Consider the following 57,671-nt stretch of genomic DNA (forward strand, 5'->3'; position numbering starts at 1 on the left):
CTTTCCACAAGCTATTTTATTATACCACCAATGATTCATATTTTTCTATTTACCATGCATTTGCAAAAGAGGAGCTTTTCAGAAAAAGGATGGGAAATAGAAAAAGAAACCTTTGCCCAAGAAATTTATCAGAAAATCTGTTTAGATGTAGAAGAAAAAAAGGCTCGTGTCTTATTTGAGATGAAAGAAGTAAATAGACAAGTTGTCATGCGTGTTCTTGATAAAATTGCCAAAGATGGAACAGAGGAATTTCTACCTTACTTAGAAGCGTGGAAGATGTTGGAAGTAAAGAAGGTTGCTGCAAGAATTGCAGAAGTAGAAAATAAGATAAGCAAGAATTTATAGAGGTGAATATGAAAATATTAATATTTGGGATGGGTAACATTGGAAAGACAACCATTGGTGAATTGTTGGCAGAAAAGATAGGTTACGATTTTATCGATATGGATGAAAAAATCAAAGAAAAGTATGGTACGATGCTAGGATTTCAAGATGAATATAATGATCAATATGAACGTGATGAATTGCGAGCAGAAATGATTTCTTCTTGGATCAAAGAAAAGGAAAATGTTGTCATCGCATTAAGTCCTATTGCGTATTTGGATGCGTATGAAGATTTCTTTGAAGATTCAGATATTATTTGTTTCGATTTAACAGATCGAGCTGAAAATATTTTTAACCGCTTGGTATTTACCGATGATAATGATAATCTTTTGCACATTTCTCAATCGTATTTAGATAAGCATAAGGCGTATTATATGCGTGAAATACAGGCGGATCTTAATTATTTTCATACTTTATATGCATCGAAAATGGATTCGATTTCAATGGACGGTAAAAGTTTAGATGAAATTGTTGAGGATATATGCAAGAAATATAAATTAGTCTAAGATTGTGATATAATCTATGGGCAAGTAAAAACATACATGACAGGGGTGCAATTGCTGAGAAAAACCCTTATTACCTGATCTGGTTAATTCTAGCGTAGGGAGTCATATCGATTGATAGTGGCACTCTAGGGTGCCTTTTTTATTTGGAAAGGAGGCAATAATGAAGAAAAATCGTAGAATTGTCATGCCGTTGCTTGTGTTTATTCTAGTGATTGGTGGCTGGGAATTATATGTTCGTGCATTTGATATTTCACTTTACATATTGCCAAGTCCATCAAAAATTATCAGTACACTAATTGAAAATATGGATATTTTGATGCAGCATTCACTTGTTACATTGGAAGAATCTGTTTTAGGACTATTGATTAGTACTTTCTTTGCGATTGTGATTTCCATTGGTATGGATCTTTCGAAAACATTTAAGACAAGTATTTATCCATATTTGATTGTCACACAAACCGTTCCCATCATGGTTTTAGGACCATTATTTTCAATTTGGTTTGGCTTTGATTTGTTGCCCAAAGTCTTGATTGTCATATTTATGTGTTTTTTTCCTATTGCGATATCCTTTACGGATGCTTTGTCGCAAGTGAGTGAAAAAGAAATCAATCTCTTAAAGAGCTTTGGCGCCAATCTATTTCAAATCTATAAAATTGTAAAGATTCCTTCTGGTGCCATTGGCTTGTTTTCGGGATTAAAAGTAGCGGCTACCTATTGTGTGGGTGGAGCTATTGTAGGCGAATGGCTTTCAAGTAGAGCAGGACTTGGTTATTATATGCTTCGCGTGAAAAATGGGTATATGTTAGATAAAGTTTTTGCGTGTGTATTGATGATTATATTTTGGAGCATCCTATTGAATTTAGGGGTGTCTTTATTGGAAAAAATATTGTTTCCACATTTACGAAAAGGAGAAAGAAAATGAAAATTTTAAAAGCAATGTGTGCAGCTGCAGTTGCGTTAAGCTTGGTTGGTTGTGCTCAAACATCAAGTTCAGATGACAAATTGACTAAGGTTACTTTAATGTTGGATTATACTCCAAACACAAACCATACTGGTTTCTATGTGGCCAAAAATAAAGGGTATTATAAAGAAGCGGGATTAGATGTAGATATTATTGAACCAGGGGATAATGCGACAACTTCAATGGTTGCAGCTGGAAAAGCGGATTTTGGTGTTTCTTACCAAGAAGATGTTACGTATGCCTTAACTAGTGAAGATCCACTTCCTATTAAAACAATTGCGACAATTATTCAACACAATACTTCTGGATTTGTGTCTTTAAAGAGCGCAAACATCAATTCTGTAAAGGATTTTGAAGGAAAGACATATGCAGGATGGGGAGCACCAAGTGAAGAAGCTGTTATTAAAGCGGTTATGAATGAAGTGGGTGCTGATTTTAGTAAATTAAATATTGTAGGATCTGATGGATCTGGTATTGCAGGACTTAGCGATGAAGTCGGTAAAAATAAAGTGAATCTTGGATGGGAATTCTATGGTTGGGCTATTATTAAAGCTATGCAAGATGGATATGATTTAAACTATATGCCTTTAGCTGATTTAGATAGTCGATTAGATTACTATACTCCAGTTATTATCACAAACAATAAAATGATCAAGAAGAATTCGGATACAATCAAGAAATTTATGGAAGCTACTAAAAAAGGATATGAATATGCGATTGATCATCCAAATAAAGCAGCTGAAATCTTACATGATGATGCATTGACAGATACAGATTTGAAATTCCTTAAAGAAAGTCAAAAATACTTAAGTAGTCAATATGCCAAAGATGCAGATTCATGGGGTGTTATGAAAGATTCTGTATGGGATAATTATACAGATTTCATGTATGAAACTGGATTGATTGATCACAAGATCGATGCGAAAGACCAATATACAAATGAGTTTGTAAAATAATGAAGCTACAGGTTGAAAAACTAAATCTTGAATTTTCGGGAAAAGAAATATTGCACGATATTTCTTTTTCGATTCAAGAAGGAGAATTCGTTTCTATTCTTGGACCGAGTGGCTGTGGAAAATCTACCATTTTAAATATATTGGCCGGATTGATTGAAGATTATTCAGGACAGCTTTTTGTGGATGACAAGTCCGTTCAGGGCGTGAGTAGTCATTTTGCGTATATGCCACAAAATGATTTGTTGCTCGAATGGAGAACCATTTTAGATAATGTATGTCTATATGGTGAAATCAATCATGATAAAACTATGAAACAAAGGGCTTTAAAAGAATTTGAAACATTTGGCCTTTCCGGATATGAAAACGCATATCCTTCTAGTCTTTCAGGAGGGATGCGTCAAAGAGCAGCCTTTCTAAGAACTTCTTTGTGTAAGGCGGATATTCTTTTATTAGATGAACCATTTGGGGCTTTAGATGTCATCACTCGTAATGATATGCAAGATTGGTTGTTGGAATTAAGAAAGAATTATAATCGCACAACTCTATTAGTTACACATGATATTGATGAAGCTTTATATCTATCAGATCGTATTTTGATTTTGTCGAATAAGCCAAGTCATATCTTGCAGGAAATTGATTTATCGAAAGAAAAGAAATCAAGAGATTGGCTGTTTTCTCAGAGTGAATTAAAAAAACAAGTCTATGAATTGTTGAAGGGTGAAAATCATGCATGATGCTCATTATCATTATTCAAAAGAAATAAATGCATTACAGAATGAATATGGAATTTCTGGTATTTGTAACGTCGCAAATGAAAAAGAGTTTGAGCTTGTCAACCAAAAACATTTATTCTATTCTTGTGGAGTACATCCTTGGAATGCAAGCTTGGATACATATGAATCTATGCTTCCTTTGTTGAAAAAGACTTTGATTATTGGGGAAATTGGCATGGATAGTGTATGGTGTGATGTGGATTTAGAAATTCAAAAAGAAGTGTTTGAAAAACAACTTCAACTTGCGCAAGCTTTAAATAAACCAGTTATTCTTCATACAAAGGGTCAAGAAAAGGCAATACTTGAATTGATTCGTAAATACCCAAATATATATGTTGTCCATTGGTATGGATGTATGGATTATGTTCTAGAGTATGATGAAGTGGTATCTTATTTCACAATTGGTCCTTCCATTGGAAAAGAAGAGGAAGTAACGCGTTTAGTAAAACAAGTATCTATTGATAAACTACTTATGGAATCCGATGGTATTGAAGCTGTGAAATGGGCTATTGATAGTGACGATTATATAGCGGCTCTACAAAATGAAATTACATGGGTTGCTAAAATAAAGGATAAATCGTATTCTGAAGTTGAAAGGATTTTGGATCATAACTTTTCAAAGTTAATAAAAAAATAGGAGAATTGCTTCTCCTATGCAAGACAGTCGTTGAACTGTCTTTTTATTTGTTCTTCATTCATATTCTTTCCAATAAAGACCAATTGATTGATTCGATCACCATATTCTTCATCCCAGTTTTTGGCAAGTTGTGGATTGGCCTTCAATAAATCCATTTGAGTTTGTTTAGGTGCTGACGCAATCCATAATGAGTCTTCTGTAAGTGAATTTAATTTACCAGCTTGTTCAAATAAGTAGGCAGAGTCAGGTTGATTATCAAACCATACATAACCTTTTGTACGAATGACGTTTGGATAGTTGTTTAATAGATTCGTGAACTTTTTTAAATCCAATGGCTTTCTTGTTTGCCACACAAAAGTGGAGATTCCATATTCTAAAGCTTCACCCTCATGTTCATGATCATGATGATGTTCATGTTCTTCGATTTCATGAAGCCAGCCAATGTTGTTTTGGGCTTTTTCATAATCAAAGTTATGTGTGTTTAAAAGTTCTTCCAAATTGACCTGACCAAAGCTAGCCTCAATAATTCCTGCATCTTTACATAATTTATGAATGACAGCCTTGATTTCGTTTTTTTCATCTTCACTGACGGTTTCTGCTTTGTTTAAAATTACAGTGTTACAGAATTCAAGTTGTTGCATCAATAAAGAGTCTAAAGAATCTTCATCTTCACAAGGCTCTAATAAGTGTTTACCGCAATTGAATTCATTCGATAATCTTGCTGCATCGGCAACACAGATGATGTTGTCTAAGTGGAATAGTTCTGGTAATCCTCTAGAATATAGTGTTTCATTAGCGGCTGTGATGGTTTGTGCGATTGGGATGGGTTCACAAATACCACTGGCTTCAATAATAATATAATCAAATTTATTAGATGAAGCTAAGGCTGAGAGTTGCTGCAAAAGATCTAGTTTTAGTGTGCAACAAATACATCCATTGGTAAGACCTACAACGTCTGTATCTTCTTTTTGGATTTGAGCATTTTTATCAATTAGTTTTTGGTCAACATTGATTTCACCAATATCATTGACGATAATCGCAACTTTATATCCTTCTTGATTTTTTAGAATGTGATTTAATAAAGTGGTTTTACCAGCTCCTAAATAGCCAGTTAATAATAAAATAGGTATCGATTTTCTTTTCATTTTCAAAACCTCCTTCACTTATTGTATAATATTTGAGATAAAAAGGAGTAAATTTTTTATGACAATTTTATATACATCCTTCCATATATTGGATTTAGATAATGATATGGTGCAAAGAAAAGAAATGCCAGAAGAATTTCAAGTCTTTGTGAAAGAATATATTGAGTACGCAAATTCAAATGAGAAAAATAAAATGTATACCATTCATGATGAACAAACACAAGTGGTTTCATGTGTTCGTCAAATGGCTTTGGATCAAAATAAGTGTGAAGTACTTACAGATAGTATTGCAGATAAGCTTTTGACAAGTGAGCGTCTAGCACAGGCAAAAATTTATCATATGGGTTCGAGTGTGAAAAAGGGAAGCTTGATTCAGGTTTTAGTACAAAATAGTAGTGATGAACTTTTATATGTGGTTGCCAAAGTAGAACATTCCAAGTGGTATGATGGGAATGATTTATCGAAGAAGTATGGCTTTTCAGGGGATAAAAAGTCATTATGGAAATCAGCTGTATTTTCAATGTATGAAATTAATTCGCATATTGTATTTAAGGATATTAAAGTCTATTCCGACACTATGGCTAAATATTGGACAGTTTCTTTTTTGGAATTGGATGAAGCTAGAGATGATGCTAAGAATACGTATTCAGCATTTAAGGCTGTGGATAATGAATTGAAAAGTGCAGTAGAGCCAGTTTCTAAAAAAGACTATGTGAAGTTATCAAGTGAATTGCAGAATGTGATGAATACGCCACAACAATTAAATTATAATCAGTGTATTGATCAATTGATTGATTCGTATTCTTTTAGTGAAGAAGAAATTGAAAAAGATGTGATTAAAGATTGTTTACTAGCCCTTCCTGAACGAAAGAATTTTGATACGGAATTTAAGGTGGTTCCCGAAAGCTTAAACAATAAGCGTACAAAGAAATTTCAGTTATCCCAAGGAATCGAATTAACAATTCGTTCAGATGCCATGGAATATCCAGATAAAATTGTATCGACTGTCGTGGATGGAAAGCGTGTCATTCAAATTGTATGTGAGGATGATACATATGAGGCGTTTGCTTAAAATAAACTGAAAGAATTTAAGTTTGTATAATTCTAAAAATAGTGGTTTAATGAATACATTGTTTAGGGGGTAATTTAGATGAAAAAGACAAAATCACTAACGATTCTATTATATGTATTTGCCGTTTTATCTTTAGCTTATACATGTTATGCAGCTATTCAAGCATATAATACATTTATTTCATATTACAGTACAAATGTTGATGTGTTGAATTTAGTGATGTATATGATCACAACGTGTTATCAATCGCTATGCTTTAGTGTGCTTTTCTATGCCTTAGGCGTATTTAGTGAAGGCTTTAAAAAGCCAGAAGAAACTGTGGTTGTTGAAGAAAAAACAGAAACAACTGAAGAAAATAAGAAGGAAGAAGAGAAATAGTTTTTTAAACTGTTTCTTTTTTTTAGGGAATGATTATGAAAAGGGATTTTATTGAGGGTGCCAAAGCAGCAACACCTATCATTTTAGGCTATATACCAGTTGGTATAGCGTATGGAATGATGGCAAAAGCCACAGGACTTACGTTTTTTAAGGCATTGAGCTTTTCTTTGTTTGTGTATACAGGAGCTGGACAAGTGGCGGCAGTTACAATGTTAGCTCAAAATGTTGCCTATATTACAATTGTATTGACGGTATTTATTTTGAATTTGCGGCATATTATTATGAGCACATGTATTATGGAAAAAATGGAGAAGACAAACTTGTGGGTTCGATTACTTTTATCTTTTGGCATTACAGATGAAGTGTTTGCGATGTCAATGACGGATAAAAAAATAAATAAGCTAACTCCATCATTCTTTGCAGGATTAGCCTTATTTAGTTATTTATCCTGGAATATTGGATCGGCTCTAGGTATATTGTTTTCAAGTATACTACCAAGTATTGTATCGAAAAGTTTAGGTGTTTCCTTATATGCGATGTTTATTGGTTTATTAGTGCCAAATATGAAGAAATCAATTCGTTTATTATATGTAGTGATTTTGACAATGATCGTAAATTTAGTATTAAATCAATTCTTATCGAGTTCATTATCGATTCTGATATCAACACTTGGATGTGCACTTATTGGAATGTGTTTCATTTCTGGAAAGGATCTACAATGAAATTTGGAATATTGATTTTCTTTCTTTGTTTATCTATATATATACCAAGAATGTTGCCAGTTTTGTGTATGGATCGAGTGAAAGTGTCGGGAAAATTTGCGACATTTTTACGGGAAGAGTCAGAACGCTCGTGACTTTAGTCATGAGATGAATGACGTATGTAACTGGTTTTCAGCTGTTTCTATACGTGAACCATGATATAATATATTTGTAGAATACATCGCAAAAAAAGGAGACTTCGATATGTATACAGTACGCTTTCAATTGGAACTAAGTGGATCTGAGAAACGTTTTTTGTCGAAGTCTTTTTTCTATGCGAATCAGATGCATAATCAATTAGTTCGATATGCTACAAATAGATTGAATGCTTTATTTCATGATAAAGAATATGTGGGTGCACGCAAAGCTTATGGAGAAGCTGAATTTTCTAAAAAGAAAGTTTCTGAACTGTCAGCTTCTGAAAAGAAGAAGAAAAAAGAGTTGTCAAACATCATGTGTATGAAACAAAAAGAGTATAATCTTACGAAGACTTCTTTGTGTAAGTTCGTATCCAAAGAACAGAAGAAATACAAGAACTACATCAACTCTCATCAGGCACAGGCAGAAGCTGATGCTGTATATAAGGGAGTGGAAAAAGTTCTATTTGAGGATGGGCGTCATCTTCACTATCGAAGATATAATAGTTTCGATTGTATCAAACAAAAATGCGCTGCAACAGGAGTACGTCTTTCAAGATGGGATACCATATGTTTTATGAAGCACTATTTTAAAGTGCGTGTTCCAGAAGATGAATATATCCAGAACATCATCTCATCTGTTGATTTAAAAGAAGATGTTGTTTATTCATTTTTAAAAAGAATCGAATTCAACAGTGGATTCAAATATTATGTAGTGATCACACTTCGAGGTGATGCGCCAAAACGAATTGAGCTGTCAAAAGATGGTGGACATCGTACAGGCGTTGACTTTGGAACCTCTACGATTGCGACAGCCTCAAACAACGAGGTTCATCTGGAAGAACTGGCTCCAGATTCTGTAAAGTATGAAAAAGAGATTCGTCATAAGCAGAATTTGATAGATGCATCTATGCGAAAGCATAATCCAGATAACTATAATAAAAATGGTACAGTTAAAAAGGGAAGACATAAATGGAAAACTACAAGACGCTGTAGACGTTTAAAACGCCAAGTTCGAGTTCTCTATCGAAAACAATCTGCTTATATCAAGACTTCACACCATACCTTTATCAACAGAGTCGTTCAGAACACAAGCGAATTCATCCTTGAGCCAATGAACTTTAAAGCTTTGCAGAAGAAGTCCAAAAAAGCCGAAAGACAGGATAAAGCTGTATCCGTTAAACAAAAAGACGGTACTTTGAAGATGGTGCGCAAATATAAACGTAAGAAACGCTATGGACACTCTATCAAGAACCGTTCTCCAGGTCTTATGCAGGCTGATTTAAAAACAAAGGCAACACAGTATGGAATACCATACTACGAAATAGATATTCATCAATATCGTGCTTCTCAACTTCACCATGATACGGGTGAATATATTAAACCTACTTTAAACGAAAGATTTAAAACGATTGAAGGACATAAAGTACAAAGAGATTTGTATTCTGCTTTTCTAATTTGTCATACTGACGACACATTGACTGCACCAGATTTTAAAGCCTGTCATTTTGATTTTCCACACTTTGTCAAGATGCAGGAAACACTGATTTCAAATAAGAAAAAATGTGGACACACAATGAAATCATGCTTTGGATTCTAGCATAAAGAATCCCTCATCCAGTCAGGTCTAAGGCGTAAGCCCTGCTGGATGCAGTATGAGTATACAGAGTACGGTCCACATGGATTGGAAATGCTCAAAAAACAAGAGTTATGCAAAGACTATATGCAAGGTCTAGAACCATGCTGAAAGCTTTGCGATGCTCCATTTCTTGCAATGCGAGAAAGAGAATCTCGTCATTTTAATGATGAGAGTACGTCAAAATTGATTCCTTATACGGCTATGGCCTCATTGATATTTCCATCCATATTATATGTGGATGAGAATGTATGGATTGGAATTGTAGCTGGTGTTGTAGCGGTAATCGCATCACTAAAAAAATTGCCTATAATTGGTGTAGTTTTATCGAGTGTAATAGTTTGTGTAATATTTTATGCATTTGTGCTTTCATGAAATGTAAAATATTTACAATCTTATTGTAAATACTTGCAAATGATGATATAATTTTATTGGCTTCGAAAGGAAGTTTTTAAGAAAGTTTGCGTCAATAGAAATCGATTTTGCTCCTTCCTCAAGTTCACTGATGATTTCGTAAGTTGACGTAATAGATTAGGCCTGAGTGAATCCGGGCCTTTTTGTATGTTACAATAGTTTTGGTGATAATATGGAACGAATTGAAAAACAGATGCGGTTTATTTTAGAAATCGATAAAGAGAAACAAATTCAAAGAAAAACTTTACAAAGTAATGGTAAAAATTTTGAAGATGATGCGCAACACGCTTGGCATATGGCCATTATGACATTACTTTTGAGCGAATATGCGAATGAAGAAATTGATGTATTAAAGACAATTTCAATGTTGTTAATACATGACCTTGTTGAAATTGATGCGGGTGATACATATGCATATGATGATCAGGGTTTACAAACACAAAGTAAAAGAGAAGCGCTTGCCGCAAATCGTATTTTTAATTTATTGCCAGAAGATCAGGCCAAGAAAATGTTTGATTTATGGAATGAATTTGAAAAAAGACAAACTGTAGAAGCTAAGTTTGCCAGAGTAATGGATAATTTTCAGCCGGTTATGTTGAATGCAGCAACCGATGGAAGAATGTGGGTTGAAAATGGTGTGCATTTAGAACAGATTTTAAAAAGAAACGAAAAGACTCATGAGGGTAGTGAAATGTTGTGGAAGTATATGTATGAGCATTTTATTTTGCCAAATGTAAAGAAGGGAAGAATCAAAAAATGATTCTTCTAATTTTTTGAGCATACTACTATACAAAACATAGTAGTGGTGATAAACTAGTAGTGAAAGAGGTGATTTGATGAAAAAGATTGGTATTATAATAATTGTTTGTATCCTTGTATGTATTGCAGGAGGTAGTTTTCTTGCGATTCATTTGATTCGTAATGTAGAATTCTCAGAAACTTCGATTGTGAGAGAACCTTTAAATTATGAGAAAACAGAAGCTTTTACATCTGTACATTTAGATTTGACAAGTATGGATGTTAGAATTGAAAAATCAAGCGAGAATGCGATTTCTTATCGTTTGCAGGATGCGAAGAAACAAAAGCTGGAATATTCTGTTGATCATGGCATTTTAACTGTAAAAGAAACAATTTCAAATAAACATTTTGTAGGTCATGATGATAATGAAGTGATTATCTATACGACAAATGACTCTTTAATTGTGAATGGAAATCTTGTTGCGGGTGATGTCGAAATTCAAAACGTGTCATTAAAGGATTCTAGAGTAATAAGTGTATCTGGGGATATTTCAATTGAAAATGGAAGTTTAAATAATTGTAGCTTCATTACCACAAGTGGAGATATTGAATTTGATGGTCAATTGACTGGGGATAATTCATTAACAACCACTTCCGGAGATGTGAGTGTAGAAAACATTGATAATGTATCTGTTAGTGCTTCTACAATGAGTGGAGATATTGAAATTGGTGAGGATGAGTTTAGTGGTTCTGTAAATCAAGTATTAGGATCAAATAATGCGGCGCTAACTTTAAATACAACAAGTGGAGATATTGAAATCAACTAAAAAAATAGGCAAGCGAAATTAATCGTTTGCCTTTAATAATTCTTCTAGAATTTGAACTGCATTTGTAGCAGCACCTTTACGAATTTGGTCGCCACAACAGAATAGAGATAATGTATGATTTGTTTCATCCGTGATGTCTTTACGAATTCTTCCTACATAGACTAAGTCTTGATTTGTCGTATCTTTTGGCATTGGATAGATTTGATTCTTTGGATCATCCTTTAGTAATACTCCATCGGCATGAGCTAATAAGTCTCTTGCTTCATTGACATCGACTTCGTTTTCACATTCGATCGTGATACTTTCAGAGTGAGAACGCCAAATTGGAACTCGAACACAAGTACAGTTTACTTTTAATGCATCATCATGCCACATCTTTCTTGCTTCATTTTGCATTTTCCATTCTTCTTTAGAGATGCCTAAGTCATCAAAATCTCCAATTTGAGGAATAAGATTGAATGCGATTTGATAAGGGAAGGCTTTTGATGGAATGTTTTCATCTTCGATTTGATTCTTCAAATCTTCAATTCCTTGTACACCGGCTCCTGAAACAGCTTGAAATGTAGTCACAATCATTCGTTTGATGTGATATTTCTTGTGTAAAGCATGTAGTGCAACTAAAGCGATGATAGTGGCACAGTTTGGATTCGCAATTAAACCATGATGATTTTTAATGTCTTCTTTATTCACTTCAGGAATGACTAAAGGGACATCTTCATCTAAACGAAATGCACTTGAATTATCGACGACGATGCATCCTGCTTCTTTTGCCCATGGCATCCACATTTTAGTGATGTCATTTCCTGTTGCACCTAAAACGTAGTCGACGCCTTGAAAACTTTCTTTCGTCAACTCTTCAACGATATGTCCGTCGATTTCTTTTCCTTTTGATCTTGCGCTAGCTAATAACTTAAGATTGGCTTGAATGTTTCTTTCTTTTAAACATTCTAACATTTGTTGTCCTACAGCACCTGTAGCACCGGCAATTGCGATTGTTGTCATTATTCGTTTCCTCCTACAAAAGTATCATATATAACTTGGACTGTTTTTGTGAAGTCTTTTTTCTTAACTCCAACTGTAATATTGATTTCATCACTACCTTGGGCAATCATGACGATGTTGATGTTGTTTTTACCTAAAGCACCAAATAGTTTTCCACTTGTACCAGGTTTATCTGACATGTTTTTACCTACTGTAGAAATTAGGGCTAAATCATCTTGAACTGTTAATTTATCTGGTTTTAATTCTTCTTTAAAATGAGCTAAGATCTCATAAAGACTTTCTTCAATTTCTTTCTTTTCTACAACAATATTAAATGAGTCGATTCCACTTGGAATGTGTTCAATACTAATATGGTATTTTTCTAAAATGGATAGAGCTTTACGAATGTAGCCGACTTCATTGGACATGTGCTTTTTATAAATGTAGATCGACATGAAATCTTTTTTACCGGCAATACCTGTTATTGGATATCCACTCTTTATTTTAGAGTGCTCCTGGATGATAGTTCCTGCATCTTGAGGGCGATTTGTATTTAAAATGTGGATTGGAATGTTGGCTTCTTTTACAGGGAAAATAGCTTCTTCATGTAAAACGCTAGCCCCCATGTAAGAAAGTTCTCTTAACTCCGAATAAGTGATATGTGTAATTCCTTTTGGGTTTTGAACGATTGTAGGATCCGCCATTAGAAATCCAGATACATCCGTCCAGTTTTCATATACGTCGGCATGAAGACATTTCGCCAAAATAGCCCCGGTAATATCACCTCCACCACGAGGGAAGACTTGAATGTGTCCATTGGCGCTTGTTCCATAGAAGCCTGGGAAAACAAAGTGGTCATATTGAGCATATTTAGCTTGTAGTTTTGCGCTGGTCGCATCCCAATCGATGGATTTGTCTAATTTAAAGCGAATAATATCTTTGGCATCCACAAAGGCATAACCTAGATATTCAGCCATTAATTTAGCACAGAAATATTCACCACGACTGACGATGACAGCTTGCGACATTTGGTTTAGATTGGTGTAAAATGCATCTAATTCTTTTTCAATAGGTTGTTTTAAACCTAATTCATTTTTGATTTCGATGAAACGATTTTTGATGAGTTTAAATACACTCGATGCATCCACATGGTATTTTCTGTGGGCATCCAATAAGTATAATAGGTCAGTGATTTTGTTGTCGGCTGAAAAGCGTTTTCCAGGAGCCGATACAACGATGTATCGGCGTGTTGGATCTTGTTGAATGATGTTTTTGATTTTTTTAAATTGTTCTGCGTTTGCGACGCTAGAACCACCAAATTTAGTGATTTTTAACATGTGAGCTACCTCCATAATGCGATAAAGCTATTTTTATCTAATTCTTTTACTTTCTTAATAATTGACATATCCTGATTTTCAATCCAGTAATAATTAGCCTCTTTCTTTTGGATTGGATAATAGTTTTCTAAAGCAACATCACTTCGAATCAACCAAGTTTCTTTTAATAGAGATGTATCGAATTCTTTTGGTGTTGCATAAACAATTTTTCTTTCTTTATCTTCAAGCGTATCTAAAGCATTTTGTACCATAGCTTGAGCTGTAGGTAATTGTCCAGCTCCCTGGCCATAATAGCCTAGTGTATCAAAACTATGTGAAAGAATTTTTTGAGCGTTGTAGTTGCTTGGGACGTTGGCTAAGAAATCACTTTCATCCATGCAGCAAGGAGCGATAATGGAAATGATCTTATCCTCAATTTGTCTTGAAACAGATAGATGGCGCAATACTTTGTTGTTCATTTTGATGAATTTGATGTCTAGCATCTTGATTGTACGAATTCCGGCATAATAAGGAATATCGACAATTGGTGTATTGAAGGCTAAACTGTTTGAAATCTTTGTCTTATAATATACGTCAACACCATCAATATCATTGGATGGATCTTTTTCTGCATACCCTTTTTCTTGAGCTTGTTTTAAAACTTCTTCAAAATCTAAGTTGTTTTTTTGCATAGAATCTAAGATATAGTTGCTCGTGCCATTAAAAATACCTTCATATCCTTGTAGTGGTTCAAGTCTTTTTAGTTTCAATAAGGCATCAATAAAGGGGATGCCACCGGCCACACAAGCTTCGACTTGAATGGATCCACCATACTCTTTTTCAAGTTCTAAATATGTATCTAAGTATGTCGCAACAACTGCTTTGTTTGAACTGATGACATGTTTGCCTTTTTTTAAAGCTTTTTGAATCAATGTGTTGGCAGGTTCTAATCCGTTTAAACATTCAAAAACAATATCAATATCATCTTGAATAACCATATCTTCATTGTTTGAAAAATATGGCAAGTTTTCCTTTTCTTTACGCACATAGACGTATTTGATATTGATATCTTCGAGTGAATTCGCAAGGATTTCAATCCCTTTTCCGACAACTCCATAACCTAAGATAACTGCGTTCATATCGTTCCTCCTGTATCTTTTTAGAAAACACTTGTTTTTAAAGCGTGAACATTGTATCATATGACATATAGATTTTCAAGGAGGATTCTCATGAACGATTATATTTCTACAAGAGACGCACACCAAAGCGTTTCAAGCAAGCAAGCTATACTAAATGGAATGAGTCCAGATGGGGGCTTATATGTACTTCCAACTTTAGACCAAATTCATTTGGATCTATCTTTAATATGTACAATGTCCTATAAAGAAAATGCGGTTTATATTCTTTCACATCTTCTTACAGATTATACAAAGGAAGAATTAAAGGCATGTGTTGAAAATGCATATGCGAATTCATTCTCTAAACAAGCAATTACACCTGTTAAAAAAGTAGATGATGTTTATGTTTTAGAACTTTTCCACGGTCCTACATGTGCTTTTAAAGATGTTGCTCTAACCCTTTTACCTCAATTGATGTCCTGTGCATTAAAAAGCACAAACCAAAAAGCTTTAATTTTAACGGCTACAAGTGGAGATACAGGAAAGGCTGCTTTATCTGGATTTTGTGATGTAGAGAATATTGGAATCAATGTTTTCTATCCATATAAAAAAGTAAGTGCGATTCAATATCGTCAGATGGTTACACAAAAAGGTAAAAATGTGAATGTGTTTGGAATTCAGGGGAATTTTGATGATGCCCAAAGCCAAGTAAAACGTTTATTCTTAGATGAAGAATTGAATGCATATTGTGCAAAACAAAACATTCTATTAACAAGTGCGAATTCTATCAATGTGGGTCGTTTGGTTCCTCAAATTGTGTATTATTTTGATAGTTATAAACAATTGGTTCTACAAGGCGATATTCAATTGGGCGATAAAGTATCTTTTAGTGTTCCAACCGGAAATTTTGGAGATGTGTTAGCTGGATATTATGCATATTTAATGGGACTTCCAGTAGAAAAATTCTATGTTGCCAGCAACGCCAATCGCGTATTAACTGATTTTTTAACGACAGGTGTTTATGATCGTAATCGTGATTTTATCCAGACTATTTCACCAAGTATGGATATTTTGATTAGTTCAAACTTAGAACGATTATTATATTATGCTTCAAATAAAGATACAGAAAAAGTATCGAAATGGATGCAGGAATTAAATGAAAAGGGTCGTTACAAGATTGATGATGAAACTTTTAAAACCATTCAAAATCTATTTGCGTGTGGCAGTGTAGATGATGAAAATACAAGCATAGAAATTAAATCTGTGTACGATAAGACTTCTTATGTATTAGACCCTCATTCTGCGATTGCGTACAAAGTCGCAAAAGAATGTAAAGATCGTCCTGTTATTTCTTTGGCAACGGCTTCTCCATATAAATTTAGTCAAGATGTTTTGATGGCATTGGGATATGATGAAGAAAATGAATGGAAAGCTATGGAAACATTATCAAAGTATTGTCAGGATTCTATTCCTTCTCAACTTAAGGAACTTCAAGATTTAGAGATTTTACATAATAAAGTGATTGATGTAGCATCTATGAAAGATGTGGTATGTCAAAGTACTAAAGAGGTATTTCATGATTAGTGTACATGTCCCGGCGACAAGCGCAAATTGTTGTGTGGGATTTGATTGTCTAGGAATGGCTGTAGATTGGTGGGCCCGTTTTACTTTTGAAGAAAGTGATGAATTGATTGTGGAAGGTTGTCCAGATGAATTTAAAGGTAGTAATAATTTAGTTGTACAAGCTTTCTATACGACATGTGATTATTTACATCTAGAGTATCCAACTTTTAAACTCTCAATTGATACGGATATCCCGTTTGCGAGAGGGTTGGGTTCAAGTTCAACTTGTGTTGTTGCGGGAATCTTAGCTTGTGATGCTTGGTTTAAAAAGTATATGGATAAGATGGAAATCTTAAAGATTGCCACAAGTATTGAGGGGCATCCTGATAATGTAGCTCCGGCTATTTTTGGTCAGGCAACAGCTTGTTTTATGGAAAAAGAAGATGTGAAAATGAGTCTAGTGAATTGTGCTGACTATTATTGCATGGCCATTGTTCCTGGCTATGAGGTAAAAACTTCTCAGGCAAGAAAAGTTTTGCCGACTGGTATGGCCTTTAAAGATTGTGTGAGTCAAGTATCTCATGCATTAGTCTTTGTGCAGGCTTTACAACAGGGAGATGAGTCTTTACTTGCAAGTTCTTGTAAGGATCTATTGCATGAACCATATCGTAGGCAATTTATTAAAGAATATGATAGGATAAAGACGTATTGTGAACAAAAACAACTTCCAATGTGGATTTCGGGTAGTGGTTCAACAATGATGGTTGTTTCTTTAGAAAAGAATCGTTTGATTGAACTATCTAAGTTTTTAGATGAAAATTTGCATGAATTAAAACATCGTTGTTTAATGATAGCCAAAAAGGGGGCGTTTATTAAGTATGAGTAAATATTATGTCGTGAGTGGTGATATTTTACCGGATGTATTAGAACAAGTAATGCAGGCGCGTATTTTATTGCAGTCGGGCAAGGCAAAAAGAATTAGTGAAGCTGTTAAAATGGTAGGTATTTCGCGAGGTACTTATTATAAATATAAGGATGCCGTTTTTTCATTTAATGCAGAACAATCGAATCGTAAGGCAATTATTTCAATGATTTTACGAAATGAAAAGGGAACGTTGTCTAAAGTTTTATCTTTAGTTTCGGTAAAACAAGTTAATGTTTTGGCGATTAACCAGACAATTCCAATTAACGGAATTGCCAATGTGGCATTAACTCTAGATATTAGTGATTTAGAAATCAGTATACAATCTTTGGTGAGTTTGATTGAAGCTATGCCTATGGTAGAAAAGGCTGACTTGGTAGCTGTAGAATAATGAGACGCGTTTTAAGTTTTATATTTGGCTGGTGCTTTATTATTGTTTGCGTTGTTTTTAGTATCAAGAGTACAGCGCTAAATCCAGATTTTTATATTCCTAAGTATGAAGAGATGGAATTGGCTAGTGATATTGGTGTTTCTAAGAAAGATTTAAATCAAAGTATACGTTTATTGTTGAATTATTTGGATGATAAGCGCAATGATATTAAGGGTCATATTACATGGTATGGTGTATCTCAAGAAACGTTTAATGAAAAAGAAACGAGTCATATGGTGGATGTGAAGGCTTTGTATCAGAATGCTCTAAAGGTAGCTAAAGTGGCATTTATTATTTTAGTATTGATTGTTTTATATTTTTACTTAAATGATAAAACATTGGTGTTTGCGTATTTAAGCAAAGGGTTTTTAACAGCTATGTTTACATTCATATTGATGCTTGTGTTCTTTGGGTTCTGGATCTTAACAGATTTCACAAGTTTTTGGACTTGGTTTCATACCATCTTTTTCTCAAATCAATTATGGCTATTAGATCCAAATACGGATTTTATGATTTGTATGCTTCCGGAAATGATTTTTTATAAGCTTGTGTTAACTTGTGTAATCAAAGTGGTTTGTGTCATAGTTCCGGCCAGTATTTTGGCGATATATTATATGGTGAAAAAGGCACCGATAGGTTTTGAAAGATGATTGTATTGGCATCAAAGTCTCCTAGAAGAAAAGAGATATTAAAAGCATTGGGCTATGATTTTATGGTTTGTCCAGCTTTAAAGGATGAAGTGTTTGATTTAAGCTTAGGCTTAGATGAGGCTTTAAAAAAGGTGGCTGAATCAAAGGCGAAAGAGGTAAGAGAATCCTATTTAGATTCAATTATTATTTCGGCAGATACGATTGTGTGTTTGGATGATAAAATATTAGGAAAACCTAAATCAAAAGCTGAAGCTATTGAAACATTGAAATCTTTATCGAATCGTAGACATCAAGTAAAAACTGGGGTTTGTGTTCTTTATAAAAATCAAACAATTTTACATGTTGAAACGACGGATGTGTATTTTAAAAAGTTGACGGATGAAGACATTTTATCCTATGTAAATAGTGGAAAATGTATGGATAAAGCAGGTTCTTATGGTATTCAGGAATGTGATTTTGTAGATCACATTGAGGGTGATTATACCAATGTGGTAGGTTTACCTAAATATGTCGTTGAAACGATGATGAAAGACGTTGCACTCTAGTAAGAGAAATGATAAAATAGCGAGGTAATAATTAGAGGAGGAACATATAAATGTCTAATATTATTAATAAAAAAGATTTAGCTGAAAAATTAGCTGAAGAATTTGGTTGTTCAAAAAAAGACGCAACAGCTTATGTTCAATTCGTATTCGATACAGTAGCTGATACTTTAAAAGATAATGGTACTGTAGATGTATTCGGATTTGGTAAATTCTCAATTAGTGAAAGAGCAGCTCGTACAGGTATCAATCCAGCTACTAAAGAAAAGATTGAAATTGCTGCAAGCAAGTCTGTTAAATTTAAAGCTAGCAAAGCTTTAAAAGATGCTGTTAAGTAAGAAGATTCGATAATGAATCTTCTTTTTTTTCATGTTATAATATTAAATACAAAATTAAGATAATTGAGAGGAGATTTTAATGAGCTTACCAATTTATGTGATTGGACACAAAAATCCAGATACAGATTCGATATGTGCAGCTTTGGCTCTTGCTGAATTGAAAAGGCAAATAGGAATTAGTGCAACGGCTGCTCGTTTGGGCACATTGAATCCAGAAACAAAATTTATATTAGACAAATTAAATGTAAATATGCCTGTTTTATTAACAACGGCACGATCAACGTTAGAGGAAATTGAAATCGATGATGCGGTGACAATTGAAGAGGGACAAACCATTCGTCGTGCATGGGATCTATGTTTAGAAAATCATGTTAAGACTTTATATGTTGTGGATGATCAAAACGAATATAAAGGCATGGTTACTTTGGGAGATGTTTCTAAGGTTCAAATGCAGGATTTAAATATTACAAGTGAGTTGTTGAAGGAAACACCTCTAGAAAATTTAGTGGCCAGTGTAAAGGGGTCTTTTATTTTAAAGGGAAATCTTGAAAGAAGTGGATTTGTTCGTATTGCGGACAAGCGCTTGATGGAAAGAGATTTAAAAGGGGCCATTATGGTCTTGAATGATCATGAAGACAGTATGATCAAGAGTATGGCAAAGGGTTGTGCGGTTATTGTGGTTGCGGAAAACTTTGTTCCAAATAGCTATATTATTGAAATGGCAAAACAGATGGGAGTTACTTTAATTAGTACACCTTATAATATTATGAAGATTATTCAAATGATTTATCGTTCCATTCCTGTTGAATTGATTATGACTCCAGCTAATAAAGTGATTCGCTTTAATAAGAGTGAGTATGTGGAAGATGTAGAGCGTGAAATGTTAAAAACGCGTCACTCTTCTTATCCAGTTGTTTTCCAAAATAAAATTTTGGGTTCGGTTGCTCGATATAACTTGTTGAAGGCGGAAAAGAAACGCTTCATTCTTGTAGATCATAATGAAAAGAAACAGAGTATTAGTGATATTGAAACGGCAGATATTGTAGAGATCGTAGATCATCATAGAATCGGTGATATTGAAACGGATCGTCCAATTGTATTTAGAAATATGATCGTTGGAAGTTCATGTACGATTGTTGGATTGATGTATGGTGAATATGGTGTAAAAATACCTGAAACGATCGCAAAATTAATTGCGTATGGAATGATTAGTGATACAATGAATTTCAATTCACCAACATGTACTCCAATAGATCATACTTTGGCAAAGCGCTTATCAAGTGAATATGATATTGATTTTGATGCGATGGCAAAAGAATTGTTTGAAAATACGGCTACGATTCGTGGAAAAGAATTCAAAAATATTCTTTATAATGATGTTAAAGAATATATGTTGAGTGGATATCACATTGCGGTAAGTCAAGTTTTTACATTTGATTTAAGTATTGTGGATGAAATCAAAAAAGATTTCTTGAAGTATATGGAGGAACAAAATAAAGTTCATGAATACGACTTAATGTTGATGGTCATCACAAATGTGGAAGGTCGTGGCTCACGCTTCTTATATGTAGGTAAATTATCTCATTTTGTTCGTGATGTCGTGGAAGAATTTAAAGATCAAGGATTTGTTTCTCGTAAAAAACAGATTGTGCCTCGTTTAGCACAAGAACTGGCATAAAAGGGGGATTAAATATGGCAGTAGAAAAGAGATTAATGCATTATGCATCATTTGACACACAGTCAAGTGAAGAAAGTACAAGTGCGCCTAGCACTGAAAAACAGTTGGTTTTAGCTCGTGAATTAAAAAAAGAATGTGAATCATTAGGCTTTGATTCTGTTGAATTAACGGATACAGGAATCGTATATGCTTACTTAAATGCGAATACAGACAAAAAGATGGATCGTATTGGTTTTATTGCACATATGGATACGGCAACTGAAATTACAGGTGCAAATGTGAAGTGTCGTGTGATTTCAAAGTATGATGGAAATGCAATTCAATTAAATGAAGAGTATTCGATGTCTAAAGAAGAATTTCCAGCTTTGGCAAATTGCATTGGTGATGATTTGATCGTTACGGATGGAACAACTTTACTTGGTGCGGATGATAAAGCAGGTATTGCGATTATTTTAGAGGCTATGGAACAGTTGATTCAATCTAAAAAGGAACATGGCTTCATTGCGGTTGCCTTTACGCCAGATGAAGAGGTTGGCCGTGGTGTTGAAAACTTTGAATTAGATAAGTTTGAAGTGGATTATGCGTTCACAATTGATGGAGATCGTATTGATTCTGTTGATTATGAAACATTTAATGCGGCACAGGCTGTTGTGACATTTGATGGAACAAGTATACATCCTGGGGATGCGAAAGATCGTATGGTCAATGCGAGTTTATTAGCTATGGAATATGCTTCAAGTCTTCCAAAGAAACAAACGCCTTCACATACACAAGGACGTCAAGGTTTCTATCATTTAGTCGGTATGGAAGGAATTTGTGAAGAGGCAAAATTAACTTATATTTTGCGTAATCATAGTAAGCAGAGCTTTATTGCACAGAAACAAAAGATGGAAGCTGTTGCCGATAAGATGAATGAGAAGTATGGTAATCGTGTTCACGTGGCTATTCGTGATCAATATGAAAATATGCGTCAATATATGCATGGAGATATGCGTAGTGTGAATAAGGCAAAATATGCTTTGCGTCAATGTGATGTAACACCGGTTAGTACGCCAATTCGCGGTGGAACCGATGGTGCTATGTTGACGGCAAGAGGACTCATTTGTCCAAACTTAGGTACGGGTTCTTTTAATCATCATGGTCGTTTTGAATTTGCGAGCGTTCAAAAGATGGAAAAGATGGTTGAAATTGTATTGAAAATTGTTGAGTAGGAGGTTGTCATGGATTACGCAAAGGAAGCTTTAAGATTACATGCCAAGTGGAATGGTAAATTAGAAACTGTTCCTAAAATGAAGATTGAAAACAAAGATGATTTATCAATTGCCTATACACCAGGTGTTGCAGCACCATGTTTAGAAATTGAAAAAGATAAAAAGAATAGTTATGTTTACACAGGAAGAGCTCATACTGTTGCGGTCATTAGTGATGGTAGTGCGGTATTGGGTCTAGGAAATATTGGTCCTGAAGCAGGTATGCCTGTTATGGAAGGTAAGTGTGTATTATTTAAGGCATTAGGAAATGTGGATGCCGTTCCACTATGTTTGAATACACAAGATACGGATGAATTGGTTCAAATCATTTCGAGTTTAGAACCTAGCTTTGGTGGAATCAACTTAGAAGATATTGCGGCTCCTCGTTGTTTTGAAGTTGAAAAAAGATTGCAGGAAAAAATGAATATCCCTGTTTTCCATGATGATCAGCATGGTACAGCTATTGTAGTTTGTGCGGCTTTGGTAAATGCCTTAAAATTGGCAGAAAAACAAGATCCAACGATCGTTATCAATGGTGCGGGTAGTGCTGGTGTTGCGATTGCGACTTTAATTTTAAAGATTGGTTTGGGAAATGTTATTTTAGTTGACAAGCAAGGTATTTTAACAGCAGATATGGATTTAACAAGTGGTCAAAGAGGTTTGATTGATAAACTAAACAAAGAAGGAAAAACAGGCTTATTAAAGGATGCACTAGTTGGTGCGGATGTATTTATTGGTGTGAGTGCAGGTCATATCGTATCCAAAGATATGATTGCTTCTATGAATGAAAAGGCAATCGTATTCCCTATGGCAAATCCAGTGCCTGAAATCGAGCCAGAAGATGCAAAAGCAGCGGGTGCCTATATTGTAGGTACAGGTCGTAGTGATCATCCTAACCAGATCAATAACGTATTGGCTTTCCCTGGTATTTTCAAAGGGGCATTAAAAGCGGGTGCTACATGTATTAATGATGCGATGAAAGAAGCGGCTGTTTATGCGATCAGTTCAATGGTTACAGAAGATATGTTAGATAGTGAACATATTATTGTTTCTGCATTGGATCCTAGAGTTGCAGATGTGGTAGCTCAAGCAGTGGCAGATGCGGCAAAAGAAAGTGGTGTAGTGCGTGAGTAGAGTAGGTATTGTTGCAGAAGGTGGCGGAACTAAGGCTGCTTATTCTGCAGGAGTATTGAAGTGTTTACTTGAGCATGATATTGTACTTCCTTATTGTGTAGGTATTAGTGCGGGTACAGAAATTTTGTTGAGTTATGTATCTAAGCAAGTGGATCGTCTTGAAGTAACTGGAATTGATGCGCCTTGTCAAAAGGGTGTAGTTGGTTTAAGACCATTTTTAAAAGAAGGTTCTATATTTGGGATTGAAGCGACTTATGATTTTATTGAGTCTAGAGTTCCATTGGATTTAGAGGCTTTTCAAAATAGCGAAACACAGATGGAAGTAGGTCTATATAATTTAAAAACGCATAAAGTTGAATATTTTGATAAGAGTCATATTGATAAGGATGAAACGTTGATCAAGGCAAGTTGTGCATTGTTACTTCTAGCTAAGCCTTATGAATTCAAAGGTGAAATGTGGATGGATGCAGGTCTTGTGGATATGATCAGTATTGAACAAAGTATTCTTGCTGGAAATGATAAGCATATTGTGATTTCTACAAAGGAAGAGGGATATGTTCGTAAACCGGCTCCAAAATGGCAATTGTGGTTATCTAATTTGGTATATAAGGATAAACAAATTACAGAGGATTTAAGAAATCGTCATATTCGTTATAAGGAACAGTGGGATAAGATTGCTGAATTAGAAAAGCAAGGTAAAGCTTTAGTTTTGCGTCCACATAAAGATTTGGGTGTGACTCGTTATACGACAGATCCAGAAAAACTAGGTCCTTGGTTTCAATTAGGATATGATGAAACGTTAGAGCGTTTAGATCAAATTAAAGAGTTCATAAAATAGAAAAACCTGGAAATCCAGGTTTTTTGTTTTACCACAACAATCACTTAAGGAGGCGTATTGTGGTAATAGCGACTACATTGTGCGGAGCGCAAATATGTATTAAACTAGAAAGAGGTTGTAGTCACAGTTTCTATTATAAAGAGTCAATGTGAATTTATTATTAAAAACTGAAAATTCTTTTAAAAAGTTTTAAAAGAGGATATTATGTAGTTATGAATGGTTATTTTTTTGATATGGATGGAACTTTATACAACAATAAGTTTCATGAAGTGAGTGAGAAAACATTTGAAATGTTAAATGAACTACAAAGCCAAGGACACTTTGTAGCTTTATCAACAAGTCGTTGTCAAACAGAATTAAAGAATCTTCCTTCTTGTATGAGAGATTTTAATTTTGATTGTATGATCAGTGATGGTGGTGCTTTGATTTTGGATCAACATAAAGAAATTCTTGAAATGAATTGTATTCCGAAAACGACAATGGAAACTATAGATTCATTTTGTAAGGAGCATGGCTTAGTGTATCGCTATAGTACGAGGGATGGAAATTATTTTGGTACACCGTATTCGAAGTATGCACATGATATCTATTTTCATTTGTATTTAAATAGTCCAGTTTTTAAGCCATATGACAAGGATGATGTATTAAATCTTCTTGTGTTTTGTGAAGGGAAAGATAAAGATAAATTTAGACCTTTGATCAAAGATTTGGGCGTTGTGGAATTTTTTGATTGTTTTGAGATTCGTGCTAGTCAAATAGATAAGGCAACGGCAGTTAAAAAAATCATGGATTTTCATAAGTTTGATACGACATATTGTTTTGGTGATGGTACAAATGATGTGGATATGTTGAAAATGGCAGATGTTGGTGTTGCGATGGGTAATGCGTGTGATGCATTAAAAGAAGTGAGTGATGTTGTGATTGGAAGAGTGGATGAGGATGGTATCTACAATTTCTTAAAAGAAAAAATAATAGCTGAATAGGAGGAGAATAAAATGGCTTATATTTTAGAGAATGATGTATTGACATTAGAGTGCACTGAAAAAGGTGGTGAAATGTTACACCTAGTGAAGAAGAGTACAGAGCGTGAAACATTATATCAAGGAAATCAAGGGTGGTCTGGAAGAAATCCTTCTCTATTTCCAATGGTAGGAAATACGTATACAAAGGATTATGAAATCGATGGTAAAAAGTATGCGATGAAAAATCATGGCTTGATTCGTTATGCGACTTTAAAGGGTGATGTTCGTAAAAATGAACTTGTATTTAGTCTAGATGCGAATGAACAGACATTAGCTCAATATCCTTTTAATTTCCATTTCGAGATTGGGTATAAATTGGATGGGAACAAAGTGTTGATCAATTATCATATTAAGAACAATGGTGAAAAGGATATGCCTTTTGGATTTGGTTTGCATCCTGCTTTTAAATTGGATGATGAATTTTCAACTTATACTTTAGAATTTGAAAAAGAAGAAAACACAAAACAATTGTTGTTTGATCCTAGCTACGAAAAGAATGTTGAATATCAGGATGTAGCGTTTAAGGAATGGAAATTGTCTCGAGATGATGTGAAGAAGTATGCGACAATTATTTATAAAGATTTAAAATCAAGTTTTGTGACTTTAAAACATGGAGATGAAGATGTTGTTCGCGTATCGATTGAGGGATATCCTTATTTGGCTTTATGGACACATGATAGTGCATCGGATTTCTTGTGTATTGAACCATGGTATTCTCATGGTGATTTTGAAAAGGAAACACCAGATTTCTATCATAGAGAAGGAACAATGATTTTAAAACCAAATGAAGAATGGTCTTGTTCATACTGGATTGAGGTGCTTTAAGAAGGAGAAATCCTTCTTTTTTAGTGTAAATTTGTCTTTTTAAAGAACAAATTTGCACTTTTTAGTTTACTTTCATTCAAAATCTTTTATTTTAGTTAAAAATAGTTATAATGAAGTTAGTTCAGAAGGAGAAAGAAAAATGTTCGGAAAAGAAAAATCAACTTGGGAAGAATTAAGTGGTATTTTTACTGCGCAGGAGATCTACCAACAACCTGCTACTTGGGCTAAGACAATTGCTCAAATCAAAAATGAAAAGGAAGCTCTTAAAAAATTCATGGAACCTGTATTAAGTGATCCAGATTGCGATATCGTATTTACAGGTGCTGGAACTAGTGAATATGTAGGTAATGCTTTATATTCATATGTTAACCGTTATACTGGTTACCATGCAAAATCATATGCTTCTACAGATTTAGTAGAAACTCCAGAAAACTATTTATCAAGAAACAAAAAGACTTTATTAGTGAACTTTGGTCGTTCAGGAAACTCTCCTGAAAGTGTTGGCTCAGTACAAGTTGCTGATGAAGTATGTAAGGAAAATGTTTATCATTTATTCATTACATGTAACAAGGATGGAGCTTTAGCAAAAGCGGCTGCTACTCGTGACAATGCTTACGATATTAACTTGACACCTGAAACTCATGACCAATCATTTGCGATGACTTCAAGTTTCTCTAACATGATGTTGGCTGCATTATTATGCTTCCGTTTAGATGATATTGATGAAGCTGCAAAAGAAATGGAAAGTGTTATTGCACAAGGACAAAAATTTGTTGATGAAGGATACAAAGTATGCGAAGATTTAGTAGCTGATTTTGCAGAATTCAACCGTATTGTATACTTAGGTGCAAACACTTTGAAGGGTATTGCTCAAGAAAGTCAACTAAAGATTTGTGAATTGACTGCTGGTACTGTTACAACTACATTTGATAGTCCAATGGGATTCCGTCACGGACCTAAATCAGTTATTAATGATGAATGTTTAACAGTTGTTTACTTATCAGATGATGAATATCAAAGACAATATGAATATGACATTATTAAAGAAATGAGCGGACAACGTAAAAAGAACCGTTTAGTTGCTGTTTCTAGTCATGCAGATGCTGAAATTGAAGGATTAGTAGATACATTCATTAACTTTGATTTAGATGCACCAAAAGATAATATTTTCTTAGGATTTGACTATATTTTAGTTGCTCAAGTTATCGCATTATTTAAATCATTGAGCTACAAGATTACACCAGACAATCCATGTCCAACTGGAGAAGTAAACCGTGTTGTTAAGGGTGTAACTATTTACCCATATACTGCAAAGTAAGAATTTAGAGGAGAAAAAAGAAGATGATAGGATTAATTGTTACTGGTCATGGCCACTTTGCATCTGGTTTAACTACAAGTTTAAACTTGATTGCTGGAGATGCAAAAGAATATGTTGCTGTAGATTTTGAGGCTACAGATTCAACAGATGATTTAGCAAAAAAATTAACAGATGCTATGGATTCATTAAAAGACTGCGAAGGAATCATTGTTTTAAGTGATTTAGCTGGTGGTTCTCCATTTAAAACGGCTGTTGAAATTGGTTTCCCAAGAGGAAATGTAGAAGTTGTTGCAGGTACAAACTTAGGTATGTTAGTTGAAATCAACTTAACTCGTACTTTCTCAGAAGATGTACATGCTTTAGCTGAATCTGCATGCAATGTTGGAAAAGATCAAGTTATGCGTTATGTATTCCAACACATTCAACAAAACGATGATTTATCAGATGGTATCTAATATTTAAGCTAGGCTTTGGCCTGGCTTTTTTTCTTTATTGTAATCTTTTCAAAAATTTGTAAATAAGGTATGATTATTTACAAATGGAGGTATCTTATATGGATTATAAAGGAAGAATTGAGGCATCTATTCAAGAACATTTAGATGCATATATGGATATTGTAAAAACACTATACGATAATCCGGAAACAGGTTTTGAGGAATATGAAACACAAAAGGTATTGGTGAAATATTTAAAGGATGCGGGTTTTGATGTAAAGTCTAGTGTTGTGGTAGACACTGACTTTGTGGCTGAATATAAATCTGGTAAAGAAGGACCAACTATTGCTTATATGTGTGAATATGATGCATTACCTGAAGTAGGACATGGATGTGGTCATAACTTAATTGCAGGAATTGGTATTGCGGCTGGTGAAGCCTTAAAGAGTATTATAGATGAAATTGGTGGAACCGTTCGTGTTGTGGGTACGCCTGGAGAAGAAAACTTTGGTGGTAAAGTTAAAATGAGTGAAGCAGGTGTCTTTGATGATGTGGATGCTGCTTTAATGGTGCATCCAGATACAGAAAATGGTGTTGGATCAAGATCATTGGCTATTCTACCAATTAAATATGAATTCTTTGGTAAGAATGCGCATGGATGTCATCCTCAAGATGGTCACAGTGCATTAGATGCAGCCATTAGTACATATACACAGATTTCAATGTTACGTCAATTTGTGACTCCTGGATCTTATATTCACGGAATTATTCGTGATGGTGGTTTAGCTGCCAATGTAATTCCTGCTTATGCAAGTATGGAATATTATTTTAGAGCTCCAACAATGGCTTATTGTAAAGAAATTGCAGCTCGTGCTGAGGATTGTGTAAAAGGATCATGTATTGCGAGTCAAACAACATATAAAACAAGTATGTATGAGTGTCCTTATGAAGATACAAAGATCAACTATGCTTTAGCGGACATGTTGACAGAAAAATATAAAGAGCTAGGTGTAGAACAAATCAATCCGGTGGATGAAGTTCCATGTGGGTCTACAGATGTGGGAAGTGTAAGTTATGTTTGTCCTACAATTCAGGGAACGATTAAGATTGCAGATTGTTCAGTGGCTGGTCATTCTAAAGAAATGGCAGCTGCAACAATTAGTGAGGATGGAAAAGCTGGATTAGTAACAGCGGCTACAGCTATTGCGTTAATTGGTTTAGATTTGATTACTGAACCTGAAAAGTTAGAAAAAGCAAAAAAAGAGTTTAAAGAAGGAACATGCTAGTTGGCATGTTCTTTTATTTTGTGAAAAGGTTTTCAAAATGGGATTTTGAATTGATTTTGTGATAATTATGTGTATTTTTTGCCAATTTTTATAATTGTTAGTGATAAAAATTAAAAAATTACTAAAAAGTGCAAACAATTTCTTAAAATGTGTAAAGAAATTATGCATAGAAAATGTATAATATAGTCAAGATAGTTATTCTTTAAAGAAGAAAGCGCTATCAGGAAGGAGAGAGAATATGCCAAATATCTTATTAACAAGAATCGACAATCGTTTGATTCACGGTCAAGTTGCAACTCAATGGAGTGGAGTTCTAGGAGCTAACTTATTATTAGTTGCAAATGACGCTGTCGCAAAAGATGAATTCCGTCAAGGTTTGATGAACATGGCTGCTCCAGCTTATGCTCAGACTCGTTACTTCTCAATTCAGAAGACAATCGATATTATTGGAAAAGCAAGCCCTGCTCAAAAGATCTTCATCATTTGTGAAACACCTCAAGATGTATTACGTCTTGTTGAGGGTGGTGTTCCAATTAAAAAATGTAATATTGGAAACATGCACATGTCTGAAGGTAAACGTCAAGTCGCTACTACAGTAGCTGTAAATGACGATGATGTTGCTGCATTCAAGAAATTGCAAGAATTAGGTGTTGAATTAGAAATTCAACGTGTACCTGACATCGCACCTGAAGATATTAATAAACTTTGGAGTTAATCCAAAAAAGGAGAAAATGAAAAATGAATATTGTAGAAATTGTGTTATTGGCAATTGTAACATTCTTCTTTGCCATCGACCAATTCTCATTAACTGAAATCGTTTATCGTCCTATCATTGCTTGTCCAATTATTGGTGCAATCTTAGGTGATGTAAACACTGGCTTAGTTGTTGGTGGTACATATGAGTTAATGATGGTTGGTAACATGCCAGTTGGTGGAGCACAGCCTCCTAACGCTGTATTAGGATCAGTTGTTGCTATGATTTTCGCTGTTAAAGCAAAAATGGATATTAATGCTGCTTTAGGAGCTTGTATGATTTTCGCTACATTCGGACAATACGTTGTAACATTAACATTTACAATCATGTCTGGTTTAATGGCTAAAGCTGATAAAGCTGCTAACGAAGCTAACCCTAAAGGAATCACTGCTGTATTGAATACTTCAATGGCTATCTTAGGTACTTTGTTTGCTGTAATCGCTATTTTAGCTTATGTTGGTGGAACTGCTGCTTCTGGTGCTTTACAAAGCTTAAGTGAAAACGCAAGTTGGTTCATGGGTGGTTTAAGTGCTGCCGGTGGAATGATGCGTTTCGTAGGTTTCGCTGTATTGTTAAAGATTATGCTTTCTAACGACTTGTGGGGATGGTTACTAGCTGGTTTTGCTTGCGCATTACTATTTGGTAACGTTGAAGCTACAGCTTCTGCTTGCTTGATCTTAGTTGCATTCATCGGTGTTGCAATCGCATTATTAGACTTCAAGATTACTTCTATTGAAACAAAGGCTGCGCAGGGAGGTGTAAGTGATGGAATCTAATGCAATGACTTCTTACAAGGATACTACTCCTGCTGCAAGATTAGATAAACAGACTTTAAATAAAATGGTATGGCGTTCTTGCCAATTACAGGCTGCGTTCAACTACGAACGTATGCAATCTGCTGGTTGGTTATGGGCTATGTTACCAGGTTTGGAAAAAATCCACACAAATAAAGATGACTTAGCTGCATCTATGACTCACAACATGGATTTCCTTAATACTCACCCATTCTTCGTAACATTCGTTATGGGTATCGTATTATCAATGGAACAACAAAAAACTGATATTCAGACAATTCGTTCTGTACGTATCTCAACTGCTGCTCCATTAGGTGGTATTGGTGATGCATTGTTCTGGTATACATTGATTCCTATCACTGCTGGTTTAACTGCAAACATGGCTATTGATGGAAGCATCATGGGACCAATCTTATACTTCGTTATCGCATTCGGTGTTGAAATGGTTTTACGTTATGCATTAATGTACTGGTCATACAACTTAGGTTTAACTGCTGTTAAGATGATGACTGCTAACGCTAAAGCATTCACTCACGCTGCTAGTGTATTAGGTGTATTCGTTGTTGGTGCTTTAATTTCTAACTATGGTGGTGGAACTAAATTAGGTATCTCTATCGCTAATGGTGAAGGTGATCCAATCGTTATCCAAAACTACTTAAATATGATTTTACCTTGCTTAATCGCATTCGCATTCACTATGATGTGCTATGTATTGATTAAGAAGAAAAATTGGACTCCAGTAAAATGTATCGCATTATTCTTAGTAATCGGTATTGTTGGAGCTGCATTCGGTATCTGGGCTGGTGGATACACACCTCTAGTACCAGTTCCTTGGACAGTTATCTAGTAGGCTAATCTAACGAAGTTAGAATATTTTCTCTCAAATATAAGGTTGTAACGGATTATATCCTTACAACCTTTAATTTTATTTTTAGCTCATTAAATATGATAATTTAATGGTTTAAAAATAAAATTAAGGAGGTATATATTATGGCAGATAAAAAGTATCCAGTTCTTTATGCGACAAGTGTTAAAGGAACTATTTTTAGACATTGTGGAGTTTACAATACGATTTATTTTAACCTATATAATAATAAGGAATTAGAGGATAAACCTTATTATTTAGAATATATGGAAGAGACAAGGGATGAAGTATATAAGGCAATCCAGAATAAATTTACGATGTCTCAACCATTAAAAGTGACAAATGATCATAAGGTTTTTATTATTTTTAGAGGAAACATTGATATGCGTGATGTAAAGACGTTCTGTAAAATGATGTTGCAAGAGTTGGAATACTTTACGGAAGGTGTACATGAAGCAGATTATGCCGAATTAGAAACGATGTTTATGGAAATTGGGCGTGCTCCTACTTTTTTGAAAGCTTCAAAAGTTGGTGAAAAGTTGACACAAACCGATATTCTTGACAAAATAATGGTGCACATGGATGGTCATGATCAACCTCAGGATAATGGTTGCTTGACACCATATACGGATTATGTTGATTTTAAAGAGGAAGAAAAACGACAGAATCTAAAAAATGAAGAACTCGAAGAAGTAGTTGAGTGGTAAGGAGATAGTTATGGCAGAAGGAAGAAAGACAAGACAAAAACAACAAGCAGATTTAAAAGGAAATGTATCTGGTTGGCATGTTTATAAAGATGAGCGTGGAAGAGCTGTTTATTATGATGTATTCTCAAAAACAGGATATATTTTGGCAAACAATGAAGAAAGATATAAACAATTTAGTATGCGCTTTGTGATGGGACTAATTGGATTTATCTTGATATTGATGTTTAATATGCCTATCTGGTTATGTGTTTTAGCAGGTGTTGGTGTATATGCTTTTTTAGAATTTAGATTTAGAAAGTTTTTAGCAACTTTACCTCGTATTGAAAACTTTAAGTGTAATGAAAAAATGAAGAGTGAAGCTTCAATTAAAACATTGGAAACAAATAAAGTGATCTTAAAAATGGTTTTATTAATCGCTTTATCGGTATTGATTGTATTGAATGCACTTAATGAACATTATACGGGTTGGATGTTATATTTGAACTATGTGATTAGTGTATTAACAATGATTTTTGCGTTGTATCATGCAAAAGAATTAATTTCTAGAAAGAGTAAATAAAAGGTTCGGTTGAACCTTTTTTTGTTGCAAAAAAAATGCGCATCTTTAAGATGCGCACATTTATTTTAGCGAACCAATTCTTCTTGGTGACTAGCGTAAGTGTATTCTTCAATTGTATACATAACGCGTGCTTTGATTAGATCTTCAGGTGTATTGTTTAATTTACCTTCACGTACCAATGTATATTGGAAAGGCATGTATTGACTTAACAATGGTAATGGTACTGGGTGTTCTTTTAAGTTTGCCAATAATTTTGCTAAAGCGTTTTTAACATTTTCTTGAGGTAAATAATAACGGCAACGATCAGAGAATGAATATTTACGTTTAAATGCGATTTCATTTTCTGTTCCATGATAATATGGAGCCCATTTACCAGGATTTGCCAACATAGCTTTATCTAATTCTTCACGGAAGTGACTTGTTTCAAATCCGTAAACAGCAGCTAATTCTTCTTCAATCATACATAATGAGAAGATTCCTTCACGAGCAGCATAAGTTAGTCCTGGACCTACTTTTAAGATTCCTACACCATCTTCTACTAATTCACGTAATTTGAATTTAGTTTGATAGTCAGTTGAGTGTCCTTCAAATACTAATTTGTCAAAATCTTTAATACTTGCCATTAAATCTTTTGCACGTTCTCTATCATATTCTTCACATCCAGCATCTTTTTCTTCAACACCTGGTTGAACTACGGCTGCGATTACATGGTTCCAAGCATCAGCAATTCCCATGTCATTAAATGCTTTTTCAAAAGTAGCAACTGTGCTTTTGAAATCTTCTGGTTTAGTTACCTGCATTCCTGCATTTTCTTCTTGGGCTCCACCTGGAATTGGAACTTCACTACCAACAATATAAACTGGGTGAATAGCTTCAGGATTTTCTTGTAGTAATTCTTGATATGCTTCTTCACATACTTTTGCCAAAGTAGCTCCACGACGAGCGATTGTCTCATCACTTAAACGAGTGTTTGGATCATCATCAGCAACCTTCATACTTGTGTCGATATGAATTTTAGTAAATCCTGCACGTACATAGTCGTGAACTAATGTTTTTGCGTATTCCATAGCTTCAGCTTCTGGTTTATTTGCGACAGTTAATGGTCCTAAGTGGTCACCACCTAAGAAAATACGATCACTTGATAATCCAGCTTCTTTTGCTTTTTCATGACAGAAGTTGAAGAAATCTTGAGGTGTCATTCCAGAGTAACCACCATTTTGGTCTACTTGGTTTGCAGTTGATTCAATTAAAACACATGAATCTTGTTTTTTTGCGGTTTCCATTGCAGCCTCAATTACGAATGCATTACTTGAGCAGCATGAATAGATAGCTACGGCTTTACCTTCTTTTTGTTTTTTTACAATGTTTAATAATGGATTTTGTTTAGGCATTATATGTCCTCCTTAACTGATTTTATTATACAGTATCTTTAACTTTTTTTCCTTATTTCGATTAAAAGTCAACTAAAAAGTGCAAATATTTATAAATTGTTAAAAATGACAAAAGTATTACTAAAATGTTTATTTTAATTTGAAAGCGCTATGCTATAATAGTAGGAGAGATATATGGAGGAGATACAAATGAAAATTATTGTATGTGAAAACTATGATGAAATGTCTGCTAAGGCATTTGGTGTTATGAAAGAATTGTTGGATGCAAAAAAAGATGCTGTATTAGGGTTGGCAACAGGATCTAGTCCAGTTGGATTATATAAAGAAATGATCCAATATCATAAAGATGGATATAGTTATAAAGATATTAAATCTTATAACTTAGATGAATATGTAGGTATCGATCGTAAAGATCCTCAATCTTACTATACATTTATGTATGAAAATTTATTCAAGGATATCGATATTGATTTGAATAACACACATGTTCCTTATGGAAACACAGAAGCAGATTGTAAAGCGTATGAAGATGCTTTAAGTGAAGTATCTATTGATTTACAAGTATTAGGAATTGGACAAAATGGACACATCGGATTCAATGAACCTGGTACACCATTTGAAGAATTAACACACATTGTTGATTTGACAGAAAATACTCGTGAAGCAAATGCTCGTTTCTTCGATAATGATATCAATAAAGTTCCAACACAAGCTATTTCAATGGGAATTGGAACAATCATGAAATCTAAAAAAGTATTATTAGTAGCTAATGGTGAAAATAAAGCAGATGCTGTTAAAGCTATGATTGAAGGACCAATCGATACAGCATGTGCTGCAAGTGCACTACAAAATCATCCAGATGTTGTTGTTGTATTAGATAAAGCTGCCGCTAGCAAATTAAGTAAATAATTATATTTATCTTTGTAGGATAGGGAATTCATTTCTCTATCCTTTTTATTTGTGTTAAAATGAACATGTATGAAAAAATGGATATATAGAATTCTTTTAGTTGTTTGTCTTTGTGTATTTGGATATAGTGCCTATAATTTATGGGATATTTATTCACAAAAACAACAAGTAGAAAATGAAACTAAACAATTAGAAAAAAGTGTAATAAAGAAAAAGAATAAGGAAGAAAAACAAGTGTTAGATCCAGATTGGAGTAAGCTTAAGGCAGAAAATCAGGATATTGTCGCATGGATCTATGTTCCTGGGTGTGATATTTCTTTTCCAGTTGTGCAAACAAAAGATAATCAATATTATTTGAATCACACTGTGGGTGGGGAATATAATGATAGAGGTTCGATTTTTTTAGATGCGAATGCGAACGGGCAATTTCAAGATGATAATTCAATTATATATGGACATTCTGTAGAAGGTGGAGGTATGTTTACCTTATTAAAAAATTATTGTGATGAAGAATTTTTTGAAACTCATCCATCATTTTATTTGTTGACACCGGATGCGAATTATAAATGCCATGTTTTTACATTTGCGAAAACGACAGAAGATAGTGTATTCTATACAACGTCATTTGGTGATTATAGACATCAGACGTTGGATTCAATGCAACAAATGTCGACTTATTTTAATGAATTAGATGATATAGATGCGAATTATGTATCTTTATCTACTTGTGATTTAGAATTTGGATTCAATTCGAATCATCGTTTTGTCTTAACTGGTCTTATGGAAAAGACAAGTGACGATATTGTTTTAAAAGATTGATATATGATATACTTGGTGAGGTTTTTGATATGAAAATTTGTTTTGTGACAGGAGGAACAGGTGGACATATTTATCCGGCTTTAGCTTTGGCGGATAAAATGAAAGAACTTGATTCTTCAACTGAAATATTATTTATTGGAAATGATGATCGCATGGAAAAGGATTTGATTCCGCAAAATGGCTATGCGTTTAAGGCTTTACATACTTCTGGATTGGTGGGGAATGCATTTAAAAAATGTATGGCCGTTTGTCAGATGTTTAAAGCAGAAGGTAAGGCAAAAAAATATTTAAAAGAATTTAAACCAGATGTAGTTATTGGATTTGGTGGCTATGTGAGTGCGCCTGTTATTATGGCGGCTCATTCTTTAGGTATCCACACTGTAATTCATGAACAAAATTCTATTGTTGGTAAAGCTAACCAGCTTGTTATGAAAAAAGTGGATGCGATTATAACTTGTTATGAGAAGTGTAATGAGGTTTTCCCAAAGGAAAAGATTCACATGCTTGGAAATCCTAGAGCTACAATTGCCAAAGAAGCAAAATTTGATGAAGACTATTTTAAATCACTAGGCTTAGATTTAGATAAAAAGACCATTCTTATTGTGATGGGTTCTTTAGGCTCTAGTTCAGTAAATGAATTGATGAAGAGTGCTCTAAAAGATGTCGATGGGGATTTACAATTTTTGTATGTCTGCGGAAAAGATAATTCGCAAGATTTGAATTTATTTGAAAACCAAAAGAATATTCATGTTGTACCATATGTAGATACTTTGCGTATATATGGACATGTAGATGGAATGGTTTGTCGTGCAGGTGCTACTACGCTTGCAGAAGTAACAGCCTTAGGTATCCCGTCTATTGTGATACCAAGTCCTTATGTGGCTAATAACCATCAATTTTATAATGCGAGCATGCTTTTAAGGCAACAGGCTTGTCGTATTATTGAAGAAAAGGATTTAAATGCGGACACTTTGCAGGGACAAATTGTTTCTTTATACGCAAATCCTGTGGTATATAAAGAGACGCATGAGCATGCTTTGCAGATGGGAAAACCAAATGCAGCATATGATATTATAGATTTATTAAAAAATATATGTAAAAAGGGGAACTAATATGAGCATTAAGGATCGTTTAATGACGTATGCAGAAGTTTTAGAACATGAATCTATGAAGAAACACACGACTTTTAAGATTGGTGGCTTTGTAGATTATTATATTTATCCAAAAAATTGTACAGCTTTGATGTGTGTACTAGAAATATTGGCAGAAGAAAATATTCCATATTATGTACTTGGACGTGGATCTAACGTTTTATGTTCAGATACAGATTTTAATGGTGCAATTATAAATTTAGATCGTACTTTGAATGACTTTTATTTTGAACCAGATGGAATTTTAGTGGCACAAGCAGGATGTTCAATTATAAATATGGCCGTAGAAGCCATGAAAAGATCGTTGACAGGATTAGAATGGGCAAGTGGTATTCCAGGCTCTATTGGAGGATGCCTATATATGAATGCAGGTGCCTATAAAGATAATATGGCAAATCATTTAGTGGATGTATGTGTTTTAAAAGATAATACAATTTGTTGGATGAAGAAGGATGAGTTGGATTATGCATATCGCCATTCTATTTTTCAATCACACAAAGATTGGACTATTTTAGTAGGTCGTTTTCAATTAGAAAAAGGAAATCAAAATGATATTCGTGATCTAATGAATGCTCGACGCGAAAGAAGAATGAGTGCACAACCATTGGATAAGCCATGTGCAGGAAGTGTTTTTAGAAATCCAGAAGAAATTCCTGCTTGGAAATTGATTGAAGATTTAGGTTTACGTGGACATAAAGTTGGTGGAGCTAAGGTAAGTGAAAAACATTGTAATTTTATTGTGAATGATGATTTGACAGCTACAGCTCAAGATGTTCGTGATTTAATTCATGAAATCAAAGTTAAGGCTAAAAAAGAATATGATATTGACATGGTAACGGAAGTTGAGCAGTTATATTGGTAAAGAAAAAAATAAAGCTAACCATTAAACAAACGATTATTTTTAGTCTTGTTTTTATGATGGTATCTAGTGTTTTTGTGTATTACTTTTCTACAGATTCCCATGTCAAGGTTTTGTCGTGTAAAAATAATTATTATTTATCAGATAGCGAAGTTTATGATTTGGCAAATGTGAGTACAAAGACACGTCTTTATTTAGTTCCTTCTATATTACTTGAAAAAAGAGTAGAGAAGATGCCTTTTGTACAGTCTTGTAAAGTATCAAAAAAGAATCGTAAATTAACTTTTGATGTGCAAGAAAAATTAATTGTTGGTTATTATGTTAAGGACGATAAAAACTTTGCGTTGCTTCAAGATGGAACTTCGATTGAAATTGAAGAACAATATTTGAATATGATCGTGCATTTTCCTTTGTTGTCCGATTTTAATGCGAAACAACGTAAACAGTTGTGTGAACAATTTCAAAAACATAGCAAAATATTGACGCGTGACTTAATTGAAAAATTTGCGGAAATTGTACCTTATAAAACGAGTTACGATAAAAATATGTTTAAGATCACAATGCAGGATGGCAATATTGTTTATACGAATTTAAAAAGTATAAAAATGCTTTCAAAATACCAAAGTGTATTGACGAAACTTACGGGACAGTCGGTATGTTTGGTGTTGGATTCTACACATTCAACGATTGAAAAAGTAAATTGTGAGGATTTGAATTCTAAGAAAAAGGAAGAAGAACAAAAAAAGACTTCTGAAAAGACGGAAACAGAAACATCACAAGAAATTGAAAATCAAGAAGAAGAACAGCAACCAGATGATGAAGAAACAGAAAATGAGGCTGAGTGGGTCTATGATGAGAATACAGGAGTATATTATCATGAAGCTATAGGTATGTATTATGATCCAAATACAGATGAATATTATGATGAAAATGGCACATATTATTATTGGGATGAGGATTCGCAAAGCTTTGTAGAAGCGTATTAAGATTTGTGTTTATATTTTAAGTAGAGTATAATTAATAAAAACAGGAGGTTTTATTATGCCTATTAATAAATCAACAGAATACGGAAATATCGAAATTTCATTAGATGCGATTGCCAATTTAGCAGGTGGCGCAATTACTGAATGTTACGGTATTGTAGGTATGGCAAGCCAGAAAACATTGAAGGATGGCTGGGCAGAATTATTGAAAAAAGAAAACTATGCTCGTGGTGTTGTTGTGACACAAGATGAAACGGGATTAGTTTTGAATCTTTATATTATTGCATTACAGGGAATTAAATTAAGTCAAGTTGTGTATGAAGCACAAAAACGTGTTAAATATGTATTGGAGAAAACTTTGGAAGTAAAATGTAACGCTGTAAACATTTATGTTCAAGGTGTTCGTGCGGTAAAGTAGGGGTTAAGAGATGGAAAGAATTAATGGTATTTTATTTAAACAGATGCTAGAATCCGGAATGAATAACTTATCAAATCATTCAGCGGAAATTGATGCATTGAATGTTTTCCCTGTGCCAGATGGTGATACTGGAACAAATATGCATTTAACTGTATCGAATGGTGTAAAAGAAGCGCTTAAAACAAATTCGGATTCTGTAAAAGATATTGCGAAAACATTATCTCGTGGATTATTAATGGGTGCACGTGGTAACTCTGGTGTTATTACTTCACAGATTTTTAGAGGAATCTATCAAGCAGTTGAAGACTTAGATGATATGGATGCATCTCAATTGGCTCACGCTTTAGTGAATGGTAGTCGTGTTGCGTATCGTGCTGTTATGCGTCCGGTAGAAGGAACTATTTTAACAGTAGTTCGTGAAGCTGCAGATTATACATATGCATATACTACAACTGAAGAAGTTACAGATTGCATGGATGTTATGAAGAAGATGGTGGATGAAGCCAATGCTTCTTTACAAAGAACACCTGAATTATTACCTGTTCTTGCAGAAGTAGGTGTAGTTGATAGTGGTGGTAAGGGACTTTGTGTAATCTTAGAAGGTTTCCTTGCGGCTATGGAAGGTCATCCAGTTCAACTTGAAGGTGCAAAAGCAGCTGGTGAAAGTGCTCAGGCAAAAGTTGAAGGTGGAGAAGAAGAATATGGATTCTGTACAGAATTTATTTTAAAGTTATCTGAAAATGGTATTCGTCATTTCTCTGAAACTAGCTTTAAAGATGAATTAGCTACAATTGGTAATTCGATTGTGTGTGTGCAAGATGAAGATTTAGTTAAAGTGCATGTTCATACATTAGAACCATTTACAGCTATTAAAATGGGACGTCGTCAGGGTCGTTTTATTAAATTAAAAGTTGAAAATATGCAAGAACAGCATGACAATATTATTGAAAAAGAGGAAGAGGAAAAAATGGCAGAACACAAAAAATATGCCATTATTACCGTAGCTCCTGGAGATGGAATCAAGAAGATGTTCACAGAACTTAGAGCTGACATTGTTGTTGGTGGTGGACAAACAATGAATCCTAGTACAGAAGATTTTGTTTCAGCTGTTGAAAAGTTGAATGCAGATCATATCTTCATTTTACCTAACAATTCAAATATTGTTTTAGCTGCAAGTCAAGCTGCACAAGTTTGTTCAGATCAAGACATTCATGTGCTTCCAAGTAAAACAATTCCACAAGGTTTAAGTGCTTGTGTTATGTTCAACCCAGATGTTGAATTAGAAGATAACTTAGCTGAAATGAATGAAGCTATTGAAAATGTTAAATCTGGTGAAGTAACATATGCGATTAAAGATACAACATATGATGGTCTTGAAATTAAAAAAGATGAATATATGGGTATTTTTGGAAAAGATATTTGCGTATCTTGTCCAGATTGTATGGAAGCAACAAAGAAACTTTTAGATAAGATGTTAGATGAAGATAGCGAACTTGTTACTTTGATTTATGGTGATACAGCTACTGAAGAACAGGCTGAAGAAATTGCTGCTTATATCGAAGATAACAGTGATGCAGAAGTTGAAATCCATGAAGGAAATCAACCTGTCTACTCATTTATTATTGGTGTTGAATAGTAAACTAATGAATCCATCAGATTGAGTTCTGATGGATTTTTTTTCTTGTAGCCAGGATGCGATTGCGTGTATAATTAAAGCCGGAGAAACCTCTGAAATCTCTTTTTTAATCTTTTGGCTTGCGATTAAAGGATTCCATAGGTCCATTTGAAAGGCGTGCGTAATATTCTTTTTCTGTACGTGCGCTTTTTATATACACTTTTATACGGGTGAAGGAATTTACTATAGGTCTAAGATTTCTTCTTAAGAAACCTGCAAAGTCACGGAATATAGACTGATCAGAATTGTCATATTTATCAATCAAAGTGTTTAGATCAAGAAGGACATCGAATTCGTTATCGTATTCTGTATGATTGAATTGGATATATTATTCCTTTGGTGTACTTTGCCTTAGTTTATAGACAAAAGAAAAGACCGCTTGATGCGGTCTTGATTGTTTTATGCGTTTTGTTCTTGTTCTTGAAGTTTTGCCTTTTCAACAGGTTGAACTAATTTCTTTCCTGAACCAATGAAGATCATCAATCCTAATGCCATTAATAGAACAGCAAAGAATAATTGTAGTCCGTCTGTCATAAATGCAAATCCACCAGTTACGAATAATTTTAAGCAGATGTTGTATACTGACATTCCTAAGCTTGTCATTGTAACAACTAACATCATGATCATAGGTACATATAACATGTATCCTTTACGTCCTGTAACTTTTAAGAATACTGATAATGAAACTAATACCATGGCAGCTAATAATTGGTTAGCACTACCGAATAATGGCCAGATATTTAAGTATCCACCTAAACTTAATAGGTAACCACCAGCTAATGTGATCAATGTAGCAACATATTTATTTGTTAAGAAAGTGATAACACTGTTTGTTTCAGTTTCTTCATTTACTTCAAATAATTCTTGGAATGATAAACGTCCAATTCTAGCAACGGCATCTAATGATGTTAATGCCAAAGCAGAAACGAACATTGTCATAATGCATAGACCCCATTCTTGAGGGAATCCAAATTGAGAAATCAATCCAGTTACACCAACTGAGAACTTGATAAATGGTGTAGCAGTATCGGCAAATGCCATAGAAGATAATGTTTCATTTAATACGCCTTTGCTAGCTAAGCTAGTTAAAGATCCAACAACAACAATTACAAGTACTGCAAGTAATGATTCAAGTAACATACTTCCATATCCAACTTGTAACATATCACTTTCATTGCGGATTTGTTTAGAACTTGTTTCACTCGATACAAGTGAGTGGAATCCACTAACAGCACCACAAGCAACAGTAACAAATAATGTAGGGAAGATATAACTTCCTGTTGCTGATTTAAATCCTGTAAATGCAGGAGATGTGATTGTTGGATTTGATACGAATACACCAACAACTGCAGCAACGATCATTCCGATGAATAAGAATGTAGTCAAATAGTCACGTGGTTGTTTTAATACCCAGATAGGAGTAACACTCGCAAAGAAGATATAAACGAATACTAGATATACCCAAGTTTGTTTAGAGAAGTAAACTGGGAATGCGATTCCTAATGCTAACATCGCAACGATTAATGCGATACCAAGTACAGCTTGTTTCCATCCAGTAAGACCTGTTTTCTTTAAGAAGAAACCAAAGGCAATCGCAACAAATACATATAGAATTGTAATTGAACTTGCAGCTCCACTAGGTAATGATTGTGCACCAGCAGCATTGTATCCATTTAATGATCCTGCAACCATGTCGGCAAATGCAGCAATAACTAATAATGTAAATAACCAGCAGAACAAGAAGAATAATTTACGTCCTGTTTTACCAATATAAGTTTCAATGATTTGTCCCATTGATTTACCATGAGATTTAACAGATGCGTATAGAGCACCAAAGTCTTGTACGGCTCCAAAGAAGATGCCTCCGACCATTACCCATAGAAATGCAGGCAACCATCCAAATACCATCGCAAGTACTGGACCTGTAACTGGACCAGCTCCGGCAATTGAAGAGAATTGGTGTCCAAATACTTCCCATTTGTTACTTGGAACATAATCAACTCCATCTTCCTTTTCATAAGCAGGTGTCTTAGCTTTTGGATTGATTCCCCATGTTTTAACTAAATAGAGTCCATAAACTAAGTAGGCTGTTAGCAATAATGCAGCAGCGATAGCTAATAATAATAGACCATTCATAATAACTTTCCTCCCTTAAAACTTTCTATCCAAATATTCAAATAATAAAAAAAGACTTCGTCTATCTAAGACGAAATCTATCATTATTCCGTGGTACCACTTAGTTTGCAACACCTTTGTTGCCACTTAGAACTTCTTAACGCGAAGGACGAATCATTTTACTATCTTTTCAAATGATTAGCTCACAAGGGATAGCTCTAAGGACCGTTGTTATCATTTCACCAAAATTGATACTCTCTATGACCAGGTTTGCTTAAAGTCGTGTCTTGTTCACAGCTTTGAATATTTGTGGTTGTATAATATACCATCTTGAAAAACATGTCAACAAAAAATGTAACAAAATGTAAACTAATGTTTCCACAATTTACATTAATTACAATTGTCATTTATTTGTTAACGTGTAAACGTCTGTGCTATAATGTAAAAACGTTGTTGGAGGGGAATACATGATTTATATAACTGGCGACATTCATAGAGAGCAAGATATACATAAAATCAATCCTAGAGAGTTTATTGTTGGAGAAACTCTTACTGAAGAGGATTATGTTATTATTTGTGGTGATTTTGGTTGTATCTGGGATGGAAGTACAGGAGATAACTTTTGGTTAAAATGGTTAGATTCACTTCCTTGGAATACTTTATTTATTGATGGAAATCATGAAAACTTCGATGTATTAAATACATATCCTGTAGAGGAATATAAGGGTGGTAAAGTGCATCGTATTCGTTCTAAAATTTTTCATTTGATGCGTGGTGAAGTTTTCAATATTGATGGTTATAAATTCTTTACAATGGGTGGAGGATTTTCACATGATGTATGTTATCGTACGGAACATAAAAATTGGTGGAAAGATGAAATTTGTACGATAGAAGAGGCCAAACATGCATTTGAAATATTGGAAAAGAATGAGTGGAAAGTAGATTATATCTTGTCACACGATACTTATTCATCGCATCCATTGGCTCATAAATATGAAACGGATATGAGTCTATATGGAGATGATTATTATGATTTACATGATTGTTTGGAAACTGTTGAGAAGAAAACGGATTATAAAATATGGTTTAGTGGACATTATCATGATGACAGAATTCATTATTCAGATTCAGACAAGCCTTGTTTGACTTTATTTGATCGAGTAGTGTTATTAGAAAATATTGATGAGGAAATGAAAAGCCTGACTAAAATTTAGTCAGGCTATTTTTTTTAAAGGATGTCTTGAAGATTATCTTCAATTGTTTGTTTTAATGTATCGAATGAGTGATCAAATCTTTGTTGATCATTTTCATTTAAGTGTAAACGAATAACTTGTTCTACACCATTTGAGCCAACAACGCTTGGTGTTCCAATAAAGTATCCTTCTTTACCATATTCACCATTTTGGTATGCACTAACTGGTAAAATGGCACGTTCATTATTTAAAATACAAGATACGATACGTTTTAATGCTAAACCAATTCCATAGTAAGTAGCACGTTTTAATTCGATGATCTTATAAGCTTTGTCACGTACATCAATATAGATTTCTTGTAGTTCACTTAAAGAAATATCATTTTCATCTAAGTATTCAAGTAAGTTTTTGCATCCAATATAAGAGTGAATCCAAGGAACGAAACTAGAATCTCCATGTTCACCCATGATATAAGCGTGGATGTTGCTGTCGGCAAATCCTAATCTTTCGCTTAATGCATGACGTAAACGAGCTGTATCTAACACTGTACCTGATCCAACAACGTGGTTTTTAGGCAATCCACTTTCTTTCCATGCAACATAAGTCATAATATCTACTGGGTTGTTCGCAACAACTAAGATACCGTTGAAATTATTTTCTTTTAAGGCTTGGCATACACCTTTAGTGATGTTTGCGTTGATTTTAACTAAATCCAAACGAGTTTGACCTGGCTTTTGAGCAGCTCCAGCTGTTAAGACAACAATGTTAGTGTCAGCAGCATCTGCATAAGTTCCAGCTGTGATTTTCATCTTAGTATCTGCATATACAAGACCATCACTTAGGTCCATTTGTTCTCCTCTTGCTTTGTCTTCATTCACATCAACTAAAACAAGTTCATCAACACCTTTTTCAGAAAGCATTGAATAGGCAAAACTCATGCCGACAAACCCTGTACCAACAAGCATGATTTTTCTTTTTTTGATTTTTTCAGACATAAACTTCATTCTCCTTCTTATATCTACACGTATATTATAGGTTAGTTTCAACTAAAAAGCCAGTGTATCGCTGGCCTAATTCGTTTGAGTTTGTGCTTGTAAGACAATTTCGACTTCAATTTTTTTAGAATCTCTTTCAACAACCATCTTAACAGTATCCCCAATTTTATGTTTTTTTAATATCGCTTTTACATCACTAGTTGACTGGATCTTTTCTCCATCAAAACTGATGATTCGATCATTTTGTTTTAATCCGGCTTTATCTGCAGCTCCATTCTTTACAATCTGCACGATATAACATCCATCTTCATATTTAGAATTTTGTGTTTGATTACTTGAAGTATAGTCATATAAGCTTACATTTAAAGCGGGTCTAGAAGTTACACTTCCATTTTGCATAAGTTCTGTAATAACATCTTTGGCAGGTGTAATTGGAATCGCAAAGCCTAATCCTTCAATTCCTGTAGAACTTTCTTTTGCATTTACAATACCGATTAGATTACCATCTGCATTAAATAATCCACCTCCAGAGTTTCCTGGATTAATGGCGGCATCAGTTTGTAGTAAAGTCATTGTTTCATTGTCGATCGTGATTTGCCTGTCGGTTGCAGAAATAATACCTGTAGTAACTGTGCCGCCAAGTTCGCCTAATGGATTTCCAATCGCAATGGCAGGATCTCCTACTTGTAAAATATCGCTATCACCTAAGGTAGCAGCTAAAAGATCTTGTGCATCAATTTTAATGACAGCTAAATCGGTTTGTGAGTCTGTACCAATAATGGTTGCATCATATTCTGTGCCATCTGTTGTTGTGACTTTTAAACTTGTTGCACCACTCACAACATGATTGTTCGTGACAATATATCCATCTTTGCTAATGATGACCCCACTACCTGCGCCTTGAGAAACATATTGACCAAAAATTGAATTTCCACTAGAAACTGATTCTGTCGTAATTTCTACTACGCTATCTTTACATTTTTCTACGATATCCGAAACATCAGAAACTTGTACGGTTTCTGAATTTGATTTTGTGGTTTCTTGTTTAATAGTTACATTTGTATTGTTCGATAAATGGCTACCAGCATAACCAGCGCCAAAACCTACAATGCCAGATAATGCGATCGTACCGATTGTGGTTAGAATTTTGTTTCGAACAGGAACGTATGTTCGAGGTTTAAATTCTGGTGGTGTCTGCATATCAAATCCTCCTTGTTCTAATTATATTTAGTAGTATACACCATTTAATATTAAATATATGCGTCAAATACACCTTTTTGTCTATACAAATTTGGGAATATTTGTTTTCAGTGCTATAATAACTTTATAGAAAGCACGTTTAAGGGAGGTTTCGTATGCCAGTAAAAACGACAAAGAAAGTTACAAATAAAAAAGTAGTAAAAGAAGAAACAAAACCAGCTGTTGAAACTAAAAAAGAAGAAGTAAAACCTGCAGAAGTAAAGAAAGCTCCTGCAAAGAAAGTTACAAAACCAGCTGTTGAAGTTAAAAAAGAAGAAGTAAAACCTGTAGAAGAGAAGAAGGCAACTGCTACAAAGAAAGCTCCAGCTAAAAAGGCAGAAGCTAAACCTGCAGAAGAAAAAAAGGCAACTGCTACAAAGAAAGCTCCAGCTAAAAAGGTAGAAGCTAAACCTGCAGAAGAGAAGAAGGCAACTGCTACAAAGAAAGCTCCAGCTAAAAAGGCAGAAGCTAGACCTGCAGAAGAGAAGAAGGTAACTGCTACAAAGAAAGCTCCAGCTAAAAAGGCAGAAGCTAAACCTGCAGCAGAAAAGAAAGCACCTGCAAAAAAAGCAACTGCTACAAAAAAAGCTCCTGCAAAGAAAGCTACAACTAAAAAAACAACTACTAAAAAGGTAACTACTAAGAAAATGACTAAAGAAGAACAATATGCGAAGTTATCATTAGATACATGTCTTGATTTGGCAAAAGCTATGTCAATGGATGTAACTCGTGATTCAATTATTCAACAATTGATTTTAAATCCAGATGTAAAATCAGTTTCAAAAGATTTAGTAAATAAATATCAATTGACAGGTAAATTTAATTTTGAAGAAGATGGATATGATGAAGGTCTAGTGGAAGTATTAGTATCTAAAGTATATGAAACTGCAGATATTAAACCTCAAAAGGCTGAAGATCTACAAGCTGATGTAGATCATGCATTGAATTATAAATTTACAGATGTTGTTGCGGATGGAGAAGAATACAAAGCTCAATTTGATACAATGCGTAAAGTATTAATGATTGCACAACACAAAGATATTCATGATTCAAAAAAATTAGATGAAGAAATTGGAATCGATGTTGAAAAATTCGTTGAAGAATTCATGGATCTTGCGTACAGTGTTTTAAAAACATGGAAATATGAAGATGTAGATTATTATGAACACTTCATTTATGCTGTATTATCACAATTAGAAGATTTACACGACACATATAGAAATCGTATTATGATGGATGTTGCTGATCTATATATCTTACATGGAGATTATGGATTAGGAGATGCAGATTATGGTTATATCTTAAGAGAAAATCAAATCAAAGATTATATCTATTATCGTTATGCTTCTATTTATGAAGGTGTGGATAAAGACAAAGCAAAACAAATCGCAAACCAAGCTTTACAATTTGTAGATGATCGTTTTACATATTATCCAAATATTATTGCAGTTTTAGAAGGTTAATGTGAATTCTGCTTGATTTTTAAAGGTGTTTTGCATATGATATATTTTGCGAATACTTTTAATCAAGGAGGATACAATGGCAGCTTCAAAAATTCCTGTGTGGATTAAACAATGCCTTGATCAATATGGTAACTGTGCGTGTGGACGTGCTATTACTAAAAAAATTGGTAAGGAGAATCTTTTACAAATTCTTGAAAATGAAGGATACCCATGTGAATTGGAAATCTTGAGTGATCAAAAAGACAAAAGTGCATATCCAAAAGATGGAACATATATTTTAACATTAAAAAATCGTCAACCTTTAATGGCTGACGAAGATGAAGACGAAGAATAAGCACTTCGTCTTTTATTTTTCTAAATTTTTAATAATTTCATCTGTAAATGCATCTGTAGTAGCTTTTCCGCCAAGATCAGGAGTCAATACCTGCTTTTCTTCAAATGTTTTATTTAATGCATTTCGAATCTTTGTTGAAACACTTTCCTGATGAAGATCATCTAACATCATACAAGCCGATAATAATAAAGCACTCGGATTTGCGATATGTTTTCCGGCAATATCTGGAGCACTTCCATGAACCGCTTCATACATAGCATACTCATCGCCTTTGTTGCAACTTGGAAGTAAACCTAATCCACCAATCAAGCCACTGGTTAAATCAGAAACAATATCTCCATAAAGATTTGGCATTACCATAACATCAAATTGCTCTGGATGCATGACAAGCTGCATACAAGTGTTATCTACAATTAAGGAATTAGATTCGATTTGAGGATATTCTTTGGCCATATCTTCAAAAATATGAAGAAATAAGCCATCACTCATTTTCAAAATATTCGCTTTATGCACACAAGTTAATTTTTTACGATTATTTTTTACACAATATTCAAAAGCAGCCCTAATAATTCTTGTACTTGCTTTTTTTGTGATGATCTTATAGGCATAAACTGTATTTTCATCAACCTGTTCTTCTTTACCAACATATAAATCTTCTGTATTTTCTCTAAAAGTCACAATATCTACATTGTTAAATCTTGTCGCAATACAAGGATTGGATTTGGCAGGACGAATATTAGCCCATAAATCATACTTATTTCGCAATGTAACATTTAAAGAACGAAATCCTTTACCAACCGGCGTTGTGATAGGGGATTTTAATAAAATTTTGTTCTTTTCATAAGACTCAAAAGCTTTTTCAGGAATATATTCCCCAGTTTCTTCATATACTTTTGCACCTACATTAAATACTTCATATTCTAACTTTGCGTTTGCAGCATTTAACACTTTAATGACGGCATCCGTGATTTCTGGACCGATTCCATCTCCTTTAAAAACTGTTATTGTTGTCATTTGATTTCCTCCATTTCTCCTACATATACATTGGCAGGTCGAATCAATTTACGATTGGATTGACGATTCTCCAAATGATGACTTACCCAGCCAGCTGTTCTACTGATCGCAAATAATGGTGTAAATAGATCGGATTCAATACCAAGTAATGAATATACATAGCCTGAATAATAATCCACATTTGCGCAAACTTCGATACCTTTTCTTTCTTTCATAACCTCAATAGCAACTTTTTCAAAAGCATGAATACAATTGTAAATATCTTCTTGTCCTTTTGATTTGGCTAAAGCTTCACATTGCTCGTGAATTAATAGTGCACGCGGATCACTCTTAGTATAGATCGCATGACCAATACCATAAATAAGTCCACTGTGGTCAAAAAAGTCTTTATCTAATAAGCGATTCGCAATTTTTTTAAGTGTTGTTTTATCGGTTGTAAATCCAACCTCATGGAATATGGCTTTAAACATATTTGTTACTTTACAATTAGCACCACCATGTTTAGGTCCTTTTAATGAACCAATGGCAGCCGAAATGCAAGAATAGATATCTGTTCCTGTACTAGATATTACGACATTGGCAAAAGTAGAATTGTTTCCACCACCATGATCAGCATGAACCATTAATAAAGTATCCATGATCTTAGCTTCTTCAAATGTATATTGATCATTTCCTCTGGCCATGCATAGAATGTTTTCAGCTAAGCTTCTATCTGGATAAGGATATGATTTAAATACTTTGTTTCGTGCGTATGAAAAAGTGAAAAGTGGAATACTCGCAAGAATATTTAATCCTTTCATCATTCTTTCTTCTAGATCATCTGTATCTGCACTTGGATCTTTCGCATATAATTTTAATACTTCGATCTGAAGTGCATTCAATATGTTTGGTGTTTCATACTGTAAATCAACAGGCCCCATTTTAAAATTTAGCAGGTAATCTCTAAAAGTTTTTAATTGATCAGTATTTGGTAAGGTGCCAAAAATTAAAAGATAAGCTGTTTCTTCAAATCCACAGATTTTGTCTGAAGGTTGTTTGTTGACTAAATAATTGATGGGATAACCCCTGTAGATCAATTGACCATCAATGTTATATTTTTTTTCATGAATAATTTTATATCCAATAACATCACAAATCTTAGTCAGTCCTACTTTAACTCCCGTACCATTATCGTTTCTTAGCCCAGCTTTTACGCGGTATCTAGAGTATAGGGAAGAATCAATATAATTGTGTTCTTCATTATCTTGATAGATTTCTTTAAGTGTATTCACTTTCTGAAACCTCCTTTCGTGTGTTTCATATTATAACATAAACTTTCATTTTGTTACATTTTTTGTTATAATTCATTTCGGGAGGATATTGTCAATGCAAAATTTAACATACAAGATTCTAGAAAAACATTTATTAAAAGGAAAATTAGAAGCAGGTCAACCCATTGAAATTAAAATGGATCAAACCCTAACACAAGATGCGACAGGAACTATGGCCTATATGCAGTTTGAAGCTATGGGAGTGAAAAAAGTAAAAACAGAATTGTCTGTTAGCTATGTTGATCATAATACACTACAAAACGGATTTATGAACGCAGACGATCATGCATATCTTCAAAGTGTAGCTAGTAAATATGGTATTTATTTTTCTAAAGCAGGAAATGGAATTTGTCACCAAGTTCACTTGGAACGTTTTGCGAAGCCAGGAAAGACTTTGATTGGTTCGGATTCACATACACCTACATCTTCAGCTATGGGATGTATCGCAATTGGAGCCGGTGGATTGGATGTTGCCAAGGCAATGGCCGGAATTGGCTATCGCTTAACATGTCCTAAAGTTGTCGAAGTAAAATTAACAGGAACTTTAGCTCATGGGGTTTCTAGTAAAGATATTATTTTAAAACTATTAGAATTATTAAGTGTAAAAGGTGGAGTTGGTAAAGTCTTTGAATATACAGGCGAGGGTGTTAAAAATTTGAGTGTTTACCAAAGAGCAACCATCACAAACATGGGAGCCGAACTAGGAGCTACTACATCCATTTTTCCAAGTGATGAAGTGACTCATGAATTCTTGAAGCGCCAACAAAGAGAATCTGATTATATGCCATTAAGTGCAGATGAAGGTTGTCATTATGATGAAACTGTCGAAATCAATCTTGATGAACTTGTACCATTAGCTGCATGTCCAAATTCACCAGATGCCGTAAAAAATGTATCGGAACTTGCAGGTATGAAAGTAGATCAAGTTGCGATTGGTTCTTGTACAAATTCAGGCTATGAAGATTTAATGAAGGCAGCCGCTATTTTAAAAGGGAAAAAAATCGCCCATAATGTAAGTCTTGTTGTTTCACCAGGATCTAGACAAGTACTTATGAAATTAATTGAAAATGGTGCACTTTCAACATTCGTATCTTGCGGAGCTAGAATTCTAGAATGTACATGTGGACCTTGTATTGGTATGGGACAAAGTCCAAAAAGTGATGCCGTAAGTTTACGTACTTTTAACCGTAACTTCTATGGTCGAAGTGGAACACTAAGTGCTGGAATTTACTTGGTATCACCAGAGGTAGCTGCGGCAAGCGCTATTACAGGCGTCATTACAGATCCAACGACATTAGAATATGCCGATGAATTTGAAAAAGAACAAAGCTATATTGATGATTCATTGATTTATGCTCCAAGCAATGATCCAGAAAATGTAGAAATTGTTCGTGGGCCAAATATTAAGCCATTACCCGTAAATACACCAATGGATCAAACTATTGATAAAAAAGTTGTCATCAAATTACCAGACAATATCACGACAGATCATATAGCGCCAGCTGGAGCTAAGGTTCTACCGTATCGATCAAATATTGAAAAATTATCTACATTCGTATTTGAGAACAATAAGCCTCATTTTGATGAAGTATGTAAAGAAAATAATGGAGGTATTATTGTGGCCGGTGAAAACTATGGTCAAGGATCAAGTAGAGAACATGCTGCACTTGCACCAATGTATTTAGGTATAAAAGCAGTTTTAACTAAGTCCTTCGCTCGTATTCACCTAGCTAACTTAGTCAACTTTGGCTTGTTGCCACTTGTATTTGATGATAAAGCCGATTATGACAAAATCGATGAAATGGATGAATTGAAAATTGAAAATGTCGATTCACTTTATGATTCATTTGATTTAACTGTTGAAAATGTGACAAAGAAAGAAACATATAAAGTACATGCACCTATTAGTAAAGAAGATGTTGATATTCTTATGGCAGGTGGAGCATTGAACTATATTCGTAATCAACAATAGGGACGTTTTTTAAAGACGTCTCTTTTCTTGTGGTATAATATCATAGAAATTAGGTGAGAAAGTCAACTACCCGCCAATGAATTGGCAGGCTTGTAAAAGCCTAGGTTGACTAGCCTAAGTGCTTCGGGCACTACGTTAAGAGAGAATATATAGTTACCCGTGGATGTAACACCTAGTCGGCGGCTCTAAGAAGATACATTAAAAAGTTCTGTAGGGTAGGAACTGTGTGTGTCTTATTACAAACCTCTTATTAACATTGGCGAAGGTGTCATATACGGCTCGATATGTGCCGGCTTACCGCTTTAAGCATATCACAAAAAAGGAGGTGCCTTATATGGTATATGTATTAGATATCGATGGACAGCCACTTATGCCAACTTCAAGGCACGGAAAAGTAAGAAGGCTGTTGAATAGTCATCTTGCTAAAGTAGTAAAGCGTTGTCCATTCACGATACAGCTTTTATATCAAAGTACAAAAGAAACACAACCTGTATCTCTTGGTGTAGACGCAGGAAGTAGACATATTGGTCTGTCTGCTACAACAGAGCAGGAAGTTGTCTATCAGGAAGAACTTGTTCCTCGCAATGATATTGTAAAACTGTTATCAGCAAGACGAGCGTTGCGCCGTTCTCGAAGGAATCGAAAGACAAGATACAGAAAGGTTAGATTCAACAATTGTGTGCATTCTAAACACAAAGGATGGCTGGCTCCATCTGTAGAAGTCAAGATACAGGAACATATAACAGCCATCAAGAGAATATGTCAAATTTTGCCTATATCTGATATTCATGTAGAAACAGCAGAATTCGACCTTCAGCGTCTAAAAGCGATGGAAGAAGGAAGGCCGCTCCCTGTCGGCACAGATTATCAGCTTGGGGAACAGTACGATTTCTATAACACAAGACAGTATGTGCTTCATCGAGATGAATATACTTGTCAGTGTTGTGGTACGCATGATAATAATGTAAAACTACATGTGCATCATGTCGAAAGCCGTCAGACAGGTGGAGAGGCACCTAACAATCTGATTACACTTTGTGAGCACTGTCATAAATCAATACATGCCGGGAAGATGATGCTGCCAAAAGGCAAGAAACGAGGCAAGTCCTATCGTGATGCTGCTTTTATGGGTATCATGCGTAATACTCTGCTAGAACGTTTAAAAAAAGAAGTAAATGTTCCAGTGACGATGACATATGGATACATCACAAAATACTGGCGCGAGAAGGCTGGCTTAGAGAAAAGTCATATCAATGATGCCATCTGCATCAGTAAGCATCCATATGCCAGACCTTTGGAGACTTATTATCTGACAAAGGCGGTTCGACACCACAACCGACAGATTCATAAGACCAAATTCAGTAAAGGTGGTATTCGTAAACGCAATCAGGCGCCATATCTTGTAAAAGGATTCCGTCTGTTTGATAAGGTCTTGTATCAAGGCGAAAGCTATTTCATCTTTGGAAGGCGAATAACAGGATATTTTGATATAAGAACGCTTGATGGTACCAAGGTAAATAAGGGTTCTACCAGCTATAAGAAATTGAGGATTCAGGACACAGCAGAAGCATATTTGACGGAGGTGAGAGCAATTCCTCACATGAATGAATTCACGTGTGTCCTTGCTTAGAATAATGAAAGAAAAACAGGAACAAATTGTAATGCGTATTTCTTTTTGGTCCGGTGTTGTATTTGCGCTTGCAGAATTGATTATGGCTATTTATTCTAAATCCCAATCGGTTCTTGCAGATACTGTCTATGATTCAACTGAACTTGTAGTCATTGGATTAACCATTTACATTATTCCTTTATTTTATAAACCTGTAACCGAAAAACATCCCTTTGGATATGCACAACTTGAAAGTATAGTGATCTTACTAAAAGGCTTTATGTTTATAGCGGTTATGATGGCTTTGATTATGAATAATATTCAAATCATGTTGAATGGAGGAAATGAAATTGATCACATGCAAGTATCGATGTTTGAAACGATTTTAACATGCTTTTCAGCATTGATTTTATTCATACTTATGCGAATCAATAAAAAGGTAACATCTCCTACAGTGGATGTTGAGATCTATGGATGGAAAATTGATGTGTTTTCAAGTGTAGGTGTATCGCTAGCGTTTTTCTTATCTTCGTTTTTAACGCATACACCATTCGCTTTTATATCACCCTATTTTGATCAAATTGTGGCAATCGTATTGGCTTTAGGTATGATGAAAGAACCTATTCAAATGATTGGAGATAGTTTTAGAAGCTTAATGCTTTTAAGCCCAGATGAAGAAGAAGTCACAAAAATAAAACGCATTTCTTCATCTATATTAGATAATTATCCCTATGACCCTGTTTTCTATGATATTACAACGACAGGAAGAAAAATGTGGATATCGATTTACTTCACAACACGTGTTGACACAATGTCTTTTACAGAACTTGAAGTAGCCAATCGAGAATTAAAAATTGCTCTTCAAAAAGAATATGAAGATTGTTTTGTGGAACTTGTTCCCAATGTTTTAGCGAATAAATAGGAGAATTTATGGAAAAGAAAATAAAATTAGTATGTCCTGAATGTAATAAGGAATTTAATACAGATATTTATACTTCAATCAACGTGCAATTGGACAAAGATATGAAGACAAAGATTCTGAGCGGAAAGCTATTCGAAATAGAATGTGAACATTGTCATGCTAAATTTCATATACCATATCCCGTTTTATACCACGACATGGAAAAGAAACTTTTGATTCAATATACCGAAGAAAAGGATTTAGAATCGAGTAAAGACGTTTTAAAAAATGCCAATGTTGATGCAGATTATACAGTACGTATTGTCGATAATGAGCGAGACTGGATTGAGAAAATTTTGATTTCAGATAGTGGATTGGATGATCGTATTATGGAATTATATAAGCTTTTAGTACTTTCCCAATATGAAGATGCTGATAATGTGAATGGTTTATATTATTGGAATATTCAAACATTAGAAAATCCTCATTACGTAATGGTGTTGGATGAAAAAGAAAGTGACAAAATGCATTTTATGCCATTCCATGAAGGTGTATATAAACAAGTAGAAGAAGTATTCTTATCGGATATTCAACAAGATTATGTAGTAGATGCTTCTTGGGCTGTTTCAAATACGAAGGTGATTTAATGATTGAAAGCATTCATGCGTGTGTGGATCTTTTACATGTGGGGTATCGCGTAAAAGATGAATATGATCCGATTATTTTAAATGTATATCATTGTTTAAAAGTAGAAGGTTTAAATGATGAAAAATATATGTTACATATTGATTCTGTATTAAAGAAAAGTATTCATGACTTAAATGAAACACAAATTTGTACATATATTACATATGTGTTTGAAAAAGAAAAGTATGTACCTTACTTTTTAAAAAGCTTCATTGAATCAGGAATGTTTAAAGAATTATTACTTAGATATCTATCATTAAAAGAATCCGATGCACTTCAATGTATTAAATTAAATCGAAATCTATTAAGTAAATGGCATTATGCGAGTGTATCTGAAGAGGTGGCTCAAAATTTAACAATCAGCGCAAATGGCAGAGTATACCTAACTCGATATATCATGACAAAAGAAGGTGTAAAACCACTAAAAACTCAACAGGCAAGTATATCAAAATCAGATGCGTGCGAAATATTAGATGCGATTTCAAAATTGGACTTGGAGTCAAAAGAAGTCGAAGAAAATGGCTGGCAATTAAAAATGTATAAAAATTATTGTGGAAAAAATCGTCTTGTGAAGACAATTGAACATGATGCGAAGAATCCAGATGGCTTGAATGAAAGAATTCGTTCAATTCTTCCTTTTGAGCATTTGTTCGTATTTGGGGGTTCATATTATTCGCGGGAGAAAATGTAAAATATTTACATTTATTATTGACATTTATTTTCAATGAGATTATATTATTTTCAAAGCAATGAAAAGAAATAGTAGGATAGTACTGCTTCAAGAGACTTTCTGGTTGGTGCAAAGAAAGAGTAAGGCTATTTGAACACGTCTTGGAGCTGTAAAGATGAAAATAGTAGTTTTTAACGTATTCCTGGCGTTATCAGGTTTGAGGCTATGAATAGCGAAATAAGGTGGAACCACGTAAGTTAAACTTTCGTCCTTAGGACGGAAGTTTTTTTGTTTATAGGGAGGTCATTATGCAGCAGATACAATTACCACAAGGAATGAAAGATACAATTTTACAAGAATGTGAAAAGAAAAAATATCTACAAAATACTTTAGAACAAATTTTTGAATCCTTTGGATATGAAGAAATTATTACACCAACAATTGAATATTATGAGACATATGAAAATGCGTTTAAAAATATTCAAACGACGGATATGTATAAATTTTTTGATGAAAATGGAAGGATCTTAACATTAAGAACCGATATGACCGTTCCGATTGCACGTGTGTGCGCAAGTAAGTTTAAAGATTCAAAACCTCCATTTCGCTATCGATATACTTCCAATGTATTTAAAGTACGTCAAAAGTTTGCCGGCAAAAGAAGCGAAGTTACAGATTGTGGCATTGAATTAATTGGATTGGATTCAAAAAGTGATGTTCAAGTTTTATGTTGTGCTTTAGAAGTGATGAAGAATTTTAAAAACTATACATTAGAAATAGGAAATGTTCAATTCTTTCAGGCTGCCTGTAAAGTCGTCCGCCTAAGCACAGAAGAAATCAATACTTTAGCAGATTTAATTGATAAAAAGAGCATGGTCGATTTAAAAGTATATTTAGATTCACTATATTTAAGTGAAAAAATTGTGGATTTCTTTATGCACCTGCCATTTCTTTGTGGAGATGTAAATATTTTAGATGACGCATACGCATATTGTTTTGATAAATCTTTAAAAGATGTTTTAGATTCCATGAAAGAATGCATTCAATCCTTAAATGAATTGGGATATTTAGAAAATGTAACAATCGACTTAGGAAAAGTAGCCCATCTTGACTACTATACAGGAATTATTTTTGAAGGCTATGTATCTGGTGTTGGAACAAGTATTTTAAGTGGAGGAAGATATGATTGTTTACTTAAAAAATTTGGTCGAGACCTACCCGCTTGTGGCTTTAGTGTAAAACTAGATCCACTTATTGATCATGTCGATGTGCAACCTAAAAAGAAATTTATAATTTATTATCCAGAATCTAAACA

At 34.2% G+C, this 57,671-nt stretch carries 58 protein-coding genes, 1 pseudogene, 1 riboswitch and 2 other annotated features (1 of these 62 running past the window's edge); of the genes and pseudogenes, 49 read left to right on the plus strand and 10 right to left on the minus strand.

What is annotated here, in order from left to right; translation table 11 throughout:
- The 6 genes and pseudogenes from Q0E86_RS01635 to Q0E86_RS01660 all read left to right on the plus strand — a co-directional run.
- A pseudogene (locus Q0E86_RS01635) lies at window positions 1-345 on the plus strand (hypothetical protein); the annotation flags it as partial.
- 8 nt (window positions 346-353) lie between these two features.
- Window positions 354-890, plus strand: coding sequence for a shikimate kinase (locus Q0E86_RS01640; RefSeq protein WP_295754205.1), 537 nt, complete (start codon window positions 354-356; stop codon window positions 888-890).
- Window positions 891-921: 31 nt separating this feature from the next.
- Window positions 922-1,008: riboswitch (TPP riboswitch) on the plus strand.
- A gap of 42 nt (window positions 1,009-1,050) precedes the next feature.
- Complete coding sequence (locus Q0E86_RS01645; RefSeq protein WP_295754206.1) at window positions 1,051-1,812, plus strand: ABC transporter permease; 762 nt, start codon at window positions 1,051-1,053, stop codon at window positions 1,810-1,812.
- Window positions 1,809-2,807, plus strand: coding sequence for an ABC transporter substrate-binding protein (locus tag Q0E86_RS01650; RefSeq protein WP_295754207.1), 999 nt, complete (start codon window positions 1,809-1,811; stop codon window positions 2,805-2,807). Before Q0E86_RS01645 ends, Q0E86_RS01650 begins: the two co-directional genes overlap by 4 nt.
- Window positions 2,807-3,541 carry an ABC transporter ATP-binding protein gene (locus Q0E86_RS01655; protein WP_295754208.1) on the plus strand — a complete coding sequence of 245 codons (735 nt, stop codon included), beginning with the start codon at window positions 2,807-2,809 and terminating at the stop codon, window positions 3,539-3,541. The genes Q0E86_RS01650 and Q0E86_RS01655 overlap by 1 nt, the downstream gene beginning before the upstream one ends.
- Entirely contained in the window at window positions 3,534-4,217 is a 684-nt protein-coding gene (locus Q0E86_RS01660; RefSeq protein WP_295754209.1) for a TatD family hydrolase, read from the plus strand. Before Q0E86_RS01655 ends, Q0E86_RS01660 begins: the two co-directional genes overlap by 8 nt.
- Before the next feature lie 14 nt (window positions 4,218-4,231).
- Here Q0E86_RS01660 and Q0E86_RS01665 read toward each other — a convergent pair whose 3' ends face one another.
- The gene (locus Q0E86_RS01665) at window positions 4,232-5,362 is read right to left on the minus strand and encodes a GTP-binding protein (protein ID WP_295754210.1); all 1,131 of its coding nucleotides are present in this window, start codon (window positions 5,360-5,362) and stop codon (window positions 4,232-4,234) included.
- A 58-nt stretch (window positions 5,363-5,420) separates the two neighbouring features.
- Here Q0E86_RS01665 and Q0E86_RS01670 point away from each other — a divergent pair, with 58 nt between their 5' ends.
- The 7 genes from Q0E86_RS01670 to Q0E86_RS01700 all read left to right on the plus strand — a co-directional run bounded on the left by Q0E86_RS01670 (window position 5,421) and on the right by Q0E86_RS01700 (window position 11,325).
- Window positions 5,421-6,434, plus strand: coding sequence for a nucleoid-associated protein (locus Q0E86_RS01670; protein ID WP_295754212.1), 1,014 nt, complete (start codon window positions 5,421-5,423; stop codon window positions 6,432-6,434).
- 78 nt (window positions 6,435-6,512) lie between these two features.
- On the plus strand, window positions 6,513-6,812 hold the full coding sequence (locus Q0E86_RS01675) for a hypothetical protein (protein ID WP_295754213.1): 300 nt from the start codon (window positions 6,513-6,515) through the stop codon (window positions 6,810-6,812).
- A 35-nt stretch (window positions 6,813-6,847) separates the two neighbouring features.
- Entirely contained in the window at window positions 6,848-7,534 is a 687-nt protein-coding gene (locus tag Q0E86_RS01680; protein ID WP_295754214.1) for an AzlC family ABC transporter permease, read from the plus strand.
- A gap of 243 nt (window positions 7,535-7,777) precedes the next feature.
- Window positions 7,778-9,310: a hypothetical protein gene (locus Q0E86_RS01685; protein WP_295754215.1), complete on the plus strand. Its 1,533-nt coding sequence runs from the start codon at window positions 7,778-7,780 to the stop codon at window positions 9,308-9,310.
- Window positions 9,311-9,484: 174 nt separating this feature from the next.
- Entirely contained in the window at window positions 9,485-9,721 is a 237-nt protein-coding gene (locus Q0E86_RS01690) for an AzlD domain-containing protein (protein ID WP_295754216.1), read from the plus strand.
- 211 nt (window positions 9,722-9,932) lie between these two features.
- Window positions 9,933-10,520: an HD domain-containing protein gene (locus tag Q0E86_RS01695; protein ID WP_295754217.1), complete on the plus strand. Its 588-nt coding sequence runs from the start codon at window positions 9,933-9,935 to the stop codon at window positions 10,518-10,520.
- A 76-nt stretch (window positions 10,521-10,596) separates the two neighbouring features.
- On the plus strand, window positions 10,597-11,325 hold the full coding sequence (locus Q0E86_RS01700) for a DUF4097 family beta strand repeat-containing protein (protein WP_295754219.1): 729 nt from the start codon (window positions 10,597-10,599) through the stop codon (window positions 11,323-11,325).
- An 18-nt stretch (window positions 11,326-11,343) separates the two neighbouring features.
- Here the strand turns inward: Q0E86_RS01700 and Q0E86_RS01705 are convergent, their stop codons facing one another.
- Genes Q0E86_RS01705 through Q0E86_RS01715 form a run of 3 tightly spaced genes read right to left on the minus strand, consistent with a single transcriptional unit; the run spans window position 11,344 to window position 14,761 of the window.
- On the minus strand, window positions 11,344-12,327 hold the full coding sequence (locus Q0E86_RS01705) for an aspartate-semialdehyde dehydrogenase (RefSeq protein WP_295754220.1): 984 nt from the start codon (window positions 12,325-12,327) through the stop codon (window positions 11,344-11,346).
- Window positions 12,327-13,643 carry an aspartate kinase gene (locus tag Q0E86_RS01710; protein ID WP_295754221.1) on the minus strand — a complete coding sequence of 439 codons (1,317 nt, stop codon included), beginning with the start codon at window positions 13,641-13,643 and terminating at the stop codon, window positions 12,327-12,329. The genes Q0E86_RS01705 and Q0E86_RS01710 overlap by 1 nt, the downstream gene beginning before the upstream one ends.
- Window positions 13,644-13,648: 5 nt before the next feature.
- The gene (locus Q0E86_RS01715) at window positions 13,649-14,761 is read right to left on the minus strand and encodes a homoserine dehydrogenase (protein WP_295754222.1); all 1,113 of its coding nucleotides are present in this window, start codon (window positions 14,759-14,761) and stop codon (window positions 13,649-13,651) included.
- 90 nt (window positions 14,762-14,851) lie between these two features.
- On the opposite strand from Q0E86_RS01715, the gene thrC reads away from it, so the two are divergent.
- The 20 genes from thrC to Q0E86_RS01815 all read left to right on the plus strand — a co-directional run bounded on the left by thrC (window position 14,852) and on the right by Q0E86_RS01815 (window position 32,649).
- A complete protein-coding gene (gene thrC, locus Q0E86_RS01720) occupies window positions 14,852-16,324 on the plus strand; it encodes a threonine synthase (protein ID WP_288536432.1) in 1,473 nt (490 codons plus the stop codon).
- Window positions 16,317-17,189 carry a homoserine kinase gene (thrB, locus tag Q0E86_RS01725; protein WP_295754223.1) on the plus strand — a complete coding sequence of 291 codons (873 nt, stop codon included), beginning with the start codon at window positions 16,317-16,319 and terminating at the stop codon, window positions 17,187-17,189. The genes thrC and thrB overlap by 8 nt, the downstream gene beginning before the upstream one ends.
- Window positions 17,182-17,616, plus strand: coding sequence for an ACT domain-containing protein (locus tag Q0E86_RS01730; protein ID WP_003863833.1), 435 nt, complete (start codon window positions 17,182-17,184; stop codon window positions 17,614-17,616). Before thrB ends, Q0E86_RS01730 begins: the two co-directional genes overlap by 8 nt.
- Window positions 17,616-18,305 (plus strand): TIGR01906 family membrane protein, encoded by a 690-nt coding sequence (locus tag Q0E86_RS01735; RefSeq protein WP_295754224.1) that lies wholly within the window; start codon window positions 17,616-17,618, stop codon window positions 18,303-18,305. The genes Q0E86_RS01730 and Q0E86_RS01735 overlap by 1 nt, the downstream gene beginning before the upstream one ends.
- Window positions 18,302-18,850, plus strand: coding sequence for a nucleoside triphosphate pyrophosphatase (locus tag Q0E86_RS01740; RefSeq protein WP_295754225.1), 549 nt, complete (start codon window positions 18,302-18,304; stop codon window positions 18,848-18,850). The genes Q0E86_RS01735 and Q0E86_RS01740 overlap by 4 nt, the downstream gene beginning before the upstream one ends.
- Window positions 18,851-18,900: 50 nt before the next feature.
- Window positions 18,901-19,185, plus strand: a complete 285-nt coding sequence (locus tag Q0E86_RS01745; RefSeq protein WP_288536426.1) for an HU family DNA-binding protein — start codon at window positions 18,901-18,903, stop codon at window positions 19,183-19,185.
- A 79-nt stretch (window positions 19,186-19,264) separates the two neighbouring features.
- Entirely contained in the window at window positions 19,265-20,863 is a 1,599-nt protein-coding gene (locus tag Q0E86_RS01750) for a putative manganese-dependent inorganic diphosphatase (protein ID WP_295754226.1), read from the plus strand.
- A 14-nt stretch (window positions 20,864-20,877) separates the two neighbouring features.
- Window positions 20,878-22,074 (plus strand): peptidase T, encoded by a 1,197-nt coding sequence (gene pepT, locus Q0E86_RS01755; RefSeq protein ID WP_295754227.1) that lies wholly within the window; start codon window positions 20,878-20,880, stop codon window positions 22,072-22,074.
- Between the two features lie 9 nt (window positions 22,075-22,083).
- Window positions 22,084-23,247, plus strand: coding sequence for an NADP-dependent malic enzyme (locus Q0E86_RS01760; protein WP_295754228.1), 1,164 nt, complete (start codon window positions 22,084-22,086; stop codon window positions 23,245-23,247).
- On the plus strand, window positions 23,240-24,085 hold the full coding sequence (locus Q0E86_RS01765) for a patatin family protein (RefSeq protein WP_295754229.1): 846 nt from the start codon (window positions 23,240-23,242) through the stop codon (window positions 24,083-24,085). The genes Q0E86_RS01760 and Q0E86_RS01765 overlap by 8 nt, the downstream gene beginning before the upstream one ends.
- 212 nt (window positions 24,086-24,297) lie before the next feature.
- A complete protein-coding gene (locus Q0E86_RS01770; protein ID WP_295754230.1) occupies window positions 24,298-25,068 on the plus strand; it encodes a Cof-type HAD-IIB family hydrolase in 771 nt (256 codons plus the stop codon).
- Between the two features lie 12 nt (window positions 25,069-25,080).
- On the plus strand, window positions 25,081-25,932 hold the full coding sequence (locus Q0E86_RS01775; protein WP_295754231.1) for an aldose 1-epimerase family protein: 852 nt from the start codon (window positions 25,081-25,083) through the stop codon (window positions 25,930-25,932).
- A 139-nt stretch (window positions 25,933-26,071) separates the two neighbouring features.
- Complete coding sequence (locus Q0E86_RS01780) at window positions 26,072-27,250, plus strand: SIS domain-containing protein (protein WP_295643260.1); 1,179 nt, start codon at window positions 26,072-26,074, stop codon at window positions 27,248-27,250.
- Window positions 27,251-27,273: 23 nt separating this feature from the next.
- Window positions 27,274-27,705 (plus strand): PTS galactosamine/N-acetylgalactosamine transporter subunit IIA, encoded by a 432-nt coding sequence (agaF, locus tag Q0E86_RS01785; RefSeq protein WP_295754232.1) that lies wholly within the window; start codon window positions 27,274-27,276, stop codon window positions 27,703-27,705.
- 98 nt (window positions 27,706-27,803) lie between these two features.
- Entirely contained in the window at window positions 27,804-28,970 is a 1,167-nt protein-coding gene (locus tag Q0E86_RS01790; RefSeq protein ID WP_295754233.1) for a M20 family metallopeptidase, read from the plus strand.
- A 238-nt stretch (window positions 28,971-29,208) separates the two neighbouring features.
- On the plus strand, window positions 29,209-29,685 hold the full coding sequence (agaB, locus tag Q0E86_RS01795) for a PTS galactosamine transporter subunit IIB (RefSeq protein WP_003863846.1): 477 nt from the start codon (window positions 29,209-29,211) through the stop codon (window positions 29,683-29,685).
- Between the two features lie 23 nt (window positions 29,686-29,708).
- Window positions 29,709-30,500 (plus strand): PTS sugar transporter subunit IIC, encoded by a 792-nt coding sequence (locus Q0E86_RS01800; RefSeq protein ID WP_003863847.1) that lies wholly within the window; start codon window positions 29,709-29,711, stop codon window positions 30,498-30,500.
- Entirely contained in the window at window positions 30,490-31,365 is an 876-nt protein-coding gene (locus Q0E86_RS01805; protein WP_003863848.1) for a PTS system mannose/fructose/sorbose family transporter subunit IID, read from the plus strand. The genes Q0E86_RS01800 and Q0E86_RS01805 overlap by 11 nt, the downstream gene beginning before the upstream one ends.
- Window positions 31,366-31,508: 143 nt before the next feature.
- Window positions 31,509-32,090, plus strand: coding sequence for a hypothetical protein (locus Q0E86_RS01810; protein ID WP_295754234.1), 582 nt, complete (start codon window positions 31,509-31,511; stop codon window positions 32,088-32,090).
- 10 nt (window positions 32,091-32,100) lie between these two features.
- The gene (locus tag Q0E86_RS01815; protein WP_288519973.1) at window positions 32,101-32,649 is read left to right on the plus strand and encodes a hypothetical protein; all 549 of its coding nucleotides are present in this window, start codon (window positions 32,101-32,103) and stop codon (window positions 32,647-32,649) included.
- 65 nt (window positions 32,650-32,714) lie between these two features.
- Here the strand turns inward: Q0E86_RS01815 and Q0E86_RS01820 are convergent, their stop codons facing one another.
- Window positions 32,715-34,040: a class II D-tagatose-bisphosphate aldolase, non-catalytic subunit gene (locus Q0E86_RS01820; protein ID WP_295754235.1), complete on the minus strand. Its 1,326-nt coding sequence runs from the start codon at window positions 34,038-34,040 to the stop codon at window positions 32,715-32,717.
- 189 nt (window positions 34,041-34,229) lie between these two features.
- Here Q0E86_RS01820 and nagB point away from each other — a divergent pair, with 189 nt between their 5' ends.
- From nagB to Q0E86_RS01855, 7 genes are all read left to right on the plus strand, one after another.
- Window positions 34,230-34,949 (plus strand): glucosamine-6-phosphate deaminase, encoded by a 720-nt coding sequence (gene nagB, locus Q0E86_RS01825; protein ID WP_270433955.1) that lies wholly within the window; start codon window positions 34,230-34,232, stop codon window positions 34,947-34,949.
- Between the two features lie 69 nt (window positions 34,950-35,018).
- Window positions 35,019-35,768, plus strand: coding sequence for a class B sortase (srtB, locus tag Q0E86_RS01830; protein WP_295754236.1), 750 nt, complete (start codon window positions 35,019-35,021; stop codon window positions 35,766-35,768).
- A gap of 29 nt (window positions 35,769-35,797) precedes the next feature.
- Window positions 35,798-36,880: an undecaprenyldiphospho-muramoylpentapeptide beta-N-acetylglucosaminyltransferase gene (gene murG / locus Q0E86_RS01835; RefSeq protein ID WP_295754237.1), complete on the plus strand. Its 1,083-nt coding sequence runs from the start codon at window positions 35,798-35,800 to the stop codon at window positions 36,878-36,880.
- Between the two features lies 1 nt (window position 36,881).
- Window positions 36,882-37,781 carry a UDP-N-acetylmuramate dehydrogenase gene (gene murB / locus Q0E86_RS01840; protein WP_295754238.1) on the plus strand — a complete coding sequence of 300 codons (900 nt, stop codon included), beginning with the start codon at window positions 36,882-36,884 and terminating at the stop codon, window positions 37,779-37,781.
- Window positions 37,775-38,764, plus strand: coding sequence for an OCRE domain-containing protein (locus tag Q0E86_RS01845; protein ID WP_295754239.1), 990 nt, complete (start codon window positions 37,775-37,777; stop codon window positions 38,762-38,764). The genes murB and Q0E86_RS01845 overlap by 7 nt, the downstream gene beginning before the upstream one ends.
- 55 nt (window positions 38,765-38,819) lie before the next feature.
- Window positions 38,820-39,179 carry an Asp23/Gls24 family envelope stress response protein gene (locus Q0E86_RS01850; protein WP_117570682.1) on the plus strand — a complete coding sequence of 120 codons (360 nt, stop codon included), beginning with the start codon at window positions 38,820-38,822 and terminating at the stop codon, window positions 39,177-39,179.
- A 10-nt stretch (window positions 39,180-39,189) separates the two neighbouring features.
- A complete protein-coding gene (locus Q0E86_RS01855) occupies window positions 39,190-40,815 on the plus strand; it encodes a DAK2 domain-containing protein (RefSeq protein WP_295754240.1) in 1,626 nt (541 codons plus the stop codon).
- A gap of 438 nt (window positions 40,816-41,253) precedes the next feature.
- Here Q0E86_RS01855 and Q0E86_RS01860 read toward each other — a convergent pair whose 3' ends face one another.
- Entirely contained in the window at window positions 41,254-42,990 is a 1,737-nt protein-coding gene (locus tag Q0E86_RS01860) for a carbon starvation protein A (protein WP_295754241.1), read from the minus strand.
- A gap of 63 nt (window positions 42,991-43,053) precedes the next feature.
- Window positions 43,054-43,273, minus strand: a binding site (T-box leader).
- Between the two features lie 163 nt (window positions 43,274-43,436).
- Here Q0E86_RS01860 and Q0E86_RS01865 point away from each other — a divergent pair.
- The gene (locus Q0E86_RS01865; RefSeq protein ID WP_288521235.1) at window positions 43,437-44,183 is read left to right on the plus strand and encodes a metallophosphoesterase; all 747 of its coding nucleotides are present in this window, start codon (window positions 43,437-43,439) and stop codon (window positions 44,181-44,183) included.
- A 14-nt stretch (window positions 44,184-44,197) separates the two neighbouring features.
- Here Q0E86_RS01865 and Q0E86_RS01870 read toward each other — a convergent pair whose 3' ends face one another.
- Window positions 44,198-45,157: an L-lactate dehydrogenase gene (locus tag Q0E86_RS01870; RefSeq protein ID WP_288521233.1), complete on the minus strand. Its 960-nt coding sequence runs from the start codon at window positions 45,155-45,157 to the stop codon at window positions 44,198-44,200.
- A 75-nt stretch (window positions 45,158-45,232) separates the two neighbouring features.
- Complete coding sequence (locus tag Q0E86_RS01875) at window positions 45,233-46,357, minus strand: S1C family serine protease (RefSeq protein ID WP_295754242.1); 1,125 nt, start codon at window positions 46,355-46,357, stop codon at window positions 45,233-45,235.
- 155 nt (window positions 46,358-46,512) lie between these two features.
- Between Q0E86_RS01875 and Q0E86_RS01880 the strand changes: the two genes are divergently transcribed.
- Window positions 46,513-47,859 carry a neurofilament protein gene (locus Q0E86_RS01880; protein ID WP_295754243.1) on the plus strand — a complete coding sequence of 449 codons (1,347 nt, stop codon included), beginning with the start codon at window positions 46,513-46,515 and terminating at the stop codon, window positions 47,857-47,859.
- A gap of 76 nt (window positions 47,860-47,935) precedes the next feature.
- Window positions 47,936-48,193 (plus strand): hypothetical protein, encoded by a 258-nt coding sequence (locus Q0E86_RS01885; RefSeq protein WP_295754244.1) that lies wholly within the window; start codon window positions 47,936-47,938, stop codon window positions 48,191-48,193.
- A gap of 12 nt (window positions 48,194-48,205) precedes the next feature.
- Here Q0E86_RS01885 and Q0E86_RS01890 read toward each other — a convergent pair whose 3' ends face one another.
- Together Q0E86_RS01890 and Q0E86_RS01895 are read right to left on the minus strand one after the other, a co-directional pair.
- Entirely contained in the window at window positions 48,206-49,207 is a 1,002-nt protein-coding gene (locus Q0E86_RS01890; protein ID WP_295754245.1) for an isocitrate/isopropylmalate dehydrogenase family protein, read from the minus strand.
- Window positions 49,204-50,478 carry a citrate synthase gene (locus Q0E86_RS01895; protein WP_295754246.1) on the minus strand — a complete coding sequence of 425 codons (1,275 nt, stop codon included), beginning with the start codon at window positions 50,476-50,478 and terminating at the stop codon, window positions 49,204-49,206. The genes Q0E86_RS01890 and Q0E86_RS01895 overlap by 4 nt, the downstream gene beginning before the upstream one ends.
- 94 nt (window positions 50,479-50,572) lie before the next feature.
- Here Q0E86_RS01895 and Q0E86_RS01900 point away from each other — a divergent pair, with 94 nt between their 5' ends.
- The 6 genes from Q0E86_RS01900 to hisZ form a co-directional block, all read left to right on the plus strand.
- A complete protein-coding gene (locus Q0E86_RS01900) occupies window positions 50,573-52,489 on the plus strand; it encodes an aconitate hydratase (RefSeq protein WP_295754247.1) in 1,917 nt (638 codons plus the stop codon).
- Window positions 52,490-52,823: 334 nt separating this feature from the next.
- Complete coding sequence (iscB, locus tag Q0E86_RS01905) at window positions 52,824-54,119, plus strand: RNA-guided endonuclease IscB (protein ID WP_295754248.1); 1,296 nt, start codon at window positions 52,824-52,826, stop codon at window positions 54,117-54,119.
- Between the two features lie 31 nt (window positions 54,120-54,150).
- Complete coding sequence (locus Q0E86_RS01910; RefSeq protein WP_295754249.1) at window positions 54,151-55,020, plus strand: cation transporter; 870 nt, start codon at window positions 54,151-54,153, stop codon at window positions 55,018-55,020.
- A gap of 8 nt (window positions 55,021-55,028) precedes the next feature.
- Window positions 55,029-55,646 carry a CpXC domain-containing protein gene (locus Q0E86_RS01915; RefSeq protein ID WP_295754250.1) on the plus strand — a complete coding sequence of 206 codons (618 nt, stop codon included), beginning with the start codon at window positions 55,029-55,031 and terminating at the stop codon, window positions 55,644-55,646.
- Window positions 55,646-56,377 (plus strand): hypothetical protein, encoded by a 732-nt coding sequence (locus Q0E86_RS01920; RefSeq protein ID WP_295754251.1) that lies wholly within the window; start codon window positions 55,646-55,648, stop codon window positions 56,375-56,377. Before Q0E86_RS01915 ends, Q0E86_RS01920 begins: the two co-directional genes overlap by 1 nt.
- Before the next feature lie 49 nt (window positions 56,378-56,426).
- Window positions 56,427-56,632, plus strand: a binding site (T-box leader).
- Window positions 56,633-56,664: 32 nt separating this feature from the next.
- On the plus strand, window positions 56,665-57,671 hold the 5' portion of the coding sequence (hisZ, locus tag Q0E86_RS01925) for an ATP phosphoribosyltransferase regulatory subunit (RefSeq protein ID WP_295754252.1). The gene runs 100 nt beyond the window's last position; 1,007 of the gene's 1,107 nt are visible here — the first part of the coding sequence; the start codon lies at window positions 56,665-56,667; the stop codon falls past the right edge of the window.

Origin of the sequence: uncultured Holdemanella sp. (genome assembly GCF_934754935.1) — a bacterium.
In the GTDB taxonomy this organism is placed as follows: domain Bacteria; phylum Bacillota_I; class Bacilli_A; order Erysipelotrichales; family Erysipelotrichaceae; genus Holdemanella.

What these genes read in the sequence shown, in the direction of transcription:
- Q0E86_RS01920 (WP_295754251.1), top strand. Translation starts at nt 55,646, where the DNA reads ATGATTGAAAGCATTCATGCGTGTGTGGATCTTTTACATGTGGGGTAT.
- Q0E86_RS01650 (WP_295754207.1), top strand. Translation starts at nt 1,809, where the DNA reads ATGAAAATTTTAAAAGCAATGTGTGCAGCTGCAGTTGCGTTAAGCTTG.
- Q0E86_RS01745 (WP_288536426.1), top strand. Translation starts at nt 18,901, where the DNA reads ATGTCTAATATTATTAATAAAAAAGATTTAGCTGAAAAATTAGCTGAA.
- Q0E86_RS01665 (WP_295754210.1), bottom strand. Translation starts at nt 5,362, where the DNA reads ATGAAAAGAAAATCGATACCTATTTTATTATTAACTGGCTATTTAGGA.
- thrB (WP_295754223.1), top strand. Translation starts at nt 16,317, where the DNA reads ATGATTAGTGTACATGTCCCGGCGACAAGCGCAAATTGTTGTGTGGGA.
- Q0E86_RS01660 (WP_295754209.1), top strand. Translation starts at nt 3,534, where the DNA reads ATGCATGATGCTCATTATCATTATTCAAAAGAAATAAATGCATTACAG.
- Q0E86_RS01870 (WP_288521233.1), bottom strand. Translation starts at nt 45,157, where the DNA reads ATGTCTGAAAAAATCAAAAAAAGAAAAATCATGCTTGTTGGTACAGGG.
- Q0E86_RS01715 (WP_295754222.1), bottom strand. Translation starts at nt 14,761, where the DNA reads ATGAACGCAGTTATCTTAGGTTATGGAGTTGTCGGAAAAGGGATTGAA.
- agaF (WP_295754232.1), top strand. Translation starts at nt 27,274, where the DNA reads ATGATAGGATTAATTGTTACTGGTCATGGCCACTTTGCATCTGGTTTA.
- Q0E86_RS01760 (WP_295754228.1), top strand. Translation starts at nt 22,084, where the DNA reads ATGGATTACGCAAAGGAAGCTTTAAGATTACATGCCAAGTGGAATGGT.
- Q0E86_RS01880 (WP_295754243.1), top strand. Translation starts at nt 46,513, where the DNA reads ATGCCAGTAAAAACGACAAAGAAAGTTACAAATAAAAAAGTAGTAAAA.
- Q0E86_RS01810 (WP_295754234.1), top strand. Translation starts at nt 31,509, where the DNA reads ATGGCAGATAAAAAGTATCCAGTTCTTTATGCGACAAGTGTTAAAGGA.
- Q0E86_RS01900 (WP_295754247.1), top strand. Translation starts at nt 50,573, where the DNA reads ATGCAAAATTTAACATACAAGATTCTAGAAAAACATTTATTAAAAGGA.
- Q0E86_RS01790 (WP_295754233.1), top strand. Translation starts at nt 27,804, where the DNA reads ATGGATTATAAAGGAAGAATTGAGGCATCTATTCAAGAACATTTAGAT.
- agaB (WP_003863846.1), top strand. Translation starts at nt 29,209, where the DNA reads ATGCCAAATATCTTATTAACAAGAATCGACAATCGTTTGATTCACGGT.
- Q0E86_RS01805 (WP_003863848.1), top strand. Translation starts at nt 30,490, where the DNA reads ATGGAATCTAATGCAATGACTTCTTACAAGGATACTACTCCTGCTGCA.
- Q0E86_RS01815 (WP_288519973.1), top strand. Translation starts at nt 32,101, where the DNA reads ATGGCAGAAGGAAGAAAGACAAGACAAAAACAACAAGCAGATTTAAAA.
- Q0E86_RS01685 (WP_295754215.1), top strand. Translation starts at nt 7,778, where the DNA reads ATGTATACAGTACGCTTTCAATTGGAACTAAGTGGATCTGAGAAACGT.
- Q0E86_RS01700 (WP_295754219.1), top strand. Translation starts at nt 10,597, where the DNA reads ATGAAAAAGATTGGTATTATAATAATTGTTTGTATCCTTGTATGTATT.
- Q0E86_RS01640 (WP_295754205.1), top strand. Translation starts at nt 354, where the DNA reads ATGAAAATATTAATATTTGGGATGGGTAACATTGGAAAGACAACCATT.
- Q0E86_RS01860 (WP_295754241.1), bottom strand. Translation starts at nt 42,990, where the DNA reads ATGAATGGTCTATTATTATTAGCTATCGCTGCTGCATTATTGCTAACA.
- nagB (WP_270433955.1), top strand. Translation starts at nt 34,230, where the DNA reads ATGAAAATTATTGTATGTGAAAACTATGATGAAATGTCTGCTAAGGCA.
- Q0E86_RS01875 (WP_295754242.1), bottom strand. Translation starts at nt 46,357, where the DNA reads ATGCAGACACCACCAGAATTTAAACCTCGAACATACGTTCCTGTTCGA.
- Q0E86_RS01645 (WP_295754206.1), top strand. Translation starts at nt 1,051, where the DNA reads ATGAAGAAAAATCGTAGAATTGTCATGCCGTTGCTTGTGTTTATTCTA.
- Q0E86_RS01865 (WP_288521235.1), top strand. Translation starts at nt 43,437, where the DNA reads ATGATTTATATAACTGGCGACATTCATAGAGAGCAAGATATACATAAA.
- Q0E86_RS01820 (WP_295754235.1), bottom strand. Translation starts at nt 34,040, where the DNA reads ATGCCTAAACAAAATCCATTATTAAACATTGTAAAAAAACAAAAAGAA.
- Q0E86_RS01675 (WP_295754213.1), top strand. Translation starts at nt 6,513, where the DNA reads ATGAAAAAGACAAAATCACTAACGATTCTATTATATGTATTTGCCGTT.
- Q0E86_RS01680 (WP_295754214.1), top strand. Translation starts at nt 6,848, where the DNA reads ATGAAAAGGGATTTTATTGAGGGTGCCAAAGCAGCAACACCTATCATT.
- Q0E86_RS01915 (WP_295754250.1), top strand. Translation starts at nt 55,029, where the DNA reads ATGGAAAAGAAAATAAAATTAGTATGTCCTGAATGTAATAAGGAATTT.
- Q0E86_RS01775 (WP_295754231.1), top strand. Translation starts at nt 25,081, where the DNA reads ATGGCTTATATTTTAGAGAATGATGTATTGACATTAGAGTGCACTGAA.
- Q0E86_RS01910 (WP_295754249.1), top strand. Translation starts at nt 54,151, where the DNA reads ATGCGTATTTCTTTTTGGTCCGGTGTTGTATTTGCGCTTGCAGAATTG.
- Q0E86_RS01800 (WP_003863847.1), top strand. Translation starts at nt 29,709, where the DNA reads ATGAATATTGTAGAAATTGTGTTATTGGCAATTGTAACATTCTTCTTT.
- Q0E86_RS01710 (WP_295754221.1), bottom strand. Translation starts at nt 13,643, where the DNA reads ATGTTAAAAATCACTAAATTTGGTGGTTCTAGCGTCGCAAACGCAGAA.
- Q0E86_RS01740 (WP_295754225.1), top strand. Translation starts at nt 18,302, where the DNA reads ATGATTGTATTGGCATCAAAGTCTCCTAGAAGAAAAGAGATATTAAAA.
- Q0E86_RS01705 (WP_295754220.1), bottom strand. Translation starts at nt 12,327, where the DNA reads ATGACAACAATCGCAATTGCCGGTGCTACAGGTGCTGTAGGACAACAA.
- Q0E86_RS01850 (WP_117570682.1), top strand. Translation starts at nt 38,820, where the DNA reads ATGCCTATTAATAAATCAACAGAATACGGAAATATCGAAATTTCATTA.
- Q0E86_RS01890 (WP_295754245.1), bottom strand. Translation starts at nt 49,207, where the DNA reads ATGACAACAATAACAGTTTTTAAAGGAGATGGAATCGGTCCAGAAATC.
- Q0E86_RS01735 (WP_295754224.1), top strand. Translation starts at nt 17,616, where the DNA reads ATGAGACGCGTTTTAAGTTTTATATTTGGCTGGTGCTTTATTATTGTT.
- pepT (WP_295754227.1), top strand. Translation starts at nt 20,878, where the DNA reads ATGGCAGTAGAAAAGAGATTAATGCATTATGCATCATTTGACACACAG.
- Q0E86_RS01750 (WP_295754226.1), top strand. Translation starts at nt 19,265, where the DNA reads ATGAGCTTACCAATTTATGTGATTGGACACAAAAATCCAGATACAGAT.
- Q0E86_RS01855 (WP_295754240.1), top strand. Translation starts at nt 39,190, where the DNA reads ATGGAAAGAATTAATGGTATTTTATTTAAACAGATGCTAGAATCCGGA.
- Q0E86_RS01780 (WP_295643260.1), top strand. Translation starts at nt 26,072, where the DNA reads ATGTTCGGAAAAGAAAAATCAACTTGGGAAGAATTAAGTGGTATTTTT.
- Q0E86_RS01655 (WP_295754208.1), top strand. Translation starts at nt 2,807, where the DNA reads ATGAAGCTACAGGTTGAAAAACTAAATCTTGAATTTTCGGGAAAAGAA.
- thrC (WP_288536432.1), top strand. Translation starts at nt 14,852, where the DNA reads ATGAACGATTATATTTCTACAAGAGACGCACACCAAAGCGTTTCAAGC.
- Q0E86_RS01670 (WP_295754212.1), top strand. Translation starts at nt 5,421, where the DNA reads ATGACAATTTTATATACATCCTTCCATATATTGGATTTAGATAATGAT.
- iscB (WP_295754248.1), top strand. Translation starts at nt 52,824, where the DNA reads ATGGTATATGTATTAGATATCGATGGACAGCCACTTATGCCAACTTCA.
- srtB (WP_295754236.1), top strand. Translation starts at nt 35,019, where the DNA reads ATGAAAAAATGGATATATAGAATTCTTTTAGTTGTTTGTCTTTGTGTA.
- Q0E86_RS01690 (WP_295754216.1), top strand. Translation starts at nt 9,485, where the DNA reads ATGCGAGAAAGAGAATCTCGTCATTTTAATGATGAGAGTACGTCAAAA.
- Q0E86_RS01770 (WP_295754230.1), top strand. Translation starts at nt 24,298, where the DNA reads ATGAATGGTTATTTTTTTGATATGGATGGAACTTTATACAACAATAAG.
- murB (WP_295754238.1), top strand. Translation starts at nt 36,882, where the DNA reads ATGAGCATTAAGGATCGTTTAATGACGTATGCAGAAGTTTTAGAACAT.
- Q0E86_RS01695 (WP_295754217.1), top strand. Translation starts at nt 9,933, where the DNA reads ATGGAACGAATTGAAAAACAGATGCGGTTTATTTTAGAAATCGATAAA.
- Q0E86_RS01730 (WP_003863833.1), top strand. Translation starts at nt 17,182, where the DNA reads ATGAGTAAATATTATGTCGTGAGTGGTGATATTTTACCGGATGTATTA.
- Q0E86_RS01885 (WP_295754244.1), top strand. Translation starts at nt 47,936, where the DNA reads ATGGCAGCTTCAAAAATTCCTGTGTGGATTAAACAATGCCTTGATCAA.
- murG (WP_295754237.1), top strand. Translation starts at nt 35,798, where the DNA reads ATGAAAATTTGTTTTGTGACAGGAGGAACAGGTGGACATATTTATCCG.